The sequence below is a fragment of the uncultured Roseibium sp. genome (assembly GCF_947494555.1).
Taxonomy (GTDB): domain Bacteria; phylum Pseudomonadota; class Alphaproteobacteria; order Rhizobiales; family Stappiaceae; genus Roseibium.
In genome coordinates this window covers 115344-160191 of record NZ_CANLVF010000010.1, presented here as the reverse complement: position 1 = coordinate 160191, position 44848 = coordinate 115344, and the positions used below count along the sequence as shown (strand labels likewise).

Sequence of the window (44848 nt, the reverse complement as noted above, 5' to 3'; positions counted from 1 at the left end):
TCACAAAACCCTGTCGCCAGCAGCAACGCCGCCGTCGATGAACGCGGTTATACGCACACAAAATCATACCGTCAACACATGATTTGAATTTTTTCCGAAAAATTTCCGACGCTTCAGATCGGTGGATATTAACCATGCGTTAGCTAATTCGTTTCCGCTCGCCGCACTATCCGATGGGCGAGTTTCCGAAGCCCATAAGCCTCTGACCGGCGTCAACTACGAAGGTATGGCCGCTTACTTGCCTGGCCTCTACCAGATACTGAACCGCACCAACGATGTCCTCCGGCCCAAGACCGGGACCGAGCGGCGTGAGTTTCTGACGGCTGTCGAAATTTTCCTGGGTCTGATCGCTTGGAAGAATGAGACCGGGTGCAATGGCGTTGACTCGAATTCTCTTCGGTCCCAGCTCGAAGGCGGCAAGCCTGGTCGCCCCTTCAAGCGCGAACTTGCCGCAAAAATAGCTGAAACGTTCCGGCGATGCCGACATCATTTGTGTATCGAGCATATTCACGATGGATCCGTTCTCCGGGAGTGGATCCTGGTTTGCAAATGCCTGCATCAAAAACACCGGTGCAGCCGCGTTGACATTCATCAGGAACTGCCAGCTCTCAAGGGTGAGATCATGCAGATTGTCCGTGTTGAATGCGGAGGCGGAATTAACCAGCACGGAAACCGGGCCTCCAAGGGCTGCCGATGTCTCGGCAACGAGTTCACCCGCGAGTTCCGGACGGCTCAGGTCCTTTTGCAGCAAGACCGCACGGCCGCCCGCAGAAACGATCTCGTCATGGAGCTCCTGCGCGCCGCCAACGGACGCATTGTAGTGAAGCCCGATGGCGTAGCCCTTGTCCGCCAGACCTTTGGCGATCGCCTTGCCGAGACGTTTTCCGGCCCCTGTTACCAAGGCAATGTGATTGGCTGCCATTTTATTACCCCCAATTGGCGTCAGGCAAATTCCTGCAGGTTCAAAACCGGCTGCACCCGTGACACTTCGTGACTGCGCACCAGATTTGCCTTTGACATCACCGCAATCGTCGCTGCGCTCGTTTGCGCGACACGCACCTCGTCCCGGAAGAGATACACCGCCCCGGTCAGTTGCACGGTGACCGGCCAGCCAAGTGCGCGCAAACGGAAAGACTGCAGGATACTGTCGGTCTGATACCGGATCCTGTCCGGACCGTCAGGCAAATGCAATGCGAAACCGAAGCCGGGATCCACCCAAAGACGTTCCACGCCTGCATTTGTGGCAATGTCGATCCGTTCCCTGAAGAATGTCAGCTGATGATCGAAGATATCTTCGGCCGGTGGGAGGTAATCCGCAGAGCGGGCATTCTCTCCCGGCGTGTAACACAGGACGATGCCGGCTTGATGAGATGCGATGGACTCGTAAAAGGCGCTGTCATCGACACGCCCCGTCAGATTGATCACGCCGGCACCGGCTTCCAGGAGCGCAACGCCCACCTCTGGATGATAGGTTTCAACAGAGACCAGGATCTTCTCGTCCGCGAGCGCCTTGACCACCGGACGCATTCTATCGATCTGCCGCTCAATCGAAACGATATCAGCCGTTTCACCCGTCGACTCGGCTCCGATATCCACCATCGCCGCGCCCTCCAGCGTCATACGCCGCCCACGGTAAAGTGCTGCTTCAAATGTGTGGCAGACCGTTTCGCGGTAAGTGCTGTCCGGCGAAAGGTTCAAAACACCCATCTGGTAAGTTCGATCTTCGAAACGGCGGCCGAATTTAGGAAACTCAAATGTTCGAACCGGCGTTTCAAGAGCATCACGATACTTGAGCCAAAGTGGTAGAAGGCGGTCGGCGGATATCATTAAAGCAGGTCTCCGGAGGGATCAGTAAAGGCGGGAAGGATCAAACGGGAAATAGGAAGCGCCGCCAAAGCGGCAAGTCACATCAAATCCGCTTGCGCGTGATCCGGATACCGACACCGTCGGCATCCTCGAAAATATCCGGTTTTGTCACCTTCACGCTCACCCGTGCAGCAAGCGGGTTGGTAAGGACAAATTCGGCAATCAACTCGGCCCATTCTTCGACAAGATCGACATGACCTCCGTCCTGCGCCTTGTTCTGAATGAAGGTCACGGTATCCGCATAGGACACGAAGGTGCCGTTTTCGCGCACCATGTCGCGGTAGTTGGCGACGGTTTCAATTTCAACGTCAAAGCGGACGGCTTGCCGACGCCCCTTCTCGCTGTCCAGAATGCCGATTTCAACCGGCAGGGTCAGATTTTCGATCAATATCGTATCGGCGCCGTCTTCGACGAGCGTGCCTCTGTCTTCCGTACTGTCGGTCATCAAGTATCTCACCCCTAAGGTCGTGGTCATTGTCACGACAGGGATTTAACCGGAAGCGTATTCACGTCAAGGGATGCGGTCGCTTTGATAAACCGGCTTCGGCCTTAAAGACGTTCATATGCGTCGACCGCTTTGAGTACGCCGCGCAGCTCTGACAACCCTCTGAGACGCCCGATGGCGGGATAGCCTGGCGTGGAGGTTCCGCTGAGATCATTCAAGATCCTGTGCCCGTGATCGGGGCGCATTGGAATGTGTTTACCGGTCCGCGCCTCAAGTTTCCGCAAGGCCCGAATGATTGCAATCATGTCGATATCGCCTTCGAGATGCGCGTCTTCATAAAAGCTGCGCGGGTCGTCTTCGCGCCGGGTTGCTCTTAGATGCGCAAAATGAATGCGATCGCCCAGCCCTGCCACGATCGCCGGAAGGTCGTTGTCCGGATGAACGCCGAGTGAACCTGTGCAAAGCGTAAATCCGTTCGCCGGAGAGGCATTCATGGATGCAATGCGCTCCAGATCACCCAGGGTGCTTGCAATCCGGGGCAGTGCGAAGAGCGGGCGGGGCGGATCGTCGGGATGCAGTGCCAGAACGGCACCAGCTTCCTCGACAGCCGGAAGGACCACGTCCAGGAAATTCCGAAGATGCTGGAAATGGTCTTCCCTGTCGATGCCCCGATAGGCCGCAAGACGGTCCTTGAATGTCGCAAGCGTGTAGCTTTCCTCAGAACCGGGGAGACCGGCTATGATGTTGGCCGACAATCGGTCCCGGTCTTCTGATGAACACCGTGCCAGGAAGGCTTCGGCTGCCGAGATGTCCGTGTCGCTATAGTCTGTCTCGGCGCCCTCCCGGTCCAGAATGAACAGGTCGAAGGCAGCAAAGGCGGCAAATTCGAAGCGCAGCGCCCGGGCGCCGTCGGCGAGCTCAAAGTCAAGATCGGTGCGGGTCCAATCGAGCACGGGCATGAAGTTGTAGCAGATTGTCGTAATGCCCTGCCTGGCGAGCGCTTTGGCGCTTTTCGCCCAGTTTTGCGCCCAGCGCTCCCAGCCAGGTGCACCCGTCTTGATATCTTCATGAACCGGAATGCTCTCGGCAACCACCCAGGTCAGCCCCGCGCCCTCAATCATCCGGCGCCGTGCTGCGATCTCCTCCTCAGGCCATAAAGTACCGTTCGGAATTTCGTGCAAGGCGGTCACGATGCCGGTAGCACCGGTTTGCCGAACATCTTGCAACGAGACAGGATCGTCAGGTCCGAACCAACGCCAGCTTTCGATCATCGCCTTGCTCTTTCTTGTCTTTCATTAAGGTGAAGCAACCGCCGGCGTGTAGAGATACCCGTCGAACTCCGGATCCCCGACATCGGAGAGCTCAAGCAGGGTCAAACGCACATTTTCAAGATGTTGCCACATGGCAAGGCGGGCCTGCTCCGCATTGCGATGCCGAAGGGCTTCCAGAATAACTGCGTGATCATCGAGCCACCTGGTCCGGTAGCTGAGATCGAAGATCCTGTCATGCAGTCTCGCCCACATGGAACTGTTTTCACGTTTGGTCCAAAGGTCTTCGACATGATCGACGAGAACGCTGTTCTGGGTCGCTTCGGCGATCTGAAGATGGAACTGCCTGTCTGCGAAATAATCTTCGACACCGTTTTCGATCGCCCTGCGTTCTATCTCAAGCGTCTCGCGCAGCTGGATGATATCGTTTTTGGTAATTGTCGATGCTGCAAACCCGGCAATGCTGCTTTCAAGAAGCTGGCGCGCCTGCAGCAGCTCAAACGGGCCGAAATCCTGTTTCTGCACATTCAGCGAGATCTTTTCTCCGGCCGCGACATAGCTGCCGGAGCCCTTGCGGACATCAAGATAACCTTCGATTTCCAGGACAATGAATGCTTCGCGGACAAGCGACCGGCTAATCCCCATTTCAAGGGATATCTGACGCTCGGTCGGAAACTTGTCGCCGGGCCGGTATCCTTCTTCCGTAATTCGCCGGGCGAGCAATTCGGCGATTTCCTGATAACGGCGTTTTGTACCGTCCCGCGTCATGAGGCCTTCCTTGCGCTCTCCTCAAGGGCTGCTATCTCACGATAGTACTCCGCCAGAATTTGGAACGCTTTTTTCTTGGTTTTCTTATCGGCAGCTATCAAGCCTTTATGGTTATATCCGTTCTGGAAGATATTTTGTCTGCGTTCAACACGAAAATCGTAAAGTATCCACGGGGACATGCCCTTGACGTAGCTCAGCTGGCGCAATGTGGAAATCTGTTTCCGATACACGTCGGCCATGTAATCTTCGCTGAACAACCCCTTCGCTGGTCCCTTCGGGCCAATGACGCCATCGGCCCCGGTCTCCGAAACCACTACTGGCCGGTCCGGATTTGAGTTCTCGCCGATCTTGGCGAGATCTTCAAAATTTTCCTCGTACCAGCCGTAATATTCGTTGAGCCCAATGACATCGATGTAGTCGGCAAGCCGGTCTTCAATCCGGTTGTTGGCGTGGTTGACGAGGCAGGCTGCCGATGTCAGGCGGGTCGGATCCATGTGCCGTGCCGTTTCCGCAAGGTTTTTCATGAAATCCAGACGCTCATCGGTATCCGGATTTTCATTGCCGACCGACCAGATGATGACGCTCGCCCTGTTGCGGTCCCGTTTGATCAATTCCTTTAGCTGGTTTTCGGCATCCCGGTAAGTCGCCGGATTTGCAAAATCGATCGCCCAGTAGACCGGGATCTCTTCCCAAAGCAGAAACCCGAGTTCATCGGCAATTTCGGCAGCACGTTCGTGATGCGGATAATGCGCCAGGCGCAGATAGTTGCAGCCGAGCTCTCTCGCATGTTCAAACCGGCGGCGCAGGTCTTCTTCTGTTGTCACCTTGCCGAGCACAGCATCGTCTTCATGAACGGAAATTCCGCGCAGGAACTGTGGCGCACCGTTCAGCACGATGTCGGTGCCGATCCGTTCAATCTGACGGAAACCGACCCGGTCTGACACCCGATCTTCACCGAACGCCAGGCTGACATCATAAAGAGCCGGCGTGTCAGGGCTCCATAGCCGCGGCGCTGCGGAAATCGTTACACGGCCGCCACCTTCACGGATGGAAATGGTTTCATCGATCGACAGTTCGGGAATAGACAGACGGGCTTCGCCTGACTGCGCACCGGATATCGACACCTCGGCACATATCTTCGAATAGGTTCCGTCAGGAACAAGATAGAGGAAGAAATCCGAAATCAGAGAGGCAGGTGTTTCGAACACGCAGACCTCGCGGTAAAGGCCGCCGTAGTTGAACCAGTCCGTGTTGTGCATCGGCACCCGGTCTTTAGTACGGATGTTGTTGACGCAGGCCATGATCCAGTTCCTGCCCTTGTGCAACTTGCCGGTCACCTCCACACAAAACGGCGTCGACGCGCCATAGTGGTTGCCAAGGAAGTCACCGTTCAGGAAAATCTTGCAGTCGTAGCCCGCCGCGCCGAAACGCAGAAACTGCCGTTTTTCGCCATCCACATTATCCATGTCGAGAGGGCGCGTATACCAGGCGCTGCCTTCGAAGAAGTACCACTTCTCCTTGAGCATCGCCCAGTTGGAAGGAACCGGCACGGTTTCACCCATATAGGGATCGTAGTCCCAGGGCTCCGTGCGGTCTTCGGGTGCCTCCGGCAGCATGGAAAACCACTTCTGCCGGAGGCCGGTGTCCAGGAGATCGACGCAAAACGTCCACTCACCGTTGAGACTTTCAGATGGCCGTCCGCCCATAAAAATCAGACCGTCATGGTTCAAAGACTGCGTGTTGAACGGGAGATCGTAGTCTTCGTCATGAAGCGCCTGAAGCGCATTGTCTGCAAGTTTGGAGCGTTCGAGCATCGGTCCGGTCTCTGGCCTGGAGCTTCTTATTGCGGCGCGATCGCCTTGATGCGGCCGATCAGGTCAGCCACCACAGGAGACTTCTTGGCAGCTTCCTCGTGCATCGGCAGAACCGCTTCAATGAAAGGACCCTTCTCGACCTCGATGAACTTTACCCCGAGCTCGCTCTTGGCGGTTTCAACGGCGGCCGCACTCATCGCGTCCCACTGTTCACGGTGGAAGTCCATGGATTCCCGCGCAGCTTTGGTGAGCGCTTCCTTGTGCTCGTCTGACAACTCGCTCCAGGTCTTGGACGAAATCATCACGACGGACGGAATCATCGTATGGCCGTCATCGGAATAGACCTTGGAAACTTCGCCGTGACGCGCGGATGTCAGAGCCATCGGATTGTTTTCAGCGCCGTCGACAACGCCCTGCTGAAGCGCGCTGTAGAGCTCGCCCCAGGCGATGGGTGTCGGGTTTCCGCCCAGCAACTCCACCATGCGGATCGCAGACGGGCTTGGCTGAACGCGGATCTTCATGCCCTCGAGGTCGGCTGGCGATCTGATTTCCTTGTTGGCATAAAAGGAGCGCGCACCCTCGATATAGAAGGCAAGACCGATAAAGCCCTTGTCTTCGGACGCTTCCAGAATGTCGGACCCGATATCGCCGCTCAGAACGTCGTAGTAGTGATCCGCGTTGACGAAGATATAAGGCAGATTGAGAGCACCGTAGGACTCTTCAAACGCCTCGAGCTCCGACGCATTGGAGCGGGCCATGTCCAGCGACCCGTTCTGCATCAGCTCCATGGATTCGCGCTGCGTACCAAGCTGGGCATTCGCGTAGATGCGGATCTTGAGATCGCCGCCGGTCGCCTCTTCCAGCTTCTCCGCCATGAATTCCATGGACTTGTGCAGCGGGTGGTCTTCCGGGTTGTTGTGATTGAGACGCAGGGTCTTTGCGTTGGCAGCCGAACCCATTGCGACAACGCCTGCAGCCAGGACGGCCGCGAGCTTTGCAAACTTCATCATGATTTCCTCCCACGTGCAGTCCGGTCTGAGAGTTTCACCCGAAAAGGGCGTGTCGCCGGCTGCGGTTTTCACAGCGTCGTCTGCTGCGGATGGCAAATTGTTCGTCCAATTTTGCAAATCAGTCAACCTTTTTTATAAAATTGGTTGACCAGTTTTGTTTCATGTCGCATGTCTAGGGCAGCCACGCTGTGTGACATTGAATATGAAACCAGTGCCCGGCCCGGGAGGACTGTCGTGAACATGATCACCAGAGGTGTGGATCTGATCCTGCGCCTCGTCATTACCGTTGCATTCGCCATATTGGTCGCCTGCGTTATCTGGCAGGTCTTCTCGCGATATGTGCTGGAAAGCCCCAGCACCGTCACCGACGAGATGGCTCGCTTTCTCTTCATCTGGGTCGCACTTCTCGGAGGGGCTTATACGTTGGGTCAACGGCGTCACCTGGCCATTGACCTGCTGCCGCAAGTGGCAAGCGGCAACATCCGTTTGACGGTCAACGCGGCGATCATTGTCGCAATCGCCACGTTTGCGGCCCTTGTGATGATTTATGGCGGGATGGATCTGGTGAACCGCACTCTGGCCACCGGTCAGGTCTCGCCAGCGCTCAGGCTGCCGATGGGTCTGGTCTATGTCGCGATCCCGTTTTCCGGGATCTGCATTCTCTACTACTGCCTGACATTCCTCGCCGATCTCTTCCGCGACGGGCGTGGACCGAATGATCAGGAAAGCGCGCCGAAGCCCGGCGGGCCGCTTGATTAGCTGTGACCAGGATTTGGGGAAACTAAATGGATATTCAGTCTGTCCTGGTTCTGTTTGGGACGTTCGCTTTACTCATGATCCTGGGAGTTCCGATCGCCTTTTCGATCGGACTGGCTGCGTTTGCCACCTTCCTCCTGTTCATGTCTTTCGATCAGTCAGTCTACATCGTTGCACAGCAGGTTGCCTCCGGGCTCGACAGCTTCACGCTGCTCGCCATCCCGTTCTTTATCCTGGCTGGGAACATCATGAACCGTGGCGGCATCGCGATGCGCCTGATTGAGTTCGCCAAAGTCCTGGGTGGACGGCTGCCGGGCGCCCTTGCTCATTGCAATGTCATCGCCAACATGATGTTCGGTTCCATCTCGGGGTCCGCCGTTGCATCCGCCGCAGCGGTTGGCGGCGTCATGGCCCCCTTGCAGAAAAAGGAAGGCTACGATCCGGCCTATAGTGCCGCCGTCAACATCGCGTCCTGCCCGACCGGCCTTCTCATCCCGCCAAGTTCGACATTCATTGTCTATTCGCTCATCACAAACGGCACATCGGTCGCGGCCCTTTTCGTCGCCGGTTACATTCCGGGGATTCTCATGGGGCTCAGCCTCATGGTTGTCGCTGGCATCATCGCAAAACGGCGTGGTTATCCCGTCGCCGAGCGTCCGAGCGGAGCAGAAGTCGTGAAAAAAGCGGCCGATGCCGTGCTCCCCCTCGGCCTCATCGTCATCGTCATGGGTGGTATCATTGGCGGTATCTTCACGGCGACGGAAGCTTCTGCGGTCGCGGTTGTCTACACACTGTTTCTGGCCATTATCTGGTATCGGGAGATCACCTGGAAAGAAATGCCGGGGATCATTCTGGAAAGTGCGGTGACGACGTCGATCGTGCTTCTCATGATCGGCTGCTCGATTGCCATGTCCAAGGCGATGGCATTTGCCGATATTCCGTATTCAATCTCGGATGCGCTTCTGGCACTATCTGAAAATCCGATCGTCCTTCTGCTCATCATCAACATTGCATTGCTGGTTGTCGGCACCTTCATGGACATGACGCCGGCACTCCTGATCTTCACGCCCATCTTCCTGCCGGTCGTGGAAGATCTTGGCATGGACCCTGTCCATTTCGGCGTGGTGATGACGTTCAATCTCTGTATCGGGATCTGCACACCGCCCGTCGGGTCGGCGCTGTTCGTCGGCTGCTCGGTTGGAGGTGTGAAGATCGGGCAGGTCATCAAACCCATGCTCGGCTTCTACGCCGTTCTTGTTTCACTTTTGCTCGTGATCACCTACTTTCCGGGCCTCAGCCTGTTCCTGCCGCGCGTTCTCCTCGGCTACTAGGACTAATCCATGAAAGCGCTTCAGAACTGGACCCTCAAAGACAGCACGAAGAGCAGCATCTCGCTGCTCGTCGAAGATCGTCACAGTTTCACGGCAACCGTTCTGGAGCATGATCTAATCCGGATCACGCTTCTGAAGGACGGGGCTTTCAGGCTGGACCGTACCTGGGCGATCGCACCGGAAAAGGACGTGCCGTTCGAGGGGCGCAAACGCGAGGATATGAGCGGATTTTCCTGTCCCTCGTTTCGGCTGACTGAGGCGGAGGACACGGTCACCCTGGAAACGGACACTCTGCGCCTGACAATTGGTCGACCACTTTCGCTTGTCTGGGAAGCCCGCCGGACCACCTCGGACGCCTGGCAGGAAATTGCTCGGGATCGTCCGCTCAACGCCTATATGATCGGACGCAAGGACCACCGGAACCAGCATTATATGCGCCGTTATGGCGACGAGCGGTTTTATGGCCTCGGTGAAAAGGCCGGAGCTCTGGAGCGTTCCGGACGGCGTTTTGAAATGCGCAACCTCGACGCGCTTGGCTACGATGCCAGGAGCACCGACCCGCTCTACAAACACATCCCGTTCACGATAACCGACCGGGGAACACGCGGAGCCTACGGGCTCTTCTACGATACGCTGGCGACCTGCTGGTTCGATCTGGGCAACGAAAAAGACAACTACCATCCACCCTTCCGCGCCTTCCGCGCCGAAGATGGCGACCTGGACTTTTATTTTTTCTGGGCGCCGAACGTACTTGACGTTGTCAAAAGGCAGCACTGGCTGATCGGTGGAACCGCGTTCATGCCGCGCTGGGGGCTCGGCTATTCCGGCTCTACCATGGCCTATACAGATTCAGACAATGCTCAGGAGCGCGTTCGGACCTTTCTGGATAAGCTCGAGGAAGAGGACATCCCCTGCGACAGTTTCCAATTGTCGTCCGGGTATACGGCCATTGAAGGCAGACGATATGTCTTTCATTGGAATACGGACCGTTTTCCGGATGTAGAGGCCCTGACATCGTCTTATGCGGATGCCGGCATCAACCTGATCGCCAATATCAAGCCGGTGCTTTTGGACGATCACCCGCTTTATGAAGACGCACAGGAGGCCGGTCTCTTCATTCGCGACAGCGAGAGCGGCGCTCCGGAACACTCGCCGTTCTGGGATGGCACCGGTTCTCATCTCGACTTTACCAATCCCGGCACTGTCGCCTGGTGGCAGGCCAATGTGACAAGTAAGCTCTTGAATAGGGGCATCAAAAGCACCTGGAACGACAACAACGAATATGAAGTCTGGGACGATGATGCGATCTGCGCCGGTTTTGGCGAGCCCATTCCGGTCAGTCTGATCCGTCCCCTGCACAGTCAACTCATGACGCGGGCGTCGTTTGAGGCTCAAAAACAGGATCAGCCAGGAAAAAGGCCCTATCTCATTTCGCGCTGCGCTTCGCCCGGAACACAGCGCTATGCGCAAACCTGGACGGGGGACAACTATACCAGTTGGGAAACCCTGCGCTGGAACATTCCCATGGGTCTCGGTCTCAGCCTGTCCGGCTTTTACAACACAGGTCACGACGTTGGCGGCTTCGCCGGTCCCAGGCCGGAACCTGAACTGTTCCTGCGCTGGGTCCAGAACGGCATCTTCCATCCAAGGTTCACAATCCATTCCTGGAATGACGACGGCACGGCAAACGAAGCCTGGATGTATCCGGAAATCACACCACTGGTTCGGGACGCATTGAAACTCCGTGCGCAGCTGATCCCGTATCTCTACACCCAGCTTTACTGTGCCGTGGCAGATGGTGAACCGATCCTGCGTCCACTCTTTCTGGATTACCCGGGCGATACTTCGTGCAGGCATGCGGAATTTGATTTTCTGCTTGGCCGGGACCTCCTCGTGGCAACCGTCGTTGAACAAGGGGCCAGCTATCGGACAGTCACGCTGCCAGAAAATGGAGAGGGTTGGTGGGCCTTCGACGGCAGCACCTGGTATCCGGGCGGCGAAAAAATTGACATCCCGGTGACGCTTGAAAGCATTCCTCTTTTTGTCCGGGGCGGTGCCGTGCTGCCTATTGCGGCGGCAAATCTTCGTTCCGACCCGTTGCATGACCGCGAGCGCACCTGGAGGATTTATCCGCAGGCCGTCAATTGCGGGACAAGCCTGTCCCGTGCCTACGACGATGATGGTAGTTCAGCCGAAGCACTCGGCGGCCAACATTCGCTCACCACGTTTGAGCTCTCCAGGGACAACGCACAAGTCCAACTCACCTGGCGGCGGTCAGGCGACTGGCAACCTTCATTTTCGAACGTTCAGATCTGGCTTGCCGGCCAGACTGACCTTATCGTCAATCGCATCGCGCATCACGCGGGCGACACCATAGATTTCAACGCTGCAAGATAGTCATGTCCAATAAAACCTCCGAACTTGAACGCGTAACCTACGACCGCACTGCCCTGCGCCCCAGACTGCTTCACATCGGTTTCGGAGCGTTCGCGAAAGCGCACGTGATGGTCTATCACGATGAATGGCTGCGATCTGAAAAATCGGATTGCGGTGTTGTTGCGGTCCGGCTTCATTCCGGCGAAGCCGAGCTCACAAAACTCGACAGGGCAGACGGCCTCTTTGCGATCGGAGAAATGCAGGATGATGACCTGGCACTGCGTGAGATCGGGCCGGTTGTCAGAACGTTGCATCCCAAGCGGGACGGTATCAGCGTGCTGATTGAGCAGATCGCCGACCCGCGTCTCACGGTGATCACGCTGACGATCACCGAAAAAGGCTATTGTCTTTCCGAGGGGCATCTGGACCTGAAAAATGCAGCGATTGCGCAGGACTTGACTGCGGAAGGCGATCCGACGACGGCAATCGGCATCATCGCAACGGGGTTGCAGCGCCGTATGACGACAGGGTGCGAAGGCCTGACCATACTCTCTTGCGACAATCTTCCGGCGAACGGAAAACTGTGCCGACAGGCAATCCTTGAATTCGCCGAACGGCTCGATCCGGCGCTGAGCGGCTGGATCGAAAGGACATGCCGCTTCCCCTGCTCGATGGTCGACAGGATCACGCCGGCAATGACCGAGGCTTCCCATCAAAAGCTGGAAGCGGCACTCGGCCACCCTGACCCGAATGGCATCCTATGCGAACCATTCCGCCAATGGGTGATTGAAGACAGCTTTGCCGGAGAACGGCCGGGTTGGGACCAGGCAGGAGCTCAGTTTGTGAGCGACGTAGCCCCGTTTGAGGACATGAAGCTGCGTCTCCTGAATGGCTCACATTCTTTCCTGGCTTATCTTGGTGCGCTCGCGGGAAAAGAAACGATTTCGGATTGCATGGCCGATCCGGTGTTCAAGACGGCAGCAAAGAAACTCATGCTGAGCGAACAGGCCAAGACCCTCGAAGTCCCACCCGGCGTCGACATACCCCGTTACGCCGACGCGTTGATCGAGCGGTTTTCGAATTCGGCCCTGCATCACAAGACGACGCAAATTGCTTCTGACGGCAGTCAGAAGCTTCCACAGCGGCTGCTGGCCCCTATCAGCTGGCACATCGAGCATGGCAGTCCATTTCCGCTCACCGCTCTTGGTGTTGCGGGCTGGATGCACTACTGCCGTGGCCTGTCCGAAACCGGCATGCCTCTGCCTTTGAATGACCCGCTTGCCGCTCAGATTGAAGACCTGGCGGCCCGCGCAAATGGCGCCGACTATGTGGAACACATGTTGTCGCTGCAGCGGGTTTTCGGCGAAGACCTGCCGGCATCAGCTCATTTCACCAGACAGATCCGGTCCGCCTATGACCGGATCGGCTCCGACGGGGTCGTGAACGCGATCACCGCTTCCCTCTGACACCCGGACGCAGATCATGACCGCACCCTTTCTTGGACCAGACTTCCTGCTCGACACACCGTCAAGCCTGCGTCTCTACCACGAGGTTGCAGCACCGTTGCCGCTGGTCGATTTTCACAATCACCTCGATCCGGCGGCCATTGCCGGCAACCGGTCCTGGAGCTCCATAGGTGAAATCTGGCTGGAGGGTGATCACTACAAATGGCGGGCCATGCGCTGGAACGGTGTGCCGGAAGAGCTTGTCACCGGCGATGCCGATTTCCGGCAGAAGTTCGACGCCTTCGCGGCGACTGTTCCGCATTGCCTTGGCAATCCACTTTATCACTGGACCCATCTGGAACTTAAGCGATACTTCGGCTGGAACGGAGTATTTGGGCCCGAAACGGCAGACGAAGTCTGGGAGATCGCCAACGCAAAACTGGCGGAGCCGACCCACAGCGCGCGCGGTCTGCTTCATCAGATGAATGTCGGCTATGTCGGTACCACAGATGACCCATGTGACGACCTGACATTCCATGGAGAAGCGCTAAGGGATCCGGACCTGGGTTTCAAAATCGCCCCGAGCTTCCGGCCCGACAAAACCCTTGCACCGTCGGACAAGGGGTTCGCGGGCTATTGCCGAAAGCTCGGTACCGCTGCGGAGATGCGCATTGAACGTTTTGAGGACCTGATCGGTGCGCTGATCAAACGGCTGGATCATTTCATCACGCTTGGCTGCAAGGCCAGCGATCACGGTCTGAGTGAACTGCCACCGTTTTCAAGTCGCTCTTCGAGTGACCTCGACGACATTCTCGCAAGTGCCCTGGAGGGCGACCCGGTCTCCTCAAGGGATGAAGCCGATTTCAAGGCAGCTGTCCTGATCGAACTGGGACAGGCTTACCGACAGCGCAACATTGTGATGCAGTTTCACATCGGCGCATCCCGCAACAACAGCAGCAGGCTTCTGGAGGGCATTGGTCCCGATACGGGCGGTGATTCGATCTCCGATAGTCCGGTCGCCGGTCCGCTCAACAGTCTGCTTGATCAGATCGACAGGCGCGGCGGGCTCCCACGAACAATCCTCTATTGTCTCAATCCGGCATTGAACGAAGTAATGGTGACGATAGCAGGCAACTTCCAGGACGGCTCGGAACCGGGAAAAATCCAGTCCGGACCTGCATGGTGGTTCAACGATCAGCTTGAAGGTATGGAACGCCATCTGACGCAGGTCGCACAAATGGGGCTACTGTCGCGCTTCATCGGGATGCTGACCGATTCTCGGTCGTTCCTGTCATTCCCTCGGCATGAATATTATCGGCGGCTGGTTTGCCGGATTGTCGGGCACTGGACAGAAGACGGCAGCATTCCCAACGACACCACCCTTGCCGATGGCCTGATCCGGCGGATTTGCCATGAAAATGCACGGGACTGGTTTTTGCAATAAAAGCAGCGCGGTAAGTGCCGGTCTGACGAAGGTCATGATTGCTGGCTTTCTCCCTTTACCCTATCATGCAGTGTTGAGACCCGGTCCGGAGGCAGGAGCGGGCAACGAGGGAGGAGAGCCTCGGCATGACAGTGACGCACGAGCCCTGGCTCGTTGCGCTTTCCCTGGTGATGGCCTTTCAGGGAAGCTTTGTTGGCTTAAGCTTGGCGGTGCAGGTCAGAAACGCGGTTGACCCAAGACGCCGTCTGCTTCTTGTGGGAGCAGCTTTGACGCTCGCACTTGCCATCTGGTCGATGCACTTCGTGGGGATGCTTGCAGTAAAGTTTCCGCTCGGAGTGGACTTCCTTGTCCTGCCGACACTGTTATCATTCCTTGTTTGCGTTCTGGTTGTCGGGGTCGCCGTTTTCACCGCCAGCAACCGCCGTCTGACGTCCATCCGGCTTGGATTGGCCGCGTTTGTCATGGGTGCGGGCATTTGCACCATGCATTACCTCGGCATGTATTCCCTGCACACATCACTGCAGATGGCTCACAATCCAACCTATGTTCTGGCAAGTTTCCTGATCGCCTTCAACGCGGCCGGACTATCGCTCTGGCTCTTGTTCGGGCTGGGCAAACGGCCGCCGCTGGTAGTGTCGGCAGCGGTTATGGCTCTGGCCATTGCAGCCATGCACTATACAGCCATGACCGGAATGACCTATGAGCTGACCCAAAATGCCGACACCTTGTCTGCACCCTCACTCGGTCCAGGCACCCTGGCCATCTTTGTGTCCTGCGTTGCTTTCCTTGTATCCGGCCTTTTCCTTCTGGCGCTCGTCCCAAGTGAAACGGTTGCGCCCATACAGGCGGGCACCGTAGAGGACCAGCCGGTCTCGGATACGGTCAATGTTGCCGGGATTGAAGACACCGATCACGTGCAAGCGGCAGAAGATCCGGCACGCAGGCCTGCTGCCGGCCTGCAGGCGGTCACGCCCAGGCCAAGAGTGTCGGCCCCCGCTTCCAGGCGCACGCTGCCGATCGAACGCGACGGGCAAAAAACGCAGATCAGCGTTTCAGAGATTTCCGCCATTCATGCCGATGCTCACTACACCAAGCTCTATGATGGCGAGCGGGAGCATTTCTGCCCGCTTTCGATCAGCGAAGCCGAACAGCAACTTGATCCCAAGATTTTCAAGCGAGTCCACCGAAGCCACATCGTGAACCTTTCCCGGGTTTCCAGTTTCAAACGCTCCGGTGACGGGGGCGTGCTTATACTGGAAGGCAGCGATGCGCAAACGGTTCCGGTCAGCCGCTCCAGATGGAGCCGTATCCGAGAGAAACTGACAGCCCTTTCAGACAACTCGGACCAGCAGGATCAGGCCGCCCCCGCTCAGTAGCCCAAATAGGTTCAATCCTGTTGAACCCGATGTTTGCAGCGCAACAATATCGATTTTTTGCCGCCATTCGTGCAATTTTCACGAAATACGTCTCTTTCAAAGCCAATACGGACCTAATCGCGGCAACAAAAACTTAGTGACGATTTATCGTGGGCTTTCCCTAAATCGCTTCATTTCGAGGCGCGTGCAACTCGTGAAATACGTCAGCCATTCTGACGCATTTCGTGCGTATGGCAACCGCCTTCGATGTATTGCGCGCGGTCTTCGGTGAATGCTGTCTTGAGTGTGCAGCGCACCCCTTATCACCCTAGTGGCATGTGACATTCTGCCACCTGCGCGTGGCGGTCTGTGGTTTTGCCGTTCGACTGACACTGGACCCGACAGGCAGCGAACGGCGCCCTGTTCCGGAGACATCCGGGACGGCGAATGGGAGGAGAGAAAACGTGATCCCCGGTGAATTCACCTATCACAGGCCATCATCGGTGGCCGAAGCCATTGCCATCCTGGCAAGCCACGGCGACGAAGCCAGGCCCTTGTCGGGCGGCCACAGCCTGATCCCCATGATGAAACTGCGCATGGCGGCCCCGGAACACCTTGTTGATCTCGGCGGTATAGCCGACTTGAAAGGCATCAGCGAGGACGGCGGAACGATCACCATCGGGTGCATGACCACTCAGCATGAGCTGATCGGATCGGATCTTCTGGCCGACAAGCTTCCGATCATCAGGGAAACGTCCCTTCTGATCGCAGATCCGCAAATCCGTTACATGGGAACGCTCGGCGGAAACGTCGCCAACGGGGATCCGGGCAACGACATGCCGGGCCTGATGCAGTGCCTTGGAGCCACTTACGTCCTGACCGGACCGGATGGGGACCGCGAAGTTGCCGCGCGCGATTTCTACGAGGCCGCCTACTTCACGGCGCTGGCGCCGGAAGAAATCCTGACAGCCGTCAAAATTCCGGCTCCTCCGGCAGGACACGGCTACGCCTATGAAAAGCTCAAGCGCAAGGTAGGCGATTATGCCACTGCCGCAGCAGCGGTCGTGCTGACAATGACCGGCGGCACCGTCGCGAGCTGTTCGATCGCCCTTACGAATGTTGCCGACACGCCGCTCCATGCCGCGGATGCAAGCGACATCCTGACTGGCTCAACTCTGGACGCGTCGACGATCGCGAGCGCTGTCGCTGCTGCCGAAGCCATCACCGATCCCGCATCGGACGGGCGCGGCCCGGCGGAATACCGCACCAAGATGGCCGGCATCATGATGCAGCGTGCCCTTGCCCGCGCCGCGGAACGCGCAAGCGCCTGAGACCCTGATCGAGGAAGAAATTCATGAGTGACATTGAACAGATCCCGGTCACGGTGACCGTCAACGGAAAGAAGGTGCAGCGATTTGTGGAAGCGCGCACCCTGCTGATCCACTTCTTGCGCGAAGAACTGAATCTGACCGGCCCGCATATCGGCTGCGAGACCTCGCATTGCGGTGCCTGCACCGTCGAAATGAACGGCATGTCGGTGAAATCCTGCACCCTGTTTGCCGCCCAGGCGAACGGTGCGGAGCTGACAACAATCGAAGGAATGGCCAATCCGGACGGCACGTTGTCGGCCCTTCAGGAAGGCTTCCGCCAGATGCACGGTCTGCAATGCGGCTTCTGCACGCCCGGCATGATCACGCGCGCGCACACGCTTTTGAAGGAAAACCCGAATCCGACGGAAGAAGAAATCCGTATGGGAATTGCCGGGAACTTGTGCCGCTGCACCGGCTACCAGAACATCGTCAAGGCCATCCAGTATGCCGCTGATCAGCTCAATCAGCCTGAAACCCAGGAGGCTGCAGAATGAATGACATGACCCCGACACGGGAACAGCGCGAAGCCGCCCTGGAAGGCATGGGCTGCAAGCGCAAGCGCGTGGAAGATGTCCGCTTCACGCAGGGCAAGGGCCAGTATGTGGACGATCTGAAACTGCCGGGCATGGTGTTCGGTGATTTCGTCCGCTCCCCCTACCCGCACGCCAAAATCACCAAAATCGATGCCACCGAGGCCCTGAAAATCCCGGGTGTGATTGCGGTTCTGACCGCCGAGGATCTCAAGGGCGTCAATCTTGCCTGGATGCCGACCCTGGCGGGCGACGTTCAAATGGTCCTGGCCGACGGCAAGGTTCTCTACCAGAACCAGGAAGTCGCCTTCGTCGTTGCGGAAGACCGCTACATCGCGGATGACGCCATCCAGCTGGTGGAAGTGGAATACGAGGAGCTGCCGGTTCTGGTCGATCCGTTCAAGTCCATGGATCCGGATGCTCCTGTTCTGCGTCCCGACCTTGAAGGCAAGACGGAAGGCGCACACGGTCCGCGCAAACACCACAATCATATCTTTAACTGGGAAGTCGGCGACGAGGACGAAACCGCAAAGGCATTCGCCGAGGCGGACGTGACCATCAACGAGATGATTTCCTATCACCGCACGCACCCGTCGCCGCTGGAAACCTGCCAGTGCGTCGCGTCCATGGACAAGGTGAAGGGTGAACTGACCGTCTGGGGCACGTTCCAGGCCCCGCACGTGATCCGCACGGTCGCCTCGCTTCTGTCGACGATACCGGAGCACAAGATTCACGTGATCGCGCCCGATATCGGCGGTGGTTTCGGCAACAAGGTGGGCGCCTATCCGGGCTATATCTGCTCGATCGTCGCCTCCATCGTCACGGGCGTCCCGGTGAAATGGGTCGAAGACCGGATGGAGAACCTCTCCACCACGTCCTTTGCCCGCGACTACCACATGACCACGGAAATCGCCGCCAAGAGCGATGGCACCGTGACCGGTCTGAAAGTGCACGTCCTCGCCGACCACGGCGGCTTCGATGCCTGTGCCGACCCATCCAAATGGCCGGCAGGCTTCTTCAACATCGTCACCGGGTCCTATGACTTCCCGGCAGCGCACCTGTCGGTGGACGGTGTGTACACCAACAAGGCTCCGGGCGGGGTTGCCTACCGCTGCTCTTTCCGCGTGACGGAAGCCGCTTACTGCATCGAGCGGGCGATGGATATTCTGGCGCAGAAACTGGACATGGATCCGGCCGACCTGCGCATGAAGAACTTCGTCAAGGCGGATCAGTTCCCGTATCAGTCGGCGCTCGGCTGGGAATACGACAGCGGCGACTATCACACCGCCATGCAGAAGGCGATGGACACCATCGGCTATCGAGAGCTGCGCGCCGAACAAAAGGCCAAGCAGGAAGCCTTCAAGCGCGGCGAAACCCGCGAGATCATGGGCATCGGCGTGTCGTTCTTCACCGAGATCGTCGGTGCGGGCCCGTCGAAAAACTGCGATATTCTCGGTGTCGCCATGTTCGACAGCGCGGAGATCCGCGTGCACCCGACGGGATCGGTGATCTCACGCATGGGCACGAAGTCCCAGGGCCAGGGCCACGAAACCACCTGGGCCCAGATCATCGCGACGGAAATCGGAATTCCGGCCGCGGACATCATGGTCGAGGAAGGCAATACCGATACGGCGCCCTATGGCCTTGGAACCTACGGCTCACGGTCGACACCCGTCGCCGGTGCCGCCATTGCGCTTGCCGCCCGCAAGATCCGCAACAAGGCCCAGATGATCGCAGCGCATATGCTGGAAGTCTCCGAATATGACCTTGAGTGGGACATCGACGGGTTCCAGGTCAAAGGCAATCCGGAAGCGCGCAAGTCGATGAAGGAAATCGCATGGGCGGCCTATCATGCGCCGCCACCGAACATGGAGCCGGGCCTGGAAGCAGTCAGCTACTATGACCCGCCCAACATGACCTACCCGTTCGGTGCCTATTTCTGTGTCATGGATATCGATGTCGATACCGGCGTTGCGTCGACACGGCGCTTCTACGCCCTGGACGACTGCGGCACCCGCATCAATCCGATGATCATCGAGGGCCAGGTCCATGGCGGGCTAACAGAAGCCTTCGCGATCGCGATGGGTCAGGAAATCCGCTACGACGAGATGGGCAACGTGCTCGGCGCTTCGTTCATGGATTTCTTCATCCCGACCGCTGTTGAGACCCCGCACTGGGAGACCGACCACACGGTGACACCGAGCCCGCATCACCCGATCGGTGCGAAGGGTGTCGGCGAAAGCCCGAATGTCGGCGGTGTTCCGGCATTCTCGAACGCGGTCAATGATGCCTTCCAGTTCCTCGGCAGCACCCACATCCAGATGCCTCACGATTCATGGCGTGTCTGGCAGGCAGCCAAGGATCTCGGCGCACACGGCTGAACGAACAGGTCATCGCGGGACGGCACCCCCTCACCACGCCTGTCCCGCGATGCTCTACTTCCATCAGTCCAGGGCTTGACGATGGAATCCATGCCGTTGACGTCCTGCTGCAAAGGCCATCGGCGCGTTGCACGGGAACGGCCCGGATTGCCGGATCAGGCCTGGCAATGACCAAGACAAATAATTCAGGTGACCAAGACAAAACGGATGACCAAGACCAGGGAACAATTGGCGAAGGCGCTTTCGGAAACCGGCTATGTCGCAGATGACGGGCTGGCAACGGCGCTGTTGCTGACGGAGATGCTGAACCGGCCGCTCCTTCTGGAAGGGGAAGCGGGCGTCGGCAAGACGGAAGTCGCCAAGGCACTCGCCAAACTGGAAGACACCGATCTCATCCGTCTGCAATGCTATGAAGGTCTCGATCGCTCGGACGCGATCTACGAGTGGAACTATCAACGGCAGCTTCTCGCCATCAAGGCGCGCGAAGGAACCGGAGCGGCGGCAGAGCAAGTGGAAGAGGCCGTCTTTTCGGAAAAGTACCTGCTGGAACGCCCGCTCCTTGCCGCCATCCGCCAGGAAAAACCGCCGGTTCTCCTGATCGACGAGGTCGACCGGGCTGACGAGGAATTCGAGGCGTTTCTGTTGGAGATCCTGTCGGACTACCAGGTCTCCATCCCGGAGCTTGGCACCGTTGAGGCGACCAGTATTCCGCGCGTCGTCCTGACATCGAATGGCACACGCGAGCTCTCCGACGCGCTGCGCCGGCGCTGTCTATACCATTATGTCGACTATCCGACCCCAGATCGCGAGGCGCGCATCCTGCTGGCACGCATTGACGGCCTCGACGCGGCACTCGCCCTCCAGATCGCCGAGTTGATGGGCAAGTTGCGCAAGGAAGACCTGACGAAAGTACCGGGTGTCGCCGAAACAATCGACTGGGCTGCCGCGCTGCTCGGATTGGGCACGAAGAACCTCCACGAAAGCCGGGAACTCGTTTTCGACACACTCGCCTGTGTCCTGAAGACCCGCGAAGACCAGTCGCGCGTCACGCAGGAAGTCACAGACCGTCTGCTGGGCAAGGTGGCGTGAAGCGATGGCTGCCGCCGCGACATTGACGAGCGAAGACATCGGTGCCGCCCTCCGGCTGCGCCTTGCCGGATTCGTCCGTTCGCTCAGGGACAGCGGCTTCAAGGTCGGCCTCGCCGAAACACAGGATGCCCTTCGGCTTCTTCAGACACCGGCGGTGCGCAAGTCCCACACCCTCAAACGTGCTTTCCGGTCCCTCTTTTGCGGCCGGTTGTCGGACTGGAAAGTGTTCGATGAGCTTTTCGATGCCTACTGGGCCGGAAAAGGCGTCAAGTCCGGGGTCAAGGTGTCTGGCACCAGCTCGAAAAAGAGCCTGAAGACAATCCGGGAACTGATGGACGCGCAAGGCGCGCGCCAGGACACGATTGCCGGTGACGTTGAACGGCAACCAGGCGAGGAAGACGAAGACACCGACGACAGCCCGTCCGGGCGGCGGGAAGGGGCAAGCATTGCGGACAATCTCGGCCAGGTCGACTTCCGCAAGATGCAGGATCCGGAAGCGATAGCGAAAGCGCATGAACTGGCCGAGCGTCTCGCCCGGTCCATGCGGGTGCGTCTGACGCGCCGGGACAAGCAGAAGCGCAAGGGACCCCGCCTCGATCTTCGCAAGACGATACGGCACTCGATTGCACATGGCGGAACGCCGATCGAGCTGATCCGAAAGGGGCCGCGCCAAAGGCAATTGCGGCTGGTGATCCTGCTGGACGCGTCGGGCTCGATGAACAATTACACCGCTGTCTTCACCCGCTTCGTGCATGGCATGCTGGACAGTTTTCGCGAAGCCGAAGCCTTCCTGTTCCATACACGCCTGGTGCATGTCTCGTCCGCGCTGTCGGAGCGCGACGCGGCACGGGCGCTCGACCGCATGGGGTTGATGGCCCAGGGCGTCGGCGGCGGCACCAAAATCGGCGAGGCACTCGCCGAGTTCAATCGCTGGCACGCGGCAAGGGTAATCCATTCACGCACCTGCGTCCTGATCCTGTCCGACGGCTATGACACGGGCGCGCCGGACGCCCTCGGTGATGAAATGGCCAAGCTCAGACGGCGCTGCAAGCGCATCGTCTGGCTCAATCCGCTGATCGGCTGGCAGGGCTATGAACCGACGGCCGGCGGCATGCAGGCCGCCCTGCCCCATGTCGACCTGTTCGCGCCAGCGCACAATCTCGACAGTCTCGCGGCGCTCGAGCCTTATCTGGCGAAGTTGTAATCCCATGGGAGATGAAGACATGAAACACACATCCATCCCCGGCCTACACTCGGATGCAGCTCCCGAATTGACAAGCGATCTCCAGCCGCTGATGAGCCGCCTGCAGGATGCCAGCGAACCTTTCGTCCTGGCGACCGTTGTCAGAACAATATCGGTCACGGCCGCAAAAGCAGGTGCAAAGGCTGTCATCGCCAGAGACGGTAGCATCGCAGGTGGCTGGATCGGCGGCGGGTGCGCACGGGCCGCCGTCGTCAAGGCGGCCAAAGCGTCGCTGGAAGACGGTGAAACACGTCTGATCTCAATCCAGCCGGAAGACCTCTTGACCGACCTTGGTGTCGAGGCCGGTGAGAAGCGTGAGGGCGTCCAGTTTGCGAAAAACATGTGCCCGAGCCAGGGAACGATGGATATCTTCGTGGAACCGGTCCTGCCGCGCCCGAACCTCGTCATCTGCGGCGCGAGCCCGGTCGCCTTCGCGCTTTCCAAGCAGGCACCGACAATCGGCTTCGACGTCACAATCTGCGCGCCGGCAGAGGACCATGACGCCTTTGCCGGAGCCAACCGCCGGATCGAAACCCTTGAGCCGGGTGTGGTCGGAAATGCGGACACCTATGTCATCGTCTCCACCCAGGGGCGCGGCGACCTGGTGGCGCTCGAAGGCGCAGTCTCTGTGCCCGTCCGCCATGTCGGCTTTGTCGGCAGCCGCCGCAAAATCGAGGCTCTTAAGGGAAAGCTGCGGGAAAAAGGTATCAGCGAACCGGAACTCGAACGCATCGAAGGACCTGCCGGGCTCGATCTCGGTGCCATCACGCCCGAGGAAATCGCCCTTTCCATTCTCGCCGAACTGCTCGTGATCCGGCGCAGGGGCCAGCGACAGACCAACATCCAATACATCTGACATTTAAATCGGAGTACCCCACATGCAAATGAACGACAGCCAGCGGATCGAAGCGCCGAGACAGAAGGTCTGGGAGGCCCTGAACGATCCTGACGTGCTGAAAGCATCGATCCCCGGCTGCGAGGAACTGATCAAGCATTCCGACACGGAGATGGAAGCGAAGGTCAAGCTCAAGGTTGGTCCCGTGAAGGCGACATTCGGCGGCAAGGTGACGCTGAACGACCTTGACCCACCCAACGGCTACACGATCGAAGGCGAAGGGTCCGGCGGTGTTGCGGGTTTCGCGCGTGGTGGTGCCAAGGTCCGGCTGGAAGAAGACGGACCGGATGCGACGATCCTGCACTATGACGTCGATGCGAAAGTCGGCGGCAAGCTTGCGCAGCTGGGTGCACGGCTGATCGATTCCACCGCCAAACGGCTTGCGGGCGAATTCTTCACGGCCTTCGCCGAACAGGTCGCTCCGACCACACCTGAGGAGACTGCCGCCGAAGATGGAGCTGAAGCGCCGGAACAAAAGAAAGGCTGGTTGGGCGGCCTGTTCGGCGGGAAAAAGGCTGATCCAACGGCCGAAGAACCGGCGGCTTGAAACTTCGCGCGTCCGGGTGGAAACTTATCCGGACGCCTCGCATCAAAGGGGAGAAACGTATGACAAGAACACAAACATCCGGAACGATCACGGCAGCCGCCCGGGAGATTCGGCAGGACCCCTCACTCCTGCTCGCTCTCGCAACAGGATCGGTGCTGACCGTATTCCTGTTGACTGTTCATGCGTGCTGCATCGGCCTTGCCACGCCCGATCATCTGGCCGCCCTGCTGCAGATCTGTTCCCCGCTGGGTTGAGACACCTGACACGTCTGCACGTCGCCATGTTGAGACACGGAACTCTCCGGATTTGTCATCCCGGTTTGACGCGAAAGCGGCAATACCGGGACCCGGCACCCCATGTGGTCCGGATTGAAACAAGACGTTAGAACAAGTGTTTACTGGATTTCGGCCTTCCAATGCGCTTCAGCCGGAATGGCAAGTCCAAACGGCAAATCAGCATCCCGGCTTCGGATTGGCTTGAGAGCCGGTACTTACCAATTTCCTGCTGACCGTTCACGCCTGTTGCGTCGGCCTTGCCACACCCGATCATCTGGCCGCCCTGCTGCAGATCTGTTCCCCGCTGGGTTGAGGCACCTCACACGTCCGCACGTCGCCATCCTAAGACACGGAACTCTCCGGATTTGTCGTCCCGGTTTGACGCGAAAGCGGCAAGACCGGGCCCCAGCACCCCATGTGGTCCGGATTGAAACAAGACGTTAGAACAAGTGTTTACTGGATTCCGGCCTTCCAATACGCTTCAGCCGGAATGACAAGTCCAAACGGTAAATCGGCATCCCGGCTTCGGATTGGCTTGGGAGCCGGTACTTACCAATTTCCTGCTGACCGTTCACGCCTGTTGCGTCGGCCTTGCCGCATCCGATCATCTGGCCGCCCTGCTGCAGATCTGTTCCCCGCTGGGTTGAGGCACCTGACACGTCCGCACGTCGCCATGTTGAGACACGGAACTCTCCGGATTTGTCATCCCGGTTTGACGCGAAAGCGGCAAGACCGGGACCCAGCACCCCATGTGGTCCGGGTTGAAACAAGACGGTAGAACAAGTGTTTACTGGATTCCGGCCTTCCAATACGCTTCAGCCGGAATGACAAGTCAACTGACTTGAGATAGCGCCACAAACGCTATGTCGGGATAACTGGCCGGCCATAAGCCTTACGATGGCTGTGATGCCGTTCCAGCTGCCGGAACTTACTAGCGCCGACACCCGCATAACGGAATGCCAGATCTAGTCTGGCAATGACATGTGATGGGCAGGTTTCAGCTCGAGGTCACGTCGACCGAACTACGGCAAACAACCTTTACAAGCGTCACTGGCACCCAACCCATCACATCACGTCGTACGCTTCAATCAGGCAGGAGCCTTGATCTTGCGCAGGTACGGCAGCACAGCGTCGAATTCACCGAACTTGGCGCGCGCATCTTCGTCATTCACGCTCGGCGGAATGATGACGTCTTCACCGACATTCCAGTTGGCCGGAGTGGCAACACCCTTGGCCGACGTCTGCAACGCATCGAGCGCGCGGACAACTTCGGCGAAGTTACGGCCAACGGTCATAGGATAGGTCATGGAGAGTTTCAGCTGCTTGTCCGGACCGATAATGAAAACCGAACGGACGGTTGCGCTGTGCGCCGGTGTGCGGCCGTCCGGCATATAGGCTTCTGCGGGAAGCATGTCGAAGAGCTTCGAAACCTTCAGACCTTCATCGGCGATGATCGGGAACCCAGGGGTCGCACCGGAGACTTTCTCGATGTCGACTTTCCATTTCCGGTGATCTTCAGCATTGTCGACGGACACACCGATAACCTTGGTCCCGCGCTTTTCCCACTCATTCTTAAGTTGGCCGACGACGCCGAACTCTGTCGTGCAGACCGGTGTGAAGTCTTTCGGGTGGCTGAACAGGATGGCCCAGCTGTCACCGATCCACTCGTGGAAGCTGATCGGGCCCTGATCGGTCTCGGCGGTAAAATCCGGCACGGTGTCATTGATGCGAAGCGACATGGAAAAAATCCTTTCGGGTATTTGCGAAAGCGACAGACAGCCTCCCGCTGAATGCGACGCTTTACCTAAGCCTTCCACGTCCGATCGGCAATGGCCTGCCCCACAATTGCTTCTTCTTGACGCGTCAGACCCATGCTTGAGCTTACCACTCCCGCGGAAAATGGAAATGTCGCCCTGTTCGTGGACGGGACTAGTGCTACGCACCCCATGTATCGCTGAGCTTGTAGCCGTCCGGCCAGGGATCGTCCGGATCCAGCATGTGCTGGTGAACGCCTGTGATCCATGCACGCCCGCTTATTTCGGGGATGATGCCCTTCTTTCCGCCAACCATCGCTTCCGAAAGGATCTTGCCGGTAAAGGTCGACCCGATGATCGACTTCGCCTCAAACTCCTGTCCCGTTTGCATCTGCCCGCGTTCCGCCATCAAGGCCATCCTGGCGCAGACGGCGGTACCGCAAGGAGACCGGTCAACCTTGCCCGGTTGGATCGCGATTGCGGACCGGCCGGTGAAACCTGTGTCCGTTGGCGTCAGCGGACCGCAAAAGGCGCAAAATGAAATGTGGTTCCAGTCCGGGTTTTCAGGATGTCTGAAGCCAAGCTGTTCATTTGCAGCGTTGGTAATACGAACGCCAAGGCGCGCGATATCGGCAGCTTCGCTTTCTTCTATGGCAAATCCGAGTGTCGCGGCATCAACGACAACAAAACTGTCGCCGCCATAGGCTGTGTCGACGGTGAGGGTGGCAAGTCCTTCAACTTCCAGCGTTGCATCCAGTTTATCGGCGAAGCTTGCAACATTCTGGACACGTATCTTCTCAGCCTTGCCATTGCGGCACTCGGCCTGCAGTCGGACAAGACCACCCGGTGCTTCCAGCACCAGATCCGTCAACGGCTCCGTTATGGGAAGAATTCCACTGTCGAGCAAAACCGTTGAAACGCAAATGGAATTGGACCCGGACATGGGCGGTGTGTCTTCCGGCTCCATGATGATGAAGGCGGCATCTGCATCCGGATGTTTTGGCGGCACAAGCAGATTGACATGCCGGAAGACACCGCCCCGCGGTTCGTTCAGCATGAAATTGCGCAGTGTTTGGTCTTCGGCGATAAAGCGGCGCTGGTCCCAGATCGTGTCGCCGGGGGGCGGCGCGACGCCGCCGACGATCACATCACCGACTTCACCCTCCGCATGACAGGAAATCACATGAATTGTTTTGCTGCTTCGCATGACCTTGCCTCAGGAATAGCTGGCGACCGGATCGCCAAGCGCTTCAAAAATCGGTGTGACACCAAGACCGGGACGATCCGCCGCCGTCATCCGCCCGTTCACGCGCTTCGGCGCTCCTTCTGCGATCACCACGGTGCCGTAACTGTTGAAGTCGGTGGCAGAGAAGGTGAACTCTGCCGGCGTCGACCGGGCGAGATGCGCAATCGCGGCCGTCGTGATATCCCCGCCCCAGGTGTCCTCGATGGTCATGGGAATGCCGTGCGAAACGCACAGGTCCCGCATCAGTTTGGCTTGCGTCAGACCTCCGACCTTGGAGATCTTCAGGTTGATGCAATCCATCGCGTCTTCCGCCAGGCTGCGTACGAGCATGTTCGGGCCGTCTACGACCTCGTCAAGGACAAAGGGGAGACCGGTTCGTCTGCGGATCGAGAGACATTCCTCGTAGGTCATGCAGGGCTGCTCGATATAGACGTCGAGCGCGGTGACCGCACCAACCACCCGGGCCGCCTCATGGCGGGTCCAACCGGTGTTGGCATCCGCGACAAGCAGGTCCGAGGGCTTGAGCACATCGCGCGTTGCACGAATGCGCGCGATGTCCTCATTAGCATCGCCGCCGACTTTCAGCTGAAACTTTGTGTAGCCTTCGGCGGCATAGCCTTCGATCTTTCTCGCCATGACATCGGGCGCTTCCTGGCTAATCGCGCGGTAGAGCACAACATCGTCCTGCGCCGATCCGCCAAGAAGGGCATAGACCGGCTGATTCGTCGCCTTTCCAAGAAGGTCCCAACAGGCGATGTCTATCGGAGCCTTGGCATAGGGATGCCCGCGTAAGGCAGCGTCCATGGTGCGGTTGATCTCGCCGATGTTGAGCGGATCCTGGCCGATGAGCCGGGGCGCGAGTTCCTCCAGACCTGCCCTCACTCCGCGGGCAAAACTCGGCAGGTAGGCCGATCCGAGCGGGCAGCATTCGGCATAGCCCTTCAGGCCTTCGTCGGTGACGATTTCCACCACCGTGCTGTCGAATACCTCGACAAAATTCCCGTTCGACCAGCTGTAACGTCCCTCTTTCAGCGGCAAGTCGACCTGAAACACATTGATCTTTGAAACTTTCATGCGTCTCTCCTCAAAAACGGTGCGCGGAAAAGGCCGTTACGTCGATTGAAGGGTCACGGCTCTGCACAAGATCCGTGATAAGTTGAGCTGTTCCGGCCGACTGGGTAAGGCCCAGATGGCCATGTCCGAAGGCATAAAACACCCGTTTGCAGCTCGGCGACCGGTCGATGACAGGAAGACTGTCCGGCATCGACGGCCGGAAACCCATCCATTGCGTCCCGTGTTCTGTCTCCAGCCCCGGCAAGAAACTCTTTGCCTTTTGCAGAAGTATTTCGGCTCGTCTGAAATTGGCTGGAAGCGTCAATCCGCCGAGTTCAACGGCGCCGCCAACCCGGATCCCGTCGTTTATCCGGGTCACGACGAACCCGTGTCCACCGAACGTCAGATGAGTCTTCAAATCGAATGCGCCGTCAGCAAGGGTCGTGTTGTAACCGCGCTCCGTTTCCAGCGGAAAGCGATCCCCGATAGTTGCCGCCAGATGATGCGACCACGCGCCGGCACAGACAATGACCTGGCGCGCCTGCGTATCTTCCCCCGGGCCGGTCAGTGACACATATTCATCTCCGGGTATAACCTGCTTTACGTCACTCAGCTCTAGTTGCCCGCCGCGGGTCAGGAACGTTTCGGTCAAGTGCCTTAACCAGCGAGCCGGGTCGCAGGTATTCAACCAGTCCGGGGTATAACCGGCATGCGTAAATCGCGCGTCAAGACCGGGTTGAATGGATGCTATGGCATCTCTGGTTTCCAGGATTTCGAACGGAATATCGTGTCTCTTTCGAACCGCCCAGGTGTCCAGGCTGGCGCGATATTCCCGCTCACCTTCATAAAGCTGAAGCTGTCCCTCCCGCCGGACGAGGTGTTCCGCGGATGTTTCACGGATCAAACGCTCCAGCGCCTGTCTGGAAACACGCATCAGAGCAGCTTGCGCATTCAGGGATTGAAGATAGCGGTCCATCCGGCTCGCGCGCCAGAATCGCAGCATCCATGGCGTAATCTGAAGGGCATAGGCTGGAGGTACTGACAATGGCCCCAGGGGATCCAGAAGCCATTTGGGCGCCTTGCGCATGATGCCCGGCGTTGCAAGTGGCACGATGTCGGTGAAGGCAAAGGCACCGGCATTCATTTCCGACGCTTTTTTCAGGCCATTGTCCCGATCCAGCACCAGAACGGATCGTCCGTTCGCCTGCAGCGCCAAGGCTGTGCTGATGCCGATGATCCCGGCACCGACCACCACAATGTCATGGACGTTGTTTGCCGTCATAGTCGACTTGCCACCTTCTGAATGACTCAGGACCGGATGCCGAGCCGGTAAGGGTCCGATACATCGAAAATCAGGTTTGCATCGGAAGTGACGAAGGCCTGCCCGGTCACGGTTGGAACAACCGCTCCGTTCTCCCCCCATTGGTAGCTGATCGTGTATGTGCTGCCGATAACGCTTTCCTGCACCCACTCACGGTCCGGCTCAAGAATGCCGTCCTCGGCAAGGCAGGCGAGCTTTGCCGAGCAGCCAGTGCCGCAGGGGGAGCGGTCATAAGCGCCGCCCGGGCACAACACGAAATTTCGACTGTCCGATGCACGATCCTTCGGCGGGCCGAAAAGTTCGATATGATCAATCCAAGCGCCGTCTGCCCCAGTTATTCCCTTTGTGTCGAGTGCCGCGCGGATCTTCCTGGTTAGGTTCGTCAATGGGCCGATGTTGGCCGGGATAAGCTCGACAGGACTGTCTTTGACAAGGAAAAACCAGTTTCCGCCCCAGGCAACATCACCCGTGAAGGCGCCGTGTCCCTCAACCTCCACTGTGACATCCTTCAGGTAACGATAGCTTTCAACGTTTGTGACGGACACCGTATTCGCATCATGAAGCTGGATTTCAACCACGCCGACGGGCGTCTCAATCTTGTGCCTTCCAGGTCCGATCCGGTCCAGATAGGCGAGGGTCGCGCCAAGGCCTATTGAGGCGTGCCCGCACATGCCGAGGTTCTGCAGGTTGTTGAAAAAGATGACGGACGCTGCGCAGTCGTCCCGCGACGGCGGCAGCAGGAGCGCGCCGACAATGGCATCGTGGCCGCGCGGCTCGAGAACGACAGAGGCGCAGAAATCCAGGTGATCCGCCTCAAGGCGTGCGGCGCGTTCCTTCAAAGACCCCGTTCCGAGATCCGGTCCGCCTTCGATCACCACCCGCGTCGGTTCACCTGCTGTATGGCTGTCAATCACGCGCATTCGGCTATCACTCCGCCCTGGCGGGACCAATCGGCATACCAGGTTTTGAAAAGCCGGTACTGAGCCTCGACATAGTTCCGCTGCGCATCTGACAAACAGTCTGTCTCATTGAAGTGAAGTCTGTAGGCTTCCTCACCGTTCAGGACCATCAGGTACTTGTAGTAAAGGACGAGATCCGGACCTTCGTCGAAGCTCGAGAGAACCGCCATGGCCTCCTCCAGCTCCTTTGCGCGCTGGCGCGCCTCGACATGACCTGCCGCCGCTCTTTCGCACAGTCTGACCAGATGCAGCACTTCTTTCGGGATGGCGTTTCCGATGCCGGTGATTGCACCTGTTGCCCCGCAATTCACGTAACCATGAAACACGGCAGTGTCGACGCCGATCATCAGGGTAACGCCGTCATCTTTCGAAGTTATGTTTTCCGCCGCATAGCGCAAATCCTCAAGTCCGCCAAACTCCTTGAAGCCGACAAGATTCGAATGCGCCTTCCGCAGATCGAAGAACAGATCGGCGCGCGTCGCAAAGCCATAGTAGGGACTGTTATAGATAACGGCGGGCAACGACTTGGCCGCAGACAGCACCGCGCTGAAGTGACTGCGTTGCGCGGCCGCCGAACTGCCACGTGACAGGACACGGGGAATGACCATCAGTCCGTCTGCACCTGTGTTTTCCGCATGCGCGGCAAGCGCAACGGCCGAACGGGTGTTGACCGCACCTGTGCCGACAATAACGGGCACCTGCGCCTGAACGAGACGTTCGACCCCTTCCATCCGTTCTGCGTCGGTGAGCAGCGGCCAGTCGCCCATAGACCCGCAATAGACGACCGCTGACATTCCGGCCGCGATAAGCTCCTGTCCCTTGGCGACAAGTGCATCGAAATCCGGCGTGCGGTCAGCCCGGCACGGGGTCATCAGCGCGGGCATGCATCCGGCAAAGACATTCGTGGTCATCCTCTACTCCTTCTGGATCGGATCTGTCAGGTTGCCGGCCCCGCGCCGGCGGAACCCTGATCCGATGGATTTGGCCGCACCGCCTCAAACAGGCTAGCAAAAAACGGCAATAGGCGTTCGAATACAATCTCGTCCGAGCGCCGTAGTCAGTGAACCCCGGTGCTGCTCTTTCCGGACCAAGTCAAGATGGCGGACAGGAGGGAGCGACGACCGGGTTTTCCAAAGAGCTGTCGCCGCGAAACCGGCGCAGAAGCTCCATCTTTGCAATCCTACAGAACGGTGGTACACTAAATTGGATCCAATATTCAATATAAAATATTCCATCTCTTTCGACTTTGACGAACCGGACGGTTCGCTTACAAGTCGGACCCAAGGAGAATTGGCGCATGAAACTGACATCGATGGATATTTCCACGACGGCATCTGCTTCCTCGATCGTATTCGATGCACTCCGGAAGGCCATAATCCAGGGTCAGCTCGAAGAAGGTGAACCGCTGCGTCAGGACGAAATCGCGCGGCTTTTCAACACAAGCCGCATACCGGTCCGCGAAGCGATTTCGCGCCTGGAAGAACAGGGCCTTGTGCGGACACAGCGATACAAAGGCGCTGTTGTTACTGAGCTTTCACCAAAAGAAACCAGGGAGATCTTCGACCTGAGAGCCTTGGTGGAACCGGAAATCATCAAGAACGCCGTGCCGCTGATGACACAGGAGTTGCTCGCAACCGCGCGTGAAAAGTGTGCAGCCTTCTCAGCTTCAAAAGACCCGATGGAATGGGGCGATCTCAACCGCGACTTTCACGAAACGCTTTACAGTGCAAGCGATCTGACTTTTTTCAAGGAGATCGCACGCAATGCGATTGATCGGGTCGAACGGCAGATCCGCGCCCAGCTTGTCATGTCGAACGGAATGGAACGTGCGGGTCGCGAGCACTTCGCCATCATCGATGCCTGTGAAGCCGGCGATGCGAAACGTGCGGCCGAGCTGACACGCCTTCACATAGAAGGCGCAAAGGAATCTCTTTTGAAACATCTGCCCGGAGCCTAAAGCGACGCTGCAAGACAGCTGTTGACTAATCGCGCCTCGATCATTTATATAGCCACATGGCTATTCATTATCAGAATTCGATGGACAGGTCCTTCCACGCGTTGGGCGACGGCACACGGCGCGAAATCATCGCAATGCTTGCCAGGAATGGCGCGCAATCGGCAAACGCTTTGCGCGCTCCGTTCAACGTTGCGCAGCCGACGATCTCCAAACATTTGAAGGTGCTCGAAACCGCCGGCCTCGTTCGGCGTGAAGTGAGCGGACGCGTGCATTTGTTCCACCTGGAAACAGCACCCTTGAAGGAAGCGGAGGACTGGATCGCCAGTCACCGCACCTTCTGGGAGGGCACGCTGCGCCGTCTGGAGCAATTCGTACAAACGGCGGCAACGGGAGACGGAGAAACATGACCAAGGCTCCGATCCCGTTGGTTGTCCGGCGCATCATTGAAGCCCCCAGGGAGCGCCTCTTCAGCGCGTTCACAAATTCAGAAACACTGACGTGCTGGTTCACACCAAGCCCGGACATCAGTGTTGAAGCCTTGGAGTATGAATTCGCACCGGGCGGCCGGTTTCACCTGCGCTATGAAATGCCGGATGGACGAAAACCTTGTGTCGCAGGCGTTTTCAAGGAAATCGAACCATCCCGGCTGATCGTGATGACCTGGGAGTGGCAAGCGCCCGACCCCTTGGAAAACGTTCCGATGGTTGTCACGTTCCGCTTCCTGAATGCAGGTATCGGCACCGAAGTCGTTGTCGTCCATGAGGGCATCCCATCCGATCAGGCTTGCACCATTCACGCCGAAGGGTGGGAAGGCACGCTGACAATTCTTGGAAACTTCATTCACCGGGAGATCGAGCAATGAGAAAGATTGCGGCTTTGACGTTTGTAACGCTGAACGGCGTGATGCAAGCGCCCAGCATGCCTGAGGAGGATCGCAGCGGGGACTTTGGACAGGGAGGCTGGGCGACTCCATATTGGGAAGGTGTCATGGAACAGGTTCAGGCCGAGGCGATGGCCGAACCGTATGACATGCTGTTTGGGCGGAAGACCTATGAGCTTTTCGCCGGCCACTGGCCGGACGTCGATGACAATCCGGTCGCCGACAGGATGAACAGGGCCAGGAAATATGTCGTGACGTCGTCCACAGAACCCTTGGCCTGGACCAATTCGCAACCGATTGCCGGCGATCTTGCCAAGGAAATCGCAAGACTGAAATCTCAGGCAGGCCCGCTCCTTCAGATCCACGGCAGTTGGCAACTCATCCAGTTTCTGCTTGCCCACAAGCTGATCGACGAATTCCGCCTTTGGACCTTTCCGGTCGTGGTCGGCTCCGGCAAGCGCCTGTTTGATAAAAGCGCCCCTGAATGCAAGCTCAAACTCGTCCGATCGGCGGCCTGCGTGAACGGGGCGGTGATGAGCATTTACGAGCGTGGTTAGCCGGTCGAAGACTTCGAAGCCCTGCCGAAGCGCTTCAACCAGAGCGCCGCTCGTTGCGCGTCGCGCTGGTCGTAGATCTTCAGCGCATCCTCAGCAGTCAGGTTAAAGTCCAATTCCGCCTCCTCGGCGAGCGCGGTCAGCCGCATCGTGTACCATGCCGTCACGCCCCCCTTTTGTGGCGACTTAAATACGGGAAACGCCGGATCATGAGCGGCCCCGCTCAACCAGTTATTGGGTAGCCCCGGCTCCAGAACCATCGACCGCGCGAGACCGACGGCATCTGCATAGCCTTCCCTGATTGCCGCCAAAGCCTCCGCCCGGGTTTTGAAACCTCCTGTCAACATGACAGGGGTGCTGGTTAGCTCTTTAGCGCGGCGCGCGAAGTCTGCGAAGTAAGGTCCTTTTACCGAGACCCCATCCGAACTTGAAGCGGCACCAGGGAAATAAGTGCCCCCGCTGATATCGATCAGGTCCACTGTCGTTTCACTGAGCAGCCGCACGACATCCAACGCCTCCTCGTCGCTCAAGCCTCCAACCAGCTTGTCGGTCGAATTGATTTTGATGCTAATCGGAAAATCTGGTCCCACCGCTTTGCGTACTACCCCAATGATCTCGCCGACTAAGCGAAACCTGTTGGCAACCGTACCGCCATAGGCGTCCGATCTTTTGTTGAAGAGCGGCGACAGAAACTGACTGAGCAGAAAGCCATGGCCTGCATGGATTTGAACGCCGCCAAATCCACTTTGCCTGGCAAGGGTGGCGGCCGATGCGTAGGCATGCGGCAACTCTTCAATCTCCTCCAGGGTCAAACCGTCACATTGAAGCCCCTCGACCTGGAGAGGAGACGGGCCTTTTGGATCGCTGACAGGTGAATAAGCGAGCGCCCCCGCATGGCCAAGCTGCGGCCAGATTTGCGCACCGGAAACGGATCCTTGTTCCGCAAGTCGTTTGAGCGCCGGAAAGTCCGCGCCGGGGCCAAGGACCAGATTGCCGGGTTTTTCGGGACAATGCGGACTTGTTTGCGCTTCACCGATCAAAGCCAGCGCCGCGCCGCCTTCGGCCCACCGTTGATAAAGTCTGATCTGGTGTTCCGTCGGATTGCCCTCGCCATCTGCCAGCGAGTCCGACATCGCCGCCTTTATCAGCCTGTTCTTCAGGGTGACACCGCAAGGCAGCCGCAAACGTTGCCCCAGAAGGGAGCGCGCATCTTCGTCAGTGTTGATCATCCATCTCTCCATCGAAATATCTCGATATCCATATTTAATCTCAGCGACGTCGATACCGACGAGCACAACGGCATGTTTCCGTCTGGATCAGTCTTTCAAAAGTTCGCTTTGAACAGCTTGCAAAAACGCCTGAATGTTCTTTTCGTCACGCCTGTAGAACGTCCACTGACCGTGACGTTCCGCCTTGACAAACCCGGCCTGTTTCAAGAGCCCCATGTAGTTGGAGATAGTTGACTGCGAAAGCCCTGCTTTCTCCTGAATGTACCCCACACAGACGCCGTCCAGCCCCGTATGCTCTGGCAGGGCGGGCGGAAAGTTCGAGCGATCCTTCAGCCATTCCAGGATCTTGCGCCGTGCCGGATTGTTCAGCGCCGCAATTGATTTTTCCATGTCCATAAATCGAAATATCTCGATATATAAAAATTTGTCAACATTTTCCCGACATCCGGGCTTCGAAACTTGCTTGCCCTGGCCCCGCGGCCGGATCAAAACGTTTCCCCTTTTTGAGACGTTCGAAGATCATTTCCTTGAATACGCGCCACATTCGTGCCGAACTGTCGGTTGTGTGGCCGGTTTTACCAGACACGGCCTGACTTCAGCTGGCGTTCACCAGAGGCCAAAGACCCTTTTTGCGTATGCAGACACAGAGCATAAGCACTCGCTTCAATCTGACACTCGCGATTATCGTCGCGCTCATCATGCTGTTTTTCGCCGGCGCGGCGATCCACTTCACGGGTCAACGGAATTCCGAGGCCCTCGACGAGAAGCTCGACAACTACATCAACATCTCGCGTGTCGGTCTCGAAGCGCCCATGTGGAATTTCGATTTCCCGATCGTCGAGGGGTATCTGGACAGCCTCGTCCTCGACAAATCCATCGTTTTCGCGGGTGTCACGTCAACTGACGGTTCGGAAATCGTTCGCGAAATGAGTGATAGCCAGGGGATTGATTTTCGCACTGTTTCCGAGGGACCGGATTTCTCAGTGCGCGAAGGAACGATCATACATGACGGCAACGAGATTGGCATCATCCGTCTCGTTGCGAGCCGCGAAGCTTTGCGCCGTGAAATTCTCACCAACACGGTTGCGATCGGTATCGTCACTTTGCTCGTTCTTTCAACGATTACTCTGGCATCGGTCCTGATTTCGCGCCGGTACATCGTCAAACCTCTGGCTGACTTGCAGAAATCCGCCAGTGCAATTGGGGCAGGCAACCTGGAGACCCCGATAAAGCTGACCGCGAAGGACGAAATTGGTCAACTTGCCGGATCGTTCTCAGTTATGCGTGAATCGATCAGGCAACTGATTGAGGAATTGCGCAATGCCAATGAAACCCTCGAAGCCCGTGTCGTCGAACGCACCAGCGAGGTAACGGCGGCGCGTCAGAAACTGGTCGACGCCATAGGCAGCACCTCCGAAGGCTTTGCCTTTTTCAATGCAGACGACACCCTCATCCTGCACAACGACCAATATCTGAGGCTCTTATACGGTGACTCGAATGTCGACGTAGCGCCAGGCATGTCATTTGAAGAAATCCTGCGTCTCGGCATCAGGGATGAACTCATTGATGTCGAAGCCGGAGATCCTGAAGAATTCATACAAAAACGCCTTGAACTGCACAGGAATCCGGTCTCTTCCATTCTGCAGAAACGCGGAAAGGGGAAATGGATCCAGATCAGCGAAACCAAAACCAGCGACGGTGGAACTGTTGCGGTGTTCAGCGACGTGTCTGAATTGAAGCTACGGGAAACCGAACTGACCGAAAAGACAGTGATGCTGGAGAACCTTTCCAATCAGCTCGCCAAGTATCTTTCACCGCAGATCTACGCATCGATCTTCGAAGGCACCAACGAAGTCAAACTTGCGGCAAACCGCAAGAAGCTCACGGTTTTCTTTTCCGATATTGAAGGGTTCACGGAAACGGCGGAACGCATGGAGTCCGAGGAACTGACGAGCCTGTTGAACAACTATCTGACAGAGATGTCGAAGATTGCGATCGATCATGGCGCGACGATCGACAAGTATGTGGGCGATGCAATCGTTATCTTCTTCGGCGATCCAGACAGCAACGGGATCAAGGAGGATGCCCTTGCCTGCGCCAAAATGGCGATTGCCATGTCCGAGCGAATGACCGAATTGCAAGATCAATGGAGGAAAGCAGGCATTCTGGAGCCGCTCAAATGCAGGATCGGAATTCACACAGACTATTGCACCGTCGGAAACTTCGGCAGCGAAAGCCGCATGGATTACACGATTATCGGGCGCGGTGTGAACACCGCTGCGAGACTGGAATCGGCAGCAGAGCCTGGCCAGATACTCGTCTCCTACGCGACGCATGCCCACATCAGCGACGAGATACCGTGCGAGTCCCGCGGCAAGATCGAAGTAAAGGGTATTCCCTATCCCATTGAAGTTTTCGAGGTATCAACGTCTCAAGTGCCCGCACAAAGACCCGCTCTGGACAAGTCGTCTCCGAAAAAACTCACCCTGGATGTCGACGCATTGACCGACACCGAACGCAAGAAGTTTGTGGGCCTCGTCGAAGCTCTGCTTTCCGACCTTTCAAAAGACGGCGAGGGTGGTGAAGGTGATGCCGCCAGGAAAAGCTGATCAGTTCATCACCACACCTGCCTCGACACCATACTGCAACTTCAACTCCTGAATTGCGTCTGCCTCATCGCGCAGAAATTCATTGAACTCGGCAATGAGTTCCGGATGTTTGGTGGAAGACAGCAAACGGGCGCTTCTCACATGCGGCAAGGATTGATCGAACGCGAGTGCCGCCGGCTGCCCGAGAACGTTATTGAGATAGTGATTGCTTGTGGCGACATTCGAGTAGGCACCATCAATCCGGCCGGTGATGGCCTGTTTCAAAAGTCCCGCGTAGGAGTTGTTCTCAAGAAGACTGACTTGCCCGTTTTCGATTTGCTCCTGAAATCCAATCGGTGTCCATCCCGCAACGAGCCCAAGCTTTTCTATCGTATCCAGCCCTGCCCCCAGATTGTCCGGCTTCACAAGAACACCATTGACGTAGGACACCACAGGATCGCTGTAGTGGATCTCGTTGTCTTTCTTGATGTGGAGAGCCCATTTGTCGTTGTCCGGGTATTTCAGATCACCAACGCCATTCACAAATTCATGGAAGAGGCGCTTCACTGGAAACGCTTCGTAGACGAATGTGTACCCCTTCCGCTCTGCAAACAGGTCGAGAAGCTCTCGGTTAAATCCGCCATAGGTGCCATCTTCATATGTGGAATAAGGCGGCAATTCCTTATAATCCTGTACAACATCCGTATAGGTCTTTTGCTCAGCGCTGGCGGTCATTATGGAAACCGCCAGAAATACCCCCACTGACCAACAGCACAACTTTCCGAATAATCGCATGTCTACGCACTCCTTTGAGAGCAACGAACGTCGAAATATTACAAACAACAACGCGAAACGGGCCAAATACACAGCAGCAAGTCTTTTATGGTCGTGATTATAGACGTTGCAATCAGCGTATGACAACGCAGTGGCAATGGATTCCGTAATACCCATTGCACACGTTCAAACTCACAGTCTATCAAGTTGATGGGAAACAGATAAGCGGGAGACTCACTATGGCACGCACGGCAACTCTGTTCGACTACTGGCGTTCTTCGGCCAGCTATCGCGTGCGCATCGCGTTGAATCTGTTGGCCATACCGACCGCACTTCGTTCCGTAAACCTGCTGACTGGCGACCACAGATCGGCACCCTATCTCGACCAGAACCCGCAAGGCATTTTGCCGACGCTTGAGATCGACGGAAAGGTTCTGACGCAGTCTCTCGCCATAATCGAGTATCTGCACTCTACGACGCCCGGATCAAAACTCCTGCCGGATTCGGTTGACGGCCAATACCATGTCCGCCGGCTTTCCGACGCGATTGCCATGGAGATCCACCCGGTCTGCAATCTGAGCGTGGCACAGCGCGTCGTTGAACTTACGAACGGTGGCGACGAGGTCAAAGTCGACTGGATGCGCCACTTCATTTCCAAAGGTCTGGATGCATTCGAGCAGCTGCTCAACAGTGGCGGGAGCGGACCATTCTGTTTCGGAGAAGATCCGACGATGGCCGATTGCTGCCTGATCCCACAGCTCTACAATGCGGAACGATGGGGCGTCGACATTTCCAGCTTCCAACGAATAGGGGAAGCTGCAAATGCCGCTAACGCACTGACTGCCTTTCAGGACGCTCATCCCGACACGGTCGGCGCACCGCAGGCGTAACGGGCTCGATACTTACAGCGCAGCCGGCCCTGTTTGCAAACAGCAGAGAGACACCCTGCCTTTTCAATCACGTGTGTCGGATAGGGTCAGGTCGGGTCGGTACATGGTATCGCACTTGTCGACCAGGACCGGAAGGACAAAGGGAAAAGATGAATTTTCGGCAACTGGAAGCCTTCCGAGCGGTACGTGATACCGGATCAACCACGTTGGCGGCCGACCGGATCGGTGTGACCCAATCCACCGCCAGCCGTCTTATTCTGCAGCTTGAAGAAGATATCGGCTACCAGCTGTTCGACCGGCAGGGGGCAGGACTGACACTGACGCCGGAGGGCCTCGACTTTTCGGAAATCGCCGAGCGTATCCTGGCGGAGATTGAACGCATCAATCTGATGTCGCGGAACATAAGGCAGCTTAGCACGCGCACAGTTCGTATCGCCGCCATGCCTGCCATCGGCACCTGCATGACGCCGGAACCCTTGCGCCGATTCCTCGACGAAAACCCGAATGTTCACCTCAAGGTGGATCTGAAACCAAGGTCGGAAGTCCAGTCGCTTGTCATAAACGGCAAATGCGACCTCGGGCTGGTGACGCTGCCGCTGTCGGATGATGGGCTACACATCGAACCGCTGTGTCAGGAGGAAACGGTCTGCGTTCTGCCGCCGGGCCACCGCCTCGAAAAACAGGATGTGATTTCATTCGAGGACCTGGCAAGCGAACGCCTGATCAGTATTGCCACCCATACGATCCTGCGCTACCGGCTGGAAGAAGCGCTTAGCGGCGCAGGTGTGCGCCTCGGCTCTATATGCGAGACCGACTCAACCGTGCTCGTTGCCAATCTCGTGGCGGCAAATGCAGGCGTTGCGATCATACACAAGGTTGTCGCCGACATGCTCAAGGATCGCCTCGTCATTCGCCCGCTGGCAACGCCAATCCAGCTCTCCTATGGCATCATTCAGCGCAGAGGCAGCCCGGCCAGGGCTCTGACGGAGCGGCTGGTCACATGTCTGAAGGATTCGTTTCCTGAATGACTGCTTTCGTTGTTCTTTAAGCACATCTCAACGAAATCTGCCGTCCCGGGCACGCGCAGTGCGAGCCGGGACCTACTGCCGACACAACAAATCTTGTGTCCGGATTCCGTTCCCGGATCTTCGCTGCGCTCGTCCGGGAAGGCACCGAAGAAAAGACAAGGGATATTTGCTTACGCCATGATCGAGCTCTGGCTGGCATCGTTCAAAGGCAGGTGCACCGGTTCCCCGCGCTCTGCCGAAAGATCCGCGGCGATATAGACTTCCATCACCTGGCGTGCCTGGTCCGGGGTCACAAGCACCGGCTTGTTCCGCGCACACGCATCAATGAAGTGGTCGGTCTCCGGCGCCATCGGGCCCGCGTAGGCGTGGCCGACAAACTCTCCCGGCATCGACGACATCGGAAATTGGATGCCGTTGTCCTCGGTGTTCAAAACGACATCCTTGTGACTGTCGTCCACCATGAGGGCGCCCTTTGTCCCGACCATTTCCAGGGTGGTACTGGAATAGTTGGGATAGCCGAGTGGCAGGATCCAGCCGGCACCGATGGTAAAGGCAATGCCGTTGTCCATGGTCACGATGATCCATGTGCAATCCGGCGCGTCCACGCCTTTTCCCTTCATGTAACGATAGACGTTCTGCGCATAGACTTTCACAGGCTTGGCAGGTTCCAGGCACCAGAGCACGAAATCAAGATCGTGCGTCGCCTCCATCGCGGCGGGCGAAAGCTTGGTGCGGCCTGAAATCTTTTTGCCGAGGCTTCGTGTGATGTGCCGGCTGACCAGCGCGGATACCGGCTCACCAAGCGTTCCATTCAACAGGCTTTCCCGGATATAGGCGTATTTGTGGTTAAACCGCTGCGAGTAGCCGATCGTAAACTTGACGCCATTCTGCTTTGAAAGCGCAACAAGCTCATCGGCCTCGGCAAGGGTGATAGCGATCGGTTTTTCCAGAAAGACATGCTTTCCTGCAAGGAGAGCCGACTTGGCCATCGGGTAATGCGTGTCTTCAGGTGTTGCGGAAATGATTACGGAGGAAATGTTCCGGTTCTCTATGATTTCCTGATAGGTCCCGGTTGCCGTTTCAGGGGCATAGCGATCTCTCATTTCCTTAAGGCGCTCGTTGCGTGTTTCTGCAATATGCATCGCTGCAACTTGCGGATTGCGCGATGCGGCTTCAATGCGAATGCCACCACACCAGCCCGCACCGATGACACCCAACTCGATCTGTTCCATACCCTGGCTCCCGTGATGGCGGAGCCGCCGCAAGACAGACCCCTTCCTTGGTTTAGGGCATGTTGGTCAAACCGGCTTGCAGGGTAAAATTCTGATTTTGCGTTGAGATATTCAAACTCCGCATCGTGCGGCTTCGCGCGTCGAAGCGATCGTGCGCGTCAGTTCGTCCTGAAGGATCTCGCAAAACGCCTCGGCGGCATCGTTGAGCGGCTTTGCGGCGGGTTCGATGCGGCTGTAGCTGACCGAGAGTTCAGGACCCACAATCGGATGCAGCCGCCGGCGCTGGCCATCCAGATCGGCTGCGCACATGATGCCTGGCAGGATCGTGTGCCAATCCGACCGGGCCACGAGATCGATCGTCCCGAACATGGCGTCGAGCTCCAGGATATCCTTCACCTGGATGTGGTGGCTTGCAAAGTACCGGTCGATCCGGCGCCGCCGCGAATTGGCGGGGCTCGGCAAGACGTAGCGCAGGGGAGCATGGTTCTTCAGATCGACGGGCGTCAGATGCGTGTCGCCGGGCGCGCCGACAAGAAACTCATTGTCGGAGCCCATGGGTTCGGCGCGGATGTTTTCATGTCCCTCAAATGCCGGAACGATCGCAAAATCAAGCTCTTCGCGGCCAACGGCTTCGATGAGCTGGAACGAATAGGCCTCTATCATCGACAGACGCACCATCGGATAGCTCTCGGTAAAGCGCAGCATGGCTTCGCTGAGGACGCTTCTTGTGAGCGTCGGGATCAATCCGACGCGCACCTGACCCGTCAAGGTTCCGGACGCGCGTTTCAGCGTTTCGTCCGCGTCGGCGGCCGACCTCAGAACATCGATGGCCTTCTTGTAAAAAAGCCGACCGGTCTCTGTCGGGGTGACCCCGGTCGACTTGCGGATAAGCAGCTGCACACCGTATCTGTCCTCAAGCTCGCGGACCTGCATCGAGATGCCCGACTGGGTTGCGTGAACGCGCGTGGCCGCGGCCGAGAAAGAGCCTTCCTCGTAGACGGCAACAAAAAATCTGAGTTGCTGAAGCTTCATGCCCGGCCATCACTTTTTCTGTTGGCAAATATCATTGATAATGAGTTGCCTTGAAGGCGGCAAGACCTACTAACTATCAGAAGGAAACGCAAAATGAACTGAAAAAACCGACCGGCATACGGGTCAAGGCTATGAACATACAGAGTAAAACGTTTTGCATTGCGGTTGCCGGGTTTGGTTGGTGGGGGCGTCACATCGTCAATCGGCTGAAGCTGACGGACGGGTTTTCGGTTCCCGCCGTCATTGAGCCAAACGAGGCAGTGCACGACCAGATACGCGAGGCCGGCCCGACCCCCTACACCAGTTTTGATGACGTCCTGAAACGACCCGAACTGGATGCCGTCATTCTGACGACACCGAACCCGTTGCACGAGGAACAGGTTCACAAATGCGCGGCGGCGGGCAAACATGTTTTCTGCGAGAAGCCGCTCGGCCTCACGGGCGAGAGTGCGCGTCGCTCGGTGAAAGCCTGCACCGATGCCGGCGTTGTTCTCGGGATCGGTCATGAGCGCAGGTTCGAACCGGCAATGGAGGCCTTGAAATCGGACATTGACCAGGGAGGGCTCGGCAAGATCATGCACGCCGAGGCAGCCTTCAGTCATGACAAGCTGATCAACGTTCCATCAGGTGACTGGCGGACCTCCAAGGCTGTGTCACCTGCAGCGGGAATGACCGCGATGGGTATTCACCTCACCGACCTTTTGATTTCCTTCTTTGGCCCCGTGAAAACAGTTCAGGCGATGACCGCGGACAGGTCTCTCGGCTGGGAGACCGGCGATCTTGTGACCGTCCAGCTCGGCTTCAGGGAAGGTATGACCGCGACCTTGAGCGCAATCCTTCACACGCCACACTTCATCCGCATGCATGTTTTCGGCACTGACAAGTGGGTCGAAGCCCGAAACGATACCCATCCGGACACTCCCGGCGGGAAAGTCAGCTACGTCGAATCGATCACCGGCGAACCCTTGAAGGAAACCGTTTACGAGTGGACAGACGCGGTTGTCAAAAACCTCGAAGCGTTCAGGGATGCCTGTCTCGGACGTCAGGCATACAGGTTTTCCCACGTGGAAATGATTCACAATATTGAGGTCCTTGAGGCAATTGCGCAGTCTGCGGAACATCGTCAAACCATTCACTTGAGCTCTTGAACCCCCGAATGCGTGAACTACCAAAAATTCTCGTCGCACCGAATGGTGCGCGCCGGGACAAGTCCGCCCATCCCGCTCTGCCCATTACAGTTGATGAGCTTATTGAAACTTGCCGAAGCTGTGCTGCCGCAGGAGCCGGAGGCGTGCATGCGCATATACGCGACGACGCCGGCCGGCATAGTCTCGACCCGCACCGTTATTCGGACGTCGTCACGCGACTTGCTGACGAACTCCCCGGATGGTTCGTGCAGGTCACCAGCGAGACCGCAGGACGCTTCAACGCTGCCGACCAGCGCGAGATGATCCGGGCGTTGCGGCCCAGGTCCGTCTCGGTCGCCGTGCGCGAATTCGTGCCCGATGCAAGCGCACTTCCGTCTGCACGCGAGATCTACCACTGGGCCAGCGAAAATGGGGTGGTGATCCAGCACATCTGCTATTCGAAGGACGAACTTGAACGTCTCCTCGGCTACATATCCGACGAAACAGTTCCAGGCACCTCTCATCAGGTGCAACTGGTTCTTGGATCCTATGACGGCAAGCGCATCAGCCGGCCCGAAGACATCGAGCCCTTCATCAAACCGATGCAGGATTTTGAAGGAAACATGTCCTTCGATTGGATGCTCTGTGCCTTTGGACAGGAAGAAACCGACTGCCTGTTGAGGGCGCTCGAACTTGGTGGCAAAGCCCGGATAGGGTTCGAAAACTCGCTCTGGAACAGGAGCGGCTCGCGCGCAAGGGACAACGCCGAACGTGTCGCGGAACTCACAAACTTAGCCGGCAAAAGGGGGTTGATCTAAGGGTTATCCTAGACCTTGTCGCCGGTGGAAAGATGCGGAACGGTCTCACCTGTTTCAACAAAAGTACGCGTGACATCGCGCGCGCCATAGACCCACAGGATTACGAGGCGATCATTGCCTCTGTTCCTGAAGTAATGTGGCGAACCGGCTTCGGCGAAGGCCGTGTCGCCCTCGACGAGGTTGTGAACGACGCCGCCG

42 protein-coding genes (1 of these 42 running past the window's edge) are annotated in these 44848 nt (G+C 57.6%); 23 read left to right on the top strand and 19 right to left on the bottom strand.

The window, feature by feature from the left end; genetic code table 11:
* Window positions 1–166: 166 nt before the first annotated feature.
* The 7 genes from Q0915_RS31390 to Q0915_RS31360 all read right to left on the bottom strand — a co-directional run bounded on the left by Q0915_RS31390 (window position 167) and on the right by Q0915_RS31360 (window position 7171).
* Window positions 167–922, bottom strand: a complete 756-nt coding sequence (locus Q0915_RS31390) for an SDR family oxidoreductase (RefSeq protein WP_299484286.1) — start codon at window positions 920–922, stop codon at window positions 167–169.
* Window positions 923–942: 20 nt separating this feature from the next.
* Window positions 943–1827: a dihydropteroate synthase gene (locus Q0915_RS31385; RefSeq protein WP_299484285.1), complete on the bottom strand. Its 885-nt coding sequence runs from the start codon at window positions 1825–1827 to the stop codon at window positions 943–945.
* 82 nt (window positions 1828–1909) lie between these two features.
* Window positions 1910–2311, bottom strand: a complete 402-nt coding sequence (locus Q0915_RS31380) for a dihydroneopterin aldolase (RefSeq protein WP_299484284.1) — start codon at window positions 2309–2311, stop codon at window positions 1910–1912.
* A gap of 104 nt (window positions 2312–2415) precedes the next feature.
* Window positions 2416–3582 (bottom strand): mannonate dehydratase, encoded by a 1167-nt coding sequence (uxuA, locus tag Q0915_RS31375; protein ID WP_299484283.1) that lies wholly within the window; start codon window positions 3580–3582, stop codon window positions 2416–2418.
* Window positions 3583–3606: 24 nt separating this feature from the next.
* Window positions 3607–4347, bottom strand: a complete 741-nt coding sequence (locus Q0915_RS31370) for an FCD domain-containing protein (protein WP_299484282.1) — start codon at window positions 4345–4347, stop codon at window positions 3607–3609.
* On the bottom strand, window positions 4344–6161 hold the full coding sequence (locus Q0915_RS31365) for a glycoside hydrolase family 2 TIM barrel-domain containing protein (protein WP_299484281.1): 1818 nt from the start codon (window positions 6159–6161) through the stop codon (window positions 4344–4346). Before Q0915_RS31365 ends, Q0915_RS31370 begins: the two co-directional genes overlap by 4 nt.
* Window positions 6162–6187: 26 nt before the next feature.
* Complete coding sequence (locus Q0915_RS31360; RefSeq protein WP_299484280.1) at window positions 6188–7171, bottom strand: TRAP transporter substrate-binding protein; 984 nt, start codon at window positions 7169–7171, stop codon at window positions 6188–6190.
* A 240-nt stretch (window positions 7172–7411) separates the two neighbouring features.
* On the opposite strand from Q0915_RS31360, the gene Q0915_RS31355 reads away from it, so the two are divergent.
* From Q0915_RS31355 to Q0915_RS31290, 14 genes are all read left to right on the top strand, one after another.
* Window positions 7412–7930 (top strand): TRAP transporter small permease, encoded by a 519-nt coding sequence (locus tag Q0915_RS31355; RefSeq protein WP_299484289.1) that lies wholly within the window; start codon window positions 7412–7414, stop codon window positions 7928–7930.
* A 26-nt stretch (window positions 7931–7956) separates the two neighbouring features.
* Window positions 7957–9258, top strand: coding sequence for a TRAP transporter large permease (locus Q0915_RS31350; RefSeq protein WP_299484279.1), 1302 nt, complete (start codon window positions 7957–7959; stop codon window positions 9256–9258).
* A 9-nt stretch (window positions 9259–9267) separates the two neighbouring features.
* Entirely contained in the window at window positions 9268–11655 is a 2388-nt protein-coding gene (locus Q0915_RS31345) for a TIM-barrel domain-containing protein (RefSeq protein WP_299484278.1), read from the top strand.
* Between the two features lie 2 nt (window positions 11656–11657).
* A complete protein-coding gene (locus Q0915_RS31340) occupies window positions 11658–13100 on the top strand; it encodes a mannitol dehydrogenase family protein (protein WP_299484277.1) in 1443 nt (480 codons plus the stop codon).
* A 16-nt stretch (window positions 13101–13116) separates the two neighbouring features.
* Window positions 13117–14523 carry a glucuronate isomerase gene (uxaC, locus tag Q0915_RS31335; RefSeq protein ID WP_299484276.1) on the top strand — a complete coding sequence of 469 codons (1407 nt, stop codon included), beginning with the start codon at window positions 13117–13119 and terminating at the stop codon, window positions 14521–14523.
* A gap of 125 nt (window positions 14524–14648) precedes the next feature.
* Window positions 14649–15899 (top strand): MHYT domain-containing protein, encoded by a 1251-nt coding sequence (locus Q0915_RS31330; protein WP_299484275.1) that lies wholly within the window; start codon window positions 14649–14651, stop codon window positions 15897–15899.
* Between the two features lie 443 nt (window positions 15900–16342).
* On the top strand, window positions 16343–17209 hold the full coding sequence (locus tag Q0915_RS31325) for a xanthine dehydrogenase family protein subunit M (RefSeq protein WP_299484274.1): 867 nt from the start codon (window positions 16343–16345) through the stop codon (window positions 17207–17209).
* 32 nt (window positions 17210–17241) lie between these two features.
* Window positions 17242–17742: a (2Fe-2S)-binding protein gene (locus Q0915_RS31320; RefSeq protein ID WP_299484288.1), complete on the top strand. Its 501-nt coding sequence runs from the start codon at window positions 17242–17244 to the stop codon at window positions 17740–17742.
* Window positions 17739–20159, top strand: a complete 2421-nt coding sequence (locus Q0915_RS31315) for an aerobic carbon-monoxide dehydrogenase large subunit (protein WP_299484273.1) — start codon at window positions 17739–17741, stop codon at window positions 20157–20159. The genes Q0915_RS31320 and Q0915_RS31315 overlap by 4 nt, the downstream gene beginning before the upstream one ends.
* 207 nt (window positions 20160–20366) lie before the next feature.
* Entirely contained in the window at window positions 20367–21248 is an 882-nt protein-coding gene (locus Q0915_RS31310; protein ID WP_299484272.1) for a MoxR family ATPase, read from the top strand.
* Window positions 21249–21252: 4 nt separating this feature from the next.
* Window positions 21253–22452: a VWA domain-containing protein gene (locus tag Q0915_RS31305; RefSeq protein ID WP_299484271.1), complete on the top strand. Its 1200-nt coding sequence runs from the start codon at window positions 21253–21255 to the stop codon at window positions 22450–22452.
* A 19-nt stretch (window positions 22453–22471) separates the two neighbouring features.
* On the top strand, window positions 22472–23347 hold the full coding sequence (locus Q0915_RS31300; protein ID WP_299484270.1) for an XdhC/CoxI family protein: 876 nt from the start codon (window positions 22472–22474) through the stop codon (window positions 23345–23347).
* A 22-nt stretch (window positions 23348–23369) separates the two neighbouring features.
* The gene (locus tag Q0915_RS31295; protein ID WP_299484269.1) at window positions 23370–23933 is read left to right on the top strand and encodes a carbon monoxide dehydrogenase subunit G; all 564 of its coding nucleotides are present in this window, start codon (window positions 23370–23372) and stop codon (window positions 23931–23933) included.
* Between the two features lie 59 nt (window positions 23934–23992).
* Window positions 23993–24187 carry a hypothetical protein gene (locus Q0915_RS31290; RefSeq protein WP_299484268.1) on the top strand — a complete coding sequence of 65 codons (195 nt, stop codon included), beginning with the start codon at window positions 23993–23995 and terminating at the stop codon, window positions 24185–24187.
* Window positions 24188–25296: 1109 nt separating this feature from the next.
* Here Q0915_RS31290 and Q0915_RS31285 read toward each other — a convergent pair.
* The 6 genes from Q0915_RS31285 to Q0915_RS31260 all read right to left on the bottom strand — a co-directional run bounded on the left by Q0915_RS31285 (window position 25297) and on the right by Q0915_RS31260 (window position 31452).
* The gene (locus Q0915_RS31285) at window positions 25297–25947 is read right to left on the bottom strand and encodes a peroxiredoxin (protein WP_299484267.1); all 651 of its coding nucleotides are present in this window, start codon (window positions 25945–25947) and stop codon (window positions 25297–25299) included.
* Between the two features lie 196 nt (window positions 25948–26143).
* Complete coding sequence (locus tag Q0915_RS31280; protein ID WP_299484266.1) at window positions 26144–27169, bottom strand: proline racemase family protein; 1026 nt, start codon at window positions 27167–27169, stop codon at window positions 26144–26146.
* 9 nt (window positions 27170–27178) lie between these two features.
* On the bottom strand, window positions 27179–28282 hold the full coding sequence (locus tag Q0915_RS31275; RefSeq protein WP_299484265.1) for a cis-3-hydroxy-L-proline dehydratase: 1104 nt from the start codon (window positions 28280–28282) through the stop codon (window positions 27179–27181).
* Between the two features lie 10 nt (window positions 28283–28292).
* Window positions 28293–29543 (bottom strand): FAD-dependent oxidoreductase, encoded by a 1251-nt coding sequence (locus Q0915_RS31270; protein ID WP_299484264.1) that lies wholly within the window; start codon window positions 29541–29543, stop codon window positions 28293–28295.
* Between the two features lie 26 nt (window positions 29544–29569).
* Window positions 29570–30502, bottom strand: coding sequence for a proline racemase family protein (locus tag Q0915_RS31265; protein ID WP_299484263.1), 933 nt, complete (start codon window positions 30500–30502; stop codon window positions 29570–29572).
* The gene (locus Q0915_RS31260) at window positions 30493–31452 is read right to left on the bottom strand and encodes a dihydrodipicolinate synthase family protein (RefSeq protein WP_299484262.1); all 960 of its coding nucleotides are present in this window, start codon (window positions 31450–31452) and stop codon (window positions 30493–30495) included. Before Q0915_RS31260 ends, Q0915_RS31265 begins: the two co-directional genes overlap by 10 nt.
* Before the next feature lie 386 nt (window positions 31453–31838).
* On the opposite strand from Q0915_RS31260, the gene Q0915_RS31255 reads away from it, so the two are divergent.
* From Q0915_RS31255 to Q0915_RS31240, 4 genes are read left to right on the top strand one after another with little or no spacing between them, the layout of a single operon-like run.
* Window positions 31839–32498: a GntR family transcriptional regulator gene (locus Q0915_RS31255; protein WP_299484261.1), complete on the top strand. Its 660-nt coding sequence runs from the start codon at window positions 31839–31841 to the stop codon at window positions 32496–32498.
* A gap of 56 nt (window positions 32499–32554) precedes the next feature.
* On the top strand, window positions 32555–32905 hold the full coding sequence (locus tag Q0915_RS31250; RefSeq protein ID WP_299544534.1) for a metalloregulator ArsR/SmtB family transcription factor: 351 nt from the start codon (window positions 32555–32557) through the stop codon (window positions 32903–32905).
* Window positions 32902–33360, top strand: coding sequence for an SRPBCC domain-containing protein (locus Q0915_RS31245; protein ID WP_299484259.1), 459 nt, complete (start codon window positions 32902–32904; stop codon window positions 33358–33360). Before Q0915_RS31250 ends, Q0915_RS31245 begins: the two co-directional genes overlap by 4 nt.
* On the top strand, window positions 33357–33935 hold the full coding sequence (locus tag Q0915_RS31240; RefSeq protein WP_299484258.1) for a dihydrofolate reductase family protein: 579 nt from the start codon (window positions 33357–33359) through the stop codon (window positions 33933–33935). Before Q0915_RS31245 ends, Q0915_RS31240 begins: the two co-directional genes overlap by 4 nt.
* On the opposite strand, the gene Q0915_RS31235 is transcribed toward Q0915_RS31240, so the two are convergent.
* Together Q0915_RS31235 and Q0915_RS31230 are read right to left on the bottom strand one after the other, a co-directional pair.
* Window positions 33932–35161: an oxidoreductase gene (locus tag Q0915_RS31235; protein ID WP_299484257.1), complete on the bottom strand. Its 1230-nt coding sequence runs from the start codon at window positions 35159–35161 to the stop codon at window positions 33932–33934. The genes Q0915_RS31240 and Q0915_RS31235 overlap by 4 nt on opposite strands.
* An 87-nt stretch (window positions 35162–35248) precedes the next feature.
* Window positions 35249–35551: a metalloregulator ArsR/SmtB family transcription factor gene (locus Q0915_RS31230; protein WP_299484256.1), complete on the bottom strand. Its 303-nt coding sequence runs from the start codon at window positions 35549–35551 to the stop codon at window positions 35249–35251.
* Window positions 35552–35796: 245 nt separating this feature from the next.
* Between Q0915_RS31230 and Q0915_RS31225 the strand changes: the two genes are divergently transcribed.
* Complete coding sequence (locus Q0915_RS31225; protein ID WP_299484255.1) at window positions 35797–37770, top strand: adenylate/guanylate cyclase domain-containing protein; 1974 nt, start codon at window positions 35797–35799, stop codon at window positions 37768–37770.
* Here Q0915_RS31225 and Q0915_RS31220 read toward each other — a convergent pair whose 3' ends face one another.
* Window positions 37771–38484 (bottom strand): transporter substrate-binding domain-containing protein, encoded by a 714-nt coding sequence (locus Q0915_RS31220; protein ID WP_299484254.1) that lies wholly within the window; start codon window positions 38482–38484, stop codon window positions 37771–37773.
* Between the two features lie 278 nt (window positions 38485–38762).
* On the opposite strand from Q0915_RS31220, the gene maiA reads away from it, so the two are divergent.
* Window positions 38763–39413, top strand: coding sequence for a maleylacetoacetate isomerase (maiA, locus tag Q0915_RS31215; RefSeq protein ID WP_299484253.1), 651 nt, complete (start codon window positions 38763–38765; stop codon window positions 39411–39413).
* A gap of 149 nt (window positions 39414–39562) precedes the next feature.
* Entirely contained in the window at window positions 39563–40441 is an 879-nt protein-coding gene (locus tag Q0915_RS31210; protein ID WP_299484252.1) for a LysR family transcriptional regulator, read from the top strand.
* 170 nt (window positions 40442–40611) lie between these two features.
* On the opposite strand, the gene Q0915_RS31205 is transcribed toward Q0915_RS31210, so the two are convergent.
* Together Q0915_RS31205 and Q0915_RS31200 are read right to left on the bottom strand one after the other, a co-directional pair.
* Entirely contained in the window at window positions 40612–41673 is a 1062-nt protein-coding gene (locus Q0915_RS31205; RefSeq protein WP_299484251.1) for a Gfo/Idh/MocA family oxidoreductase, read from the bottom strand.
* Between the two features lie 111 nt (window positions 41674–41784).
* On the bottom strand, window positions 41785–42705 hold the full coding sequence (locus Q0915_RS31200) for a LysR family transcriptional regulator (protein ID WP_299484250.1): 921 nt from the start codon (window positions 42703–42705) through the stop codon (window positions 41785–41787).
* Window positions 42706–42836: 131 nt separating this feature from the next.
* Between Q0915_RS31200 and Q0915_RS31195 the strand changes: the two genes are divergently transcribed.
* On the top strand, window positions 42837–43853 hold the full coding sequence (locus Q0915_RS31195; RefSeq protein WP_299484249.1) for a Gfo/Idh/MocA family oxidoreductase: 1017 nt from the start codon (window positions 42837–42839) through the stop codon (window positions 43851–43853).
* Between the two features lie 8 nt (window positions 43854–43861).
* Complete coding sequence (locus Q0915_RS31190) at window positions 43862–44650, top strand: 3-keto-5-aminohexanoate cleavage protein (RefSeq protein WP_299484248.1); 789 nt, start codon at window positions 43862–43864, stop codon at window positions 44648–44650.
* Between the two features lie 8 nt (window positions 44651–44658).
* On the opposite strand, the gene Q0915_RS31185 is transcribed toward Q0915_RS31190, so the two are convergent.
* Window positions 44659–44848 carry the 3' end of a cupin domain-containing protein gene (locus Q0915_RS31185; protein ID WP_299484247.1) on the bottom strand. Its footprint extends 209 nt past the window's final position, so the window shows 190 of its 399 coding nt (coding positions 210–399); its start codon lies off the right edge, out of view — the gene reads right to left on this strand; the stop codon is at window positions 44659–44661.

What these genes read in the sequence shown, in the direction of transcription:
- Q0915_RS31390 (WP_299484286.1), bottom strand. Translation starts at nt 922, where the DNA reads ATGGCAGCCAATCACATTGCCTTGGTAACAGGGGCCGGAAAACGTCTC.
- Q0915_RS31385 (WP_299484285.1), bottom strand. Translation starts at nt 1,827, where the DNA reads ATGATATCCGCCGACCGCCTTCTACCACTTTGGCTCAAGTATCGTGAT.
- Q0915_RS31380 (WP_299484284.1), bottom strand. Translation starts at nt 2,311, where the DNA reads ATGACCGACAGTACGGAAGACAGAGGCACGCTCGTCGAAGACGGCGCC.
- uxuA (WP_299484283.1), bottom strand. Translation starts at nt 3,582, where the DNA reads ATGATCGAAAGCTGGCGTTGGTTCGGACCTGACGATCCTGTCTCGTTG.
- Q0915_RS31370 (WP_299484282.1), bottom strand. Translation starts at nt 4,347, where the DNA reads ATGACGCGGGACGGTACAAAACGCCGTTATCAGGAAATCGCCGAATTG.
- Q0915_RS31365 (WP_299484281.1), bottom strand. Translation starts at nt 6,161, where the DNA reads ATGCTCGAACGCTCCAAACTTGCAGACAATGCGCTTCAGGCGCTTCAT.
- Q0915_RS31360 (WP_299484280.1), bottom strand. Translation starts at nt 7,171, where the DNA reads ATGATGAAGTTTGCAAAGCTCGCGGCCGTCCTGGCTGCAGGCGTTGTC.
- Q0915_RS31355 (WP_299484289.1), top strand. Translation starts at nt 7,412, where the DNA reads ATGATCACCAGAGGTGTGGATCTGATCCTGCGCCTCGTCATTACCGTT.
- Q0915_RS31350 (WP_299484279.1), top strand. Translation starts at nt 7,957, where the DNA reads ATGGATATTCAGTCTGTCCTGGTTCTGTTTGGGACGTTCGCTTTACTC.
- Q0915_RS31345 (WP_299484278.1), top strand. Translation starts at nt 9,268, where the DNA reads ATGAAAGCGCTTCAGAACTGGACCCTCAAAGACAGCACGAAGAGCAGC.
- Q0915_RS31340 (WP_299484277.1), top strand. Translation starts at nt 11,658, where the DNA reads ATGTCCAATAAAACCTCCGAACTTGAACGCGTAACCTACGACCGCACT.
- uxaC (WP_299484276.1), top strand. Translation starts at nt 13,117, where the DNA reads ATGACCGCACCCTTTCTTGGACCAGACTTCCTGCTCGACACACCGTCA.
- Q0915_RS31330 (WP_299484275.1), top strand. Translation starts at nt 14,649, where the DNA reads ATGACAGTGACGCACGAGCCCTGGCTCGTTGCGCTTTCCCTGGTGATG.
- Q0915_RS31315 (WP_299484273.1), top strand. Translation starts at nt 17,739, where the DNA reads ATGAATGACATGACCCCGACACGGGAACAGCGCGAAGCCGCCCTGGAA.
- Q0915_RS31310 (WP_299484272.1), top strand. Translation starts at nt 20,367, where the DNA reads ATGACCAAGACCAGGGAACAATTGGCGAAGGCGCTTTCGGAAACCGGC.
- Q0915_RS31305 (WP_299484271.1), top strand. Translation starts at nt 21,253, where the DNA reads ATGGCTGCCGCCGCGACATTGACGAGCGAAGACATCGGTGCCGCCCTC.
- Q0915_RS31300 (WP_299484270.1), top strand. Translation starts at nt 22,472, where the DNA reads ATGAAACACACATCCATCCCCGGCCTACACTCGGATGCAGCTCCCGAA.
- Q0915_RS31295 (WP_299484269.1), top strand. Translation starts at nt 23,370, where the DNA reads ATGCAAATGAACGACAGCCAGCGGATCGAAGCGCCGAGACAGAAGGTC.
- Q0915_RS31290 (WP_299484268.1), top strand. Translation starts at nt 23,993, where the DNA reads ATGACAAGAACACAAACATCCGGAACGATCACGGCAGCCGCCCGGGAG.
- Q0915_RS31285 (WP_299484267.1), bottom strand. Translation starts at nt 25,947, where the DNA reads ATGTCGCTTCGCATCAATGACACCGTGCCGGATTTTACCGCCGAGACC.
- Q0915_RS31280 (WP_299484266.1), bottom strand. Translation starts at nt 27,169, where the DNA reads ATGCGAAGCAGCAAAACAATTCATGTGATTTCCTGTCATGCGGAGGGT.
- Q0915_RS31275 (WP_299484265.1), bottom strand. Translation starts at nt 28,282, where the DNA reads ATGAAAGTTTCAAAGATCAATGTGTTTCAGGTCGACTTGCCGCTGAAA.
- Q0915_RS31270 (WP_299484264.1), bottom strand. Translation starts at nt 29,543, where the DNA reads ATGACGGCAAACAACGTCCATGACATTGTGGTGGTCGGTGCCGGGATC.
- Q0915_RS31265 (WP_299484263.1), bottom strand. Translation starts at nt 30,502, where the DNA reads ATGCGCGTGATTGACAGCCATACAGCAGGTGAACCGACGCGGGTGGTG.
- Q0915_RS31260 (WP_299484262.1), bottom strand. Translation starts at nt 31,452, where the DNA reads ATGACCACGAATGTCTTTGCCGGATGCATGCCCGCGCTGATGACCCCG.
- Q0915_RS31255 (WP_299484261.1), top strand. Translation starts at nt 31,839, where the DNA reads ATGAAACTGACATCGATGGATATTTCCACGACGGCATCTGCTTCCTCG.
- Q0915_RS31250 (WP_299544534.1), top strand. Translation starts at nt 32,555, where the DNA reads ATGGCTATTCATTATCAGAATTCGATGGACAGGTCCTTCCACGCGTTG.
- Q0915_RS31245 (WP_299484259.1), top strand. Translation starts at nt 32,902, where the DNA reads ATGACCAAGGCTCCGATCCCGTTGGTTGTCCGGCGCATCATTGAAGCC.
- Q0915_RS31240 (WP_299484258.1), top strand. Translation starts at nt 33,357, where the DNA reads ATGAGAAAGATTGCGGCTTTGACGTTTGTAACGCTGAACGGCGTGATG.
- Q0915_RS31235 (WP_299484257.1), bottom strand. Translation starts at nt 35,161, where the DNA reads ATGATCAACACTGACGAAGATGCGCGCTCCCTTCTGGGGCAACGTTTG.
- Q0915_RS31230 (WP_299484256.1), bottom strand. Translation starts at nt 35,551, where the DNA reads ATGGAAAAATCAATTGCGGCGCTGAACAATCCGGCACGGCGCAAGATC.
- Q0915_RS31225 (WP_299484255.1), top strand. Translation starts at nt 35,797, where the DNA reads ATGCAGACACAGAGCATAAGCACTCGCTTCAATCTGACACTCGCGATT.
- Q0915_RS31220 (WP_299484254.1), bottom strand. Translation starts at nt 38,484, where the DNA reads ATGACCGCCAGCGCTGAGCAAAAGACCTATACGGATGTTGTACAGGAT.
- maiA (WP_299484253.1), top strand. Translation starts at nt 38,763, where the DNA reads ATGGCACGCACGGCAACTCTGTTCGACTACTGGCGTTCTTCGGCCAGC.
- Q0915_RS31210 (WP_299484252.1), top strand. Translation starts at nt 39,563, where the DNA reads ATGAATTTTCGGCAACTGGAAGCCTTCCGAGCGGTACGTGATACCGGA.
- Q0915_RS31205 (WP_299484251.1), bottom strand. Translation starts at nt 41,673, where the DNA reads ATGGAACAGATCGAGTTGGGTGTCATCGGTGCGGGCTGGTGTGGTGGC.
- Q0915_RS31200 (WP_299484250.1), bottom strand. Translation starts at nt 42,705, where the DNA reads ATGAAGCTTCAGCAACTCAGATTTTTTGTTGCCGTCTACGAGGAAGGC.
- Q0915_RS31195 (WP_299484249.1), top strand. Translation starts at nt 42,837, where the DNA reads ATGAACATACAGAGTAAAACGTTTTGCATTGCGGTTGCCGGGTTTGGT.
- Q0915_RS31190 (WP_299484248.1), top strand. Translation starts at nt 43,862, where the DNA reads ATGCGTGAACTACCAAAAATTCTCGTCGCACCGAATGGTGCGCGCCGG.